Annotated in this window: 56 protein-coding genes, 1 tRNA gene and 1 riboswitch (2 of these 58 cut by a window edge); of the genes, 26 read left to right on the top strand and 31 right to left on the bottom strand. The window is 58.2% G+C overall.

Annotation, left to right across the window (positions count from 1 at the left end; translation table 11 throughout):
* The 7 genes from ACR0LY_RS19140 to ACR0LY_RS19170 all read left to right on the top strand — a co-directional run.
* Nucleotides 1-240, top strand: partial view of an acyloxyacyl hydrolase gene (locus ACR0LY_RS19140; protein WP_170351749.1) — the 3' end only. 246 nt of this gene lie to the left of the window's left edge; 240 of the gene's 486 nt are visible here — the last part of the coding sequence; its start codon lies off the left edge, out of view; the stop codon is at nt 238-240.
* Between the two features lie 79 nt (nt 241-319).
* Nucleotides 320-1,111: a tryptophan synthase subunit alpha gene (gene trpA / locus ACR0LY_RS19145; protein WP_170351750.1), complete on the top strand. Its 792-nt coding sequence runs from the start codon at nt 320-322 to the stop codon at nt 1,109-1,111.
* Between the two features lie 138 nt (nt 1,112-1,249).
* Nucleotides 1,250-2,431 carry an alpha-hydroxy acid oxidase gene (locus ACR0LY_RS19150; RefSeq protein ID WP_170351751.1) on the top strand — a complete coding sequence of 394 codons (1,182 nt, stop codon included), beginning with the start codon at nt 1,250-1,252 and terminating at the stop codon, nt 2,429-2,431.
* 231 nt (nt 2,432-2,662) lie between these two features.
* The gene (locus ACR0LY_RS19155; RefSeq protein WP_170351752.1) at nt 2,663-3,319 is read left to right on the top strand and encodes a 50S ribosomal protein L25/general stress protein Ctc; all 657 of its coding nucleotides are present in this window, start codon (nt 2,663-2,665) and stop codon (nt 3,317-3,319) included.
* 138 nt (nt 3,320-3,457) lie between these two features.
* Nucleotides 3,458-4,138, top strand: coding sequence for an aminoacyl-tRNA hydrolase (gene pth / locus ACR0LY_RS19160; protein WP_170351753.1), 681 nt, complete (start codon nt 3,458-3,460; stop codon nt 4,136-4,138).
* 82 nt (nt 4,139-4,220) lie between these two features.
* Nucleotides 4,221-5,384, top strand: coding sequence for a serine hydrolase domain-containing protein (locus ACR0LY_RS19165; protein ID WP_170351754.1), 1,164 nt, complete (start codon nt 4,221-4,223; stop codon nt 5,382-5,384).
* 9 nt (nt 5,385-5,393) lie between these two features.
* Nucleotides 5,394-5,768: a DUF2237 family protein gene (locus tag ACR0LY_RS19170; RefSeq protein ID WP_170351755.1), complete on the top strand. Its 375-nt coding sequence runs from the start codon at nt 5,394-5,396 to the stop codon at nt 5,766-5,768.
* Nucleotides 5,769-5,810: 42 nt separating this feature from the next.
* On the opposite strand, the gene ACR0LY_RS19175 is transcribed toward ACR0LY_RS19170, so the two are convergent.
* The 8 genes from ACR0LY_RS19175 to rpsA all read right to left on the bottom strand — a co-directional run bounded on the left by ACR0LY_RS19175 (nt 5,811) and on the right by rpsA (nt 12,733).
* Nucleotides 5,811-6,956: a slipin family protein gene (locus ACR0LY_RS19175; protein WP_170351756.1), complete on the bottom strand. Its 1,146-nt coding sequence runs from the start codon at nt 6,954-6,956 to the stop codon at nt 5,811-5,813.
* A 471-nt stretch (nt 6,957-7,427) separates the two neighbouring features.
* Nucleotides 7,428-7,501 (bottom strand) — tRNA-Gly (locus ACR0LY_RS19180).
* Between the two features lie 293 nt (nt 7,502-7,794).
* On the bottom strand, nt 7,795-9,042 hold the full coding sequence (trpB, locus tag ACR0LY_RS19185; RefSeq protein WP_170351757.1) for a tryptophan synthase subunit beta: 1,248 nt from the start codon (nt 9,040-9,042) through the stop codon (nt 7,795-7,797).
* 67 nt (nt 9,043-9,109) lie between these two features.
* The gene (locus ACR0LY_RS19190) at nt 9,110-9,445 is read right to left on the bottom strand and encodes a hypothetical protein (protein ID WP_170351758.1); all 336 of its coding nucleotides are present in this window, start codon (nt 9,443-9,445) and stop codon (nt 9,110-9,112) included.
* Between the two features lie 47 nt (nt 9,446-9,492).
* The gene (locus ACR0LY_RS19195) at nt 9,493-10,134 is read right to left on the bottom strand and encodes a phosphoribosylanthranilate isomerase (RefSeq protein WP_170351759.1); all 642 of its coding nucleotides are present in this window, start codon (nt 10,132-10,134) and stop codon (nt 9,493-9,495) included.
* A 9-nt stretch (nt 10,135-10,143) separates the two neighbouring features.
* The gene (locus ACR0LY_RS19200) at nt 10,144-10,497 is read right to left on the bottom strand and encodes a lipopolysaccharide assembly protein LapA domain-containing protein (RefSeq protein WP_170351760.1); all 354 of its coding nucleotides are present in this window, start codon (nt 10,495-10,497) and stop codon (nt 10,144-10,146) included.
* A 3-nt stretch (nt 10,498-10,500) separates the two neighbouring features.
* Nucleotides 10,501-10,785 carry an integration host factor subunit beta gene (gene ihfB / locus ACR0LY_RS19205; RefSeq protein WP_037310872.1) on the bottom strand — a complete coding sequence of 95 codons (285 nt, stop codon included), beginning with the start codon at nt 10,783-10,785 and terminating at the stop codon, nt 10,501-10,503.
* 271 nt (nt 10,786-11,056) lie between these two features.
* Nucleotides 11,057-12,733, bottom strand: a complete 1,677-nt coding sequence (gene rpsA / locus ACR0LY_RS19210; protein WP_010438032.1) for a 30S ribosomal protein S1 — start codon at nt 12,731-12,733, stop codon at nt 11,057-11,059.
* Nucleotides 12,734-13,041: 308 nt separating this feature from the next.
* On the opposite strand from rpsA, the gene ACR0LY_RS19215 reads away from it, so the two are divergent.
* Complete coding sequence (locus ACR0LY_RS19215) at nt 13,042-14,505, top strand: sulfatase family protein (protein ID WP_254429618.1); 1,464 nt, start codon at nt 13,042-13,044, stop codon at nt 14,503-14,505.
* Nucleotides 14,506-14,692: 187 nt separating this feature from the next.
* Here the strand turns inward: ACR0LY_RS19215 and ACR0LY_RS19220 are convergent, their stop codons facing one another.
* Nucleotides 14,693-16,378 (bottom strand): tryptophan halogenase family protein, encoded by a 1,686-nt coding sequence (locus ACR0LY_RS19220; RefSeq protein ID WP_170351761.1) that lies wholly within the window; start codon nt 16,376-16,378, stop codon nt 14,693-14,695.
* A gap of 220 nt (nt 16,379-16,598) precedes the next feature.
* Nucleotides 16,599-17,123 carry a hypothetical protein gene (locus ACR0LY_RS19225; RefSeq protein WP_170351762.1) on the bottom strand — a complete coding sequence of 175 codons (525 nt, stop codon included), beginning with the start codon at nt 17,121-17,123 and terminating at the stop codon, nt 16,599-16,601.
* A 218-nt stretch (nt 17,124-17,341) separates the two neighbouring features.
* On the opposite strand from ACR0LY_RS19225, the gene ACR0LY_RS19230 reads away from it, so the two are divergent.
* Nucleotides 17,342-17,821, top strand: a complete 480-nt coding sequence (locus tag ACR0LY_RS19230; protein ID WP_170351763.1) for a YHS domain-containing (seleno)protein — start codon at nt 17,342-17,344, stop codon at nt 17,819-17,821.
* Between the two features lie 18 nt (nt 17,822-17,839).
* On the opposite strand, the gene ACR0LY_RS19235 is transcribed toward ACR0LY_RS19230, so the two are convergent.
* The 10 genes from ACR0LY_RS19235 to miaB form a co-directional block, all read right to left on the bottom strand.
* A complete protein-coding gene (locus ACR0LY_RS19235) occupies nt 17,840-18,457 on the bottom strand; it encodes a (d)CMP kinase (RefSeq protein WP_170351764.1) in 618 nt (205 codons plus the stop codon).
* Entirely contained in the window at nt 18,454-19,800 is a 1,347-nt protein-coding gene (aroA, locus tag ACR0LY_RS19240; RefSeq protein WP_170351765.1) for a 3-phosphoshikimate 1-carboxyvinyltransferase, read from the bottom strand. Before aroA ends, ACR0LY_RS19235 begins: the two co-directional genes overlap by 4 nt.
* A gap of 68 nt (nt 19,801-19,868) precedes the next feature.
* The gene (gene trmB / locus ACR0LY_RS19245) at nt 19,869-20,579 is read right to left on the bottom strand and encodes a tRNA (guanine(46)-N(7))-methyltransferase TrmB (protein ID WP_170351766.1); all 711 of its coding nucleotides are present in this window, start codon (nt 20,577-20,579) and stop codon (nt 19,869-19,871) included.
* Between the two features lie 132 nt (nt 20,580-20,711).
* A complete protein-coding gene (metK, locus tag ACR0LY_RS19250; RefSeq protein ID WP_170351767.1) occupies nt 20,712-21,893 on the bottom strand; it encodes a methionine adenosyltransferase in 1,182 nt (393 codons plus the stop codon).
* Nucleotides 21,894-21,898: 5 nt separating this feature from the next.
* Nucleotides 21,899-21,947: riboswitch (SAM-SAH riboswitch) on the bottom strand.
* A gap of 42 nt (nt 21,948-21,989) precedes the next feature.
* Nucleotides 21,990-23,486, bottom strand: a complete 1,497-nt coding sequence (lnt, locus tag ACR0LY_RS19255; RefSeq protein ID WP_170351768.1) for an apolipoprotein N-acyltransferase — start codon at nt 23,484-23,486, stop codon at nt 21,990-21,992.
* A complete protein-coding gene (locus ACR0LY_RS19260) occupies nt 23,483-24,373 on the bottom strand; it encodes a hemolysin family protein (protein WP_170351769.1) in 891 nt (296 codons plus the stop codon). The genes lnt and ACR0LY_RS19260 overlap by 4 nt, the downstream gene beginning before the upstream one ends.
* Before the next feature lie 35 nt (nt 24,374-24,408).
* Nucleotides 24,409-24,903, bottom strand: coding sequence for an rRNA maturation RNase YbeY (ybeY, locus tag ACR0LY_RS19265; protein ID WP_170351770.1), 495 nt, complete (start codon nt 24,901-24,903; stop codon nt 24,409-24,411).
* A gap of 33 nt (nt 24,904-24,936) precedes the next feature.
* Nucleotides 24,937-25,959 (bottom strand): PhoH family protein, encoded by a 1,023-nt coding sequence (locus ACR0LY_RS19270; protein ID WP_170351771.1) that lies wholly within the window; start codon nt 25,957-25,959, stop codon nt 24,937-24,939.
* A gap of 144 nt (nt 25,960-26,103) precedes the next feature.
* Nucleotides 26,104-26,868 (bottom strand): outer membrane protein, encoded by a 765-nt coding sequence (locus ACR0LY_RS19275; protein WP_170351772.1) that lies wholly within the window; start codon nt 26,866-26,868, stop codon nt 26,104-26,106.
* Between the two features lie 182 nt (nt 26,869-27,050).
* Nucleotides 27,051-28,370, bottom strand: a complete 1,320-nt coding sequence (gene miaB, locus ACR0LY_RS19280; protein WP_170351773.1) for a tRNA (N6-isopentenyl adenosine(37)-C2)-methylthiotransferase MiaB — start codon at nt 28,368-28,370, stop codon at nt 27,051-27,053.
* Nucleotides 28,371-28,490: 120 nt separating this feature from the next.
* On the opposite strand from miaB, the gene ACR0LY_RS19285 reads away from it, so the two are divergent.
* A complete protein-coding gene (locus tag ACR0LY_RS19285; RefSeq protein WP_170351774.1) occupies nt 28,491-29,354 on the top strand; it encodes a hypothetical protein in 864 nt (287 codons plus the stop codon).
* A gap of 7 nt (nt 29,355-29,361) precedes the next feature.
* Here ACR0LY_RS19285 and ACR0LY_RS19290 read toward each other — a convergent pair whose 3' ends face one another.
* Nucleotides 29,362-30,159: a phytanoyl-CoA dioxygenase family protein gene (locus ACR0LY_RS19290; RefSeq protein ID WP_170351775.1), complete on the bottom strand. Its 798-nt coding sequence runs from the start codon at nt 30,157-30,159 to the stop codon at nt 29,362-29,364.
* An 87-nt stretch (nt 30,160-30,246) separates the two neighbouring features.
* Between ACR0LY_RS19290 and ACR0LY_RS19295 the strand changes: the two genes are divergently transcribed.
* The gene (locus ACR0LY_RS19295) at nt 30,247-31,137 is read left to right on the top strand and encodes a LysR family transcriptional regulator (protein WP_170351776.1); all 891 of its coding nucleotides are present in this window, start codon (nt 30,247-30,249) and stop codon (nt 31,135-31,137) included.
* A 2-nt stretch (nt 31,138-31,139) separates the two neighbouring features.
* Here ACR0LY_RS19295 and irrA read toward each other — a convergent pair whose 3' ends face one another.
* On the bottom strand, nt 31,140-31,556 hold the full coding sequence (irrA, locus tag ACR0LY_RS19300) for an iron response transcriptional regulator IrrA (protein ID WP_170351777.1): 417 nt from the start codon (nt 31,554-31,556) through the stop codon (nt 31,140-31,142).
* Nucleotides 31,557-31,744: 188 nt separating this feature from the next.
* Here irrA and fabA point away from each other — a divergent pair, with 188 nt between their 5' ends.
* Genes fabA through ACR0LY_RS19320 form a run of 4 tightly spaced genes read left to right on the top strand, consistent with a single transcriptional unit; the run spans nt 31,745 to nt 34,557 of the window.
* The gene (gene fabA, locus ACR0LY_RS19305) at nt 31,745-32,254 is read left to right on the top strand and encodes a bifunctional 3-hydroxydecanoyl-ACP dehydratase/trans-2-decenoyl-ACP isomerase (RefSeq protein WP_058283235.1); all 510 of its coding nucleotides are present in this window, start codon (nt 31,745-31,747) and stop codon (nt 32,252-32,254) included.
* A 31-nt stretch (nt 32,255-32,285) separates the two neighbouring features.
* On the top strand, nt 32,286-33,515 hold the full coding sequence (gene fabB / locus ACR0LY_RS19310) for a beta-ketoacyl-ACP synthase I (protein ID WP_170351778.1): 1,230 nt from the start codon (nt 32,286-32,288) through the stop codon (nt 33,513-33,515).
* 5 nt (nt 33,516-33,520) lie between these two features.
* Nucleotides 33,521-34,312: an enoyl-ACP reductase FabI gene (locus ACR0LY_RS19315; protein WP_170351779.1), complete on the top strand. Its 792-nt coding sequence runs from the start codon at nt 33,521-33,523 to the stop codon at nt 34,310-34,312.
* Between the two features lie 59 nt (nt 34,313-34,371).
* Nucleotides 34,372-34,557: a hypothetical protein gene (locus ACR0LY_RS19320; RefSeq protein WP_170351780.1), complete on the top strand. Its 186-nt coding sequence runs from the start codon at nt 34,372-34,374 to the stop codon at nt 34,555-34,557.
* 23 nt (nt 34,558-34,580) lie between these two features.
* Here ACR0LY_RS19320 and ACR0LY_RS19325 read toward each other — a convergent pair whose 3' ends face one another.
* The gene (locus ACR0LY_RS19325) at nt 34,581-35,009 is read right to left on the bottom strand and encodes an FKBP-type peptidyl-prolyl cis-trans isomerase (RefSeq protein WP_170351781.1); all 429 of its coding nucleotides are present in this window, start codon (nt 35,007-35,009) and stop codon (nt 34,581-34,583) included.
* A 127-nt stretch (nt 35,010-35,136) separates the two neighbouring features.
* Between ACR0LY_RS19325 and ACR0LY_RS19330 the strand changes: the two genes are divergently transcribed.
* The 9 genes from ACR0LY_RS19330 to ACR0LY_RS19370 all read left to right on the top strand — a co-directional run bounded on the left by ACR0LY_RS19330 (nt 35,137) and on the right by ACR0LY_RS19370 (nt 43,309).
* Nucleotides 35,137-35,823: a haloacid dehalogenase type II gene (locus ACR0LY_RS19330; RefSeq protein ID WP_170351782.1), complete on the top strand. Its 687-nt coding sequence runs from the start codon at nt 35,137-35,139 to the stop codon at nt 35,821-35,823.
* On the top strand, nt 35,823-36,650 hold the full coding sequence (locus ACR0LY_RS19335) for an alpha/beta fold hydrolase (RefSeq protein ID WP_170351783.1): 828 nt from the start codon (nt 35,823-35,825) through the stop codon (nt 36,648-36,650). Before ACR0LY_RS19330 ends, ACR0LY_RS19335 begins: the two co-directional genes overlap by 1 nt.
* Nucleotides 36,647-37,621 carry a threonine ammonia-lyase gene (locus ACR0LY_RS19340; RefSeq protein WP_170351784.1) on the top strand — a complete coding sequence of 325 codons (975 nt, stop codon included), beginning with the start codon at nt 36,647-36,649 and terminating at the stop codon, nt 37,619-37,621. Before ACR0LY_RS19335 ends, ACR0LY_RS19340 begins: the two co-directional genes overlap by 4 nt.
* Before the next feature lie 59 nt (nt 37,622-37,680).
* On the top strand, nt 37,681-38,469 hold the full coding sequence (gene pcaD / locus ACR0LY_RS19345) for a 3-oxoadipate enol-lactonase (RefSeq protein WP_170351785.1): 789 nt from the start codon (nt 37,681-37,683) through the stop codon (nt 38,467-38,469).
* A gap of 12 nt (nt 38,470-38,481) precedes the next feature.
* Nucleotides 38,482-39,204 (top strand): alpha/beta fold hydrolase, encoded by a 723-nt coding sequence (locus ACR0LY_RS19350; RefSeq protein WP_170351786.1) that lies wholly within the window; start codon nt 38,482-38,484, stop codon nt 39,202-39,204.
* Between the two features lie 71 nt (nt 39,205-39,275).
* Nucleotides 39,276-40,475 carry a TCR/Tet family MFS transporter gene (locus tag ACR0LY_RS19355; RefSeq protein WP_170351787.1) on the top strand — a complete coding sequence of 400 codons (1,200 nt, stop codon included), beginning with the start codon at nt 39,276-39,278 and terminating at the stop codon, nt 40,473-40,475.
* Between the two features lie 81 nt (nt 40,476-40,556).
* A complete protein-coding gene (locus tag ACR0LY_RS19360) occupies nt 40,557-41,651 on the top strand; it encodes a Zn-dependent alcohol dehydrogenase (protein WP_170351788.1) in 1,095 nt (364 codons plus the stop codon).
* A gap of 24 nt (nt 41,652-41,675) precedes the next feature.
* Complete coding sequence (locus ACR0LY_RS19365; RefSeq protein WP_170351789.1) at nt 41,676-42,908, top strand: mandelate racemase/muconate lactonizing enzyme family protein; 1,233 nt, start codon at nt 41,676-41,678, stop codon at nt 42,906-42,908.
* A 113-nt stretch (nt 42,909-43,021) separates the two neighbouring features.
* A complete protein-coding gene (locus tag ACR0LY_RS19370; RefSeq protein ID WP_170351829.1) occupies nt 43,022-43,309 on the top strand; it encodes an ArsR/SmtB family transcription factor in 288 nt (95 codons plus the stop codon).
* Here ACR0LY_RS19370 and ACR0LY_RS19375 read toward each other — a convergent pair.
* Nucleotides 43,306-46,302, bottom strand: coding sequence for an ABC transporter transmembrane domain-containing protein (locus ACR0LY_RS19375; RefSeq protein WP_170351830.1), 2,997 nt, complete (start codon nt 46,300-46,302; stop codon nt 43,306-43,308). The two genes, ACR0LY_RS19370 and ACR0LY_RS19375, sit on opposite strands and share 4 nt — an antisense overlap.
* Nucleotides 46,303-46,546: 244 nt before the next feature.
* On the opposite strand from ACR0LY_RS19375, the gene ACR0LY_RS19380 reads away from it, so the two are divergent.
* On the top strand, nt 46,547-46,906 hold the full coding sequence (locus tag ACR0LY_RS19380; RefSeq protein ID WP_425081593.1) for a DUF3307 domain-containing protein: 360 nt from the start codon (nt 46,547-46,549) through the stop codon (nt 46,904-46,906).
* A 13-nt stretch (nt 46,907-46,919) separates the two neighbouring features.
* Here ACR0LY_RS19380 and ACR0LY_RS19385 read toward each other — a convergent pair whose 3' ends face one another.
* From ACR0LY_RS19385 to ACR0LY_RS19415, 7 genes are all read right to left on the bottom strand, one after another.
* Complete coding sequence (locus ACR0LY_RS19385) at nt 46,920-47,651, bottom strand: hypothetical protein (RefSeq protein WP_170351791.1); 732 nt, start codon at nt 47,649-47,651, stop codon at nt 46,920-46,922.
* A gap of 52 nt (nt 47,652-47,703) precedes the next feature.
* Entirely contained in the window at nt 47,704-49,008 is a 1,305-nt protein-coding gene (locus tag ACR0LY_RS19390) for an NAD(P)/FAD-dependent oxidoreductase (protein ID WP_170351792.1), read from the bottom strand.
* The gene (locus ACR0LY_RS19395; RefSeq protein ID WP_170351793.1) at nt 49,005-49,679 is read right to left on the bottom strand and encodes a TetR/AcrR family transcriptional regulator; all 675 of its coding nucleotides are present in this window, start codon (nt 49,677-49,679) and stop codon (nt 49,005-49,007) included. Before ACR0LY_RS19395 ends, ACR0LY_RS19390 begins: the two co-directional genes overlap by 4 nt.
* Nucleotides 49,680-51,233, bottom strand: coding sequence for a trimethylamine methyltransferase family protein (locus ACR0LY_RS19400; protein ID WP_170351794.1), 1,554 nt, complete (start codon nt 51,231-51,233; stop codon nt 49,680-49,682).
* A complete protein-coding gene (locus tag ACR0LY_RS19405) occupies nt 51,233-53,635 on the bottom strand; it encodes a GcvT family protein (RefSeq protein WP_170351795.1) in 2,403 nt (800 codons plus the stop codon). The genes ACR0LY_RS19400 and ACR0LY_RS19405 overlap by 1 nt, the downstream gene beginning before the upstream one ends.
* Nucleotides 53,636-53,745: 110 nt before the next feature.
* A complete protein-coding gene (locus ACR0LY_RS19410; RefSeq protein WP_170351796.1) occupies nt 53,746-54,375 on the bottom strand; it encodes a glutathione S-transferase family protein in 630 nt (209 codons plus the stop codon).
* Between the two features lie 16 nt (nt 54,376-54,391).
* Nucleotides 54,392-54,847, bottom strand: coding sequence for a class I SAM-dependent methyltransferase (locus tag ACR0LY_RS19415; protein ID WP_254428615.1), 456 nt, complete (start codon nt 54,845-54,847; stop codon nt 54,392-54,394).
* Nucleotides 54,848-55,122: 275 nt separating this feature from the next.
* Here ACR0LY_RS19415 and ACR0LY_RS19420 point away from each other — a divergent pair, with 275 nt between their 5' ends.
* Nucleotides 55,123-56,849, top strand: the 5' portion of a protein-coding gene (locus ACR0LY_RS19420; RefSeq protein ID WP_170351798.1) for an ABC transporter ATP-binding protein. 46 nt of this gene lie beyond the right edge of the window; 1,727 of the gene's 1,773 nt are visible here — the first part of the coding sequence; its start codon is at nt 55,123-55,125; the stop codon falls past the right edge of the window.

The raw sequence follows: 56,849 nt of genomic DNA on the forward strand, positions 1-56,849 counted from the left end.
TACGGGTTTGCCGAGCGTTGGTTCGTCGAAGGCAGTGTCATGCCGGGGTATTTCTCAGAGGGCGAAGGCCGCAACGATCTTGGGGGAGAGTTCCAGATTCGCACCCTGTTGGGTCTCGGATACACCTTAGAAAGTGGTAACAAAGTGTCCTTGGCAATCACCCACAAATCCAATGCCAGCACACAGGATGACAACCCGGGTGTTAATTCGGCGCTGGTGCGATATCATTTCGCATTCTGACGGTATCCCGCGGGACCGGGATTGATTTTCGCGCAAAGTTTCTGCACATCAGGTCCAAACCTGACTGCAAGGACATCCGATGACCCGTATCGACGCCAAGTTCGCCGCCCTGAAGGCCGAAGGGAAAAAGGCTTTTGTCGCCTATATAATGGCGGGGGACCCCGACTATGAAACTTCGCTTGAGGTGGTCAAGGGCCTGCCGGGCGCTGGCGTGGATGTGATTGAGCTGGGCTTGCCGTTCACCGATCCCATGGCGGATGGCCCGACCATTCAGGCCGCAGGGCAACGGGCATTGGACAGTGGCATGACCTTGCAGCGGACACTGAACCTGGCCCGCGCCTTCCGTGAAACCGACGACACCACTCCGATTGTTCTGATGGGCTATTTCAATCCGATCTACAGCCGCGGCGTGGACACCTTTCTGGCCGATGCGCAAGCTGCCGGTATCGACGGTCTGATTGTCGTCGACCTGCCGCCGGAAGAAGATGAGGAACTGTGCCTGCCGGCCCAGGCCGCCGGTCTGAATTTTATCCGCCTGGCGACGCCGACCACCGATGACAAACGCCTGCCCCGCGTTCTGAAGAACACTTCGGGCTTTGTCTATTACGTCTCTATCACCGGCATCACCGGCGCTGCCGAAGCGCAAGCCACGAATGTCGGCCCCGAAGTGGCCCGGATCAAATCCGCGACCGACCTGCCCGTGATCGTGGGCTTTGGCATCAACACACCCGAGAAATCCAAGGCCATCGCCAGCGTTGCCGACGGCGCGGTTGTCGGCTCGGCCATTGTCAGCCAGATCGGAGCGGGAAAGCCAGTGGCCGAGGTTCTGGACTTTGTGAAAACACTATCCGACGGCGCCCATTCGGCCTGATCGACCAATCACAAGATCCAATAAACAAAACCGCAGCAAGCCACCGGCCTGCTGCGGTTTTTTTCGCGCCTCAGCCAATTGCGCCCTTGATGTTGCGCCAGTAGAACTATCTGACCGACCAATCAAAGGCGCAGCCCCATGCCCGTAATCACCACCATCGAAGACCTTCGACGTATCTATGAACGACGGGTACCTCGGATGTTCTACGACTATGCCGAAAGCGGTAGTTGGACCGAACAAACGTTTCGCGACAACAGTTCGGATTTCTCGGATATCCGCCTGCGTCAACGGGTGGCCGTGGATATGGCGGGACGATCCACCGCTTCGCAGATGATCGGTGAAGATGTGGCGATGCCGGTCGCGCTGGCACCGGTTGGCTTAACGGGCATGCAACACGCAGACGGCGAAATGAAGGCCGCGAAAGCCGCTGAAGAGTTCGGTGTGCCTTTTACCCTGTCTACCATGTCGATTAATTCAATCGAGGATGTGGCCGAGCACACGTCAAAACCGTTCTGGTTTCAGCTTTATACTATGAAGGATCAGGACTATGTCAGCCGCCTGATCCAACGGGCCAAAGATGCGAAATGCTCGGCCCTGGTCATCACGCTGGATTTGCAGATTCTGGGCCAACGGCACAAGGATTTGAAAAACGGCCTGTCTGCACCGCCAAAACTGACCGCGAAAACGATTGCGAACCTGATGACCAAGTGGTCCTGGGGCATCGAAATGCTGGGGGCGAAACGGCGCGAGTTTGGCAACATCGTCGGCCATGTCGAGGGTATCTCGGATGCGTCGTCCCTAGGTGCGTGGACGGCTGAACAGTTCGACCCCAGCCTCGACTGGGCCAAGGTCGAAAAGCTGATGAAGCAATGGGGCGGCAAGGTCATCCTCAAGGGTATTCTGGATGCCGAAGACGCCAAAATGGCCGCGAAACTTGGGGCCGATGCCATTATCGTCTCAAATCACGGCGGGCGTCAGTTGGACGGTGCGCTCAGCTCTATTCGCATGCTGCCGCAGATCATGGATGCCGTCGGCGGTGACATCGAGGTTCATTTGGACAGTGGAATCCGCTCGGGTCAGGACGTGCTGAAGGCGCTGGCTCTGGGGGCCAAGGGCACCTATGTCGGTCGCGCCTTTGTCTATGGGCTGGGTGCGATGGGTCAGAAAGGTGTCACCACTGCGCTGGACGTCATTCAAAAGGAACTGGACACAACCATGGCGCTATGTGGCGAACGCAATGTTGGCGATTTGGGACGTCACAATCTGCTGATCCCCGAGGATTTCGGCGGCCTCTGGCAAAATACACCGCCTGCGAGCTGACCCGCGGCTGGGCTGCGGACTTTACAGCCGCCTCCACTGTGTCATTCAGGCCAGATGAACCTGGAACCCTTTGTTCATCTGGCCCAAAAAACCTCGGAGCGCGAGGCAGAGCCTCGCTAAAAAATTATTCGGGTGAACCCCTTTCCAAACCCAATGAATCGAGATAAGGACGCGGCTTCACGCGGGCATACAGCCTTGGAGGATGCCCGCCCTAACATTGGAGAATTTATCATGGCTGGAGAGATTCCTGATCTCGTAGCTCTGGAACGGACGGGGACAGGCAAGGGCGCCGCTCGTCAAGCACGCCGCGACGGCATGGTTCCGGGCATTGTTTTTGGTGGCGATAAAGAGCCGCTGCCGATTCAGATCCCGTTCAACGTCCTGTTCAAGCGCCTGAAAGCAGGCCGGTTCAAGTCGACCCTGTGGAACCTGAAGGTTGAAGGCCACGAAGACGTTCGTGTCATCTGCCGCGACGTTCAGCGTGACGTTGTCAAAGACCTGCCGACCCACCTGGACCTGATGCGCTTGCGTCGGACCACTAAGATCGCGCTGTTCATCCCAGTTGAGTTCATCAACGAAGAAGAAGCACCCGGCATCAAAAAGGGCGGCGTTCTGACCGTTGTCCGTCCGGAAGTCGAACTGATGTGTACCGCAGGTGACATTCCTGAGAAGATCATCGTCGATGTAACCGGCATGGAGATCAACGACGTTGTCACCATCTCGGCCGTGGACCTGCCCGCAGGCACTAAGCCGACCATCGACCGTGACTTCGTGATTGCGAACGTTTCGGCACCGACCGGTCTGGCGACCGACGACGATGAGGAAGAAGGCGAAGAAGTGGCAGTTGACGAAGTTGAAGTCGTCGGCCAGGAAGAAGCGGAAGAATAAGTCCGGACCCAAAAATTCGGATTTGGAAACGGGGCCTTGATCGGGCCCCGTTTTCTTTTGGCGCACATGGGCTGGAAAACCGGTGGCATTCCGTGTCATCAACCACCTGCACATGTTGCAATGCACAAGGACGAGACTATGAAATTGTTTGTCGGATTGGGGAACCCGGGGTCGAAATACGCCCGCAACCGGCACAATATCGGCTTTATGGCTGTTGATCGCATTGCCGAGGATCACCGCTTTGGCCCGTGGAAATCCAAGTTTCAGGCCGAGATCTCCGAAGGTCGGTTAGGCGGCGAAAAGGTACTGCTGATCAAACCGCAGACCTTCATGAACCGTTCTGGTCAGTCCGTGGGTGAGGCGATGCGGTTTTACAAGCTCGACTCGACCGATGTGACGATCTTTCATGATGAGCTGGACCTCGCCCCCGGCAAGGTGCGCGTCAAGGCGGGCGGCGGGCATGCCGGGCACAACGGGCTACGTTCAATCCACGAACATATCAGCCCCGCCTATGATCGAGTACGGCTGGGGATCGGGCATCCGGGCCGGAAGGAAATGGTCTCTCCTTACGTCCTGGGCGACTTTGCCAAGGCCGACGCGGACTGGCTTGACGACGTGTTGCGCGGCGTGTCGGACGGTGCAGGCTATCTGGCCGACGGGGATGGCGGCAAGTTCATGAACGCCGTCGCCCTACGCACAGCCCCGCCCCGGTCGTCAAAGTCACCGGCCGAGGCGCCCAAAGCAACCGCCAAACCTGCTGCAGAACCAGAGGTCGATACGCGCTCGGCCATGCAGAAGCTACTGGACAAGTTCAAATAAGACGGGTGACCTTGCCGCAACGTCCCAATTGCACAACGGCTTTTGGCGCGTTCCAATGCAGCATGGATCGGGGAGGCGACATATGAGATCTATGTTGAAATGGGTGCTGCGCATCGTGTTGATGCTGGTGCTGGCAGCGGTCGTTGTCGGGTTCTGGAAACGCGAAGAACTGCAACGCCTTATGGCCGTGAACTCGTTGTTTTCCGAGGAAAAGATCGTTCACAACTTCTCTCATATGAACGACGCTTTCCTGACGGTCGACTTGCCCCGTGGCGACGGGCCGACCTGGGAATTGCCTTACGGACCCGGCTTTGATCTGCCCGAGGATACCGATGCGTGGATCGAAGATCGCGCTGTCACCTCTCTTCTGGTGATGCAGGACGGGCAAATCCGGTTCGAAGAATACTATCTGGGCACCACGCCCGAGGATCGCCGGATTTCGTGGTCGGTGGCCAAAAGCTATCTGTCCGCGCTTTTCGGCATCCTGTTGGCCGAGGGCGCAATCGACTCGCTGGACGATCCCGTGGTGAAATATGCGCCGCAGTTGGAGGGCACCGCTTATAACGGCGCGTCGATCCGCAATGTGTTGAACATGGCCAGCGGAGTTACTTTCGATGAGGATTATTTCGACCCGAATTCGGACATCAACCGAATGGGTCGTGTCATCGCCTTGGGCGGAGAGTTGGACGATTTCGCGGCCTCACTGCAGGATACGTTCGCCACGCCGGGCGAGACCTGGCAATACGTGTCGATCGACACCCATGTAATCGGGATGGTCATCCGTGGGGCCACGGGGCGCAGCGTGACAGATTTGCTGGTCGAAAAGATCATTCAGCCCTTGGGCCTTGAATACGACGGCTATTACGTGACTGACGGGGCCGGAGTAGCTTTTGTGTTAGGTGGATTGAACTTCACCACGCGCGATTTCGCACGCTTTGGTCAGATGATCCTGCAAAATGGCGTCCATGACGGCCAGCAACTGGTCCCGGCCGACTGGATCACCGAATCCGTCCTGCCCAGCGCGCCCACTGCGCCCGGCAAGATCGGCTATGGTTATCAATGGTGGATTCCCCTCGGTGCGCACGAAGGCGAGTTTCTAGCCCGTGGCGTGTACGGCCAGTACATCTATTTCGACCAGCCGCGCGGCGTGCTGATCGTCACAACCGGCGCAGATCGCCAGTTCCGCGATCCCGGCATTAACGAAGCAAACATAGAAATGTTCCGCAAGATCTCCCAAAGTCTGTAAGGTGATCCTATGCAAAAACAAGATAGTATTAATGTATTGGGCGGCGTTCTCAGCCCCTGTTCCCGTGATCCGCTGACTGGTTTCTTTCGGGACGGGGCCTGCAATACCTGCCCCGAAGATCAGGGCAGCCACACGGTTTGCGCGGTGATGACGGCCGAGTTTCTGGCCTTTTCGAAATACGTTGGAAACGACCTGAGCACCCCGCGCCCGGAGTTCAACTTTCCGGGTCTGAACCCCGGTGACAGTTGGTGCCTGTGCGCCGCGCGCTTCCTGCAGGCCCATGACGAAGGTTGCGCGCCCAAGGTGCATCTTGAAGCCACCCATCAGCGGGCGCTTGAGATCATTCCGCTACGCCTTCTGAAAGAAAACGCCGCTTCAGAGTAAGCGGACCGGCCCAGAAACCCCCGGACCGGTCCTTATTCGGGATCACTCCCGCAGTTTGACAAGGTCAGACATCAGCCCTTCAGTCCCGTTATGGACCGTCAGCCGCTCGACCTTCCCGGCGATGGTTTCCAGAGCTTCCAGCTCTTTCAACCGCAGCATCACCGGGTTTTCCGCCATCACCTTCGCGGTGTTCAGTAGGGACCGCGTGGCATTGGTTTCTTCCCGCCGCCGGATGAAGTTGGCCTCAGCCTGTTTCTCGGCGGCGACCACGGCGGTCAGGATCTCCCGCATCTCCCCGGGCAGGATGACGTCTTTCAACGCGATCTCCCCCACTTCGATACCGATCCCGGCCATCTGTGTCCGCACCCGATCCGCGGCTTCGGTGTCGACGGTCACTTTCTCGGCAAGCAGCCGGTCCAGCGTCATCGCCCCCAAGGTCTTCCGGAACGCCAGTTGCAGCGCCCGGTGCAAGGCCTGATCGAAGTCCTTGACCGACCCTACCGCCGTGACCGGATCAATGACCCGGTAATCGGCAGACAGGTTGACCCGGATGGTAACCCGGTCCTTGGTCAGGATCTCTTGCCCTGTCACCTCATGGGTCCGTTGCCGCAGGTCGATCTGTTTAACCTCGACGTTTCGCCCCACTTTCCAGAAGGCATGCGCCCCAGGGTCCAGTTGATCCACCAGTACCCCGTCAACCGTCAGCAGCCCGGTATGCCCTTCGGCAACCTCGACCTGCGTCAGGTTCAGCCGCAGCCCGGCCCGAACCAACCGCTGAGCCGCCACTTTGGGAACAACCATGGTCTCGGTCAGCGCGTGATGCTCGACCTTCCACGGCCCTGCGGCCTTCCAGACCAGCGCCCGCGCTTCGGGGTTCAGCACCCGAACAGGGACCCCATCCCGCAGCAGAACCAGAACTTCGTCAGGCCCAGCCCGGAACTCGGTCAGATGCTTGGCGGCCAACTCGGGCCGGTTCTGCATCAGTGCCCGTTCATAGGGCGACACGAAAAAGAGCTTCTCCAGATCGTGCAACTCGGTCAGCACATCCTTGCGCGGCAGCCGGTGTTTCCCGGCACTCAGGATTGCATCGAACACCCCGTTGCGCAGGACCAGCATCCGCTGGGTCTCGGTCAGGGTCAGCCGCCGGTGGCCAGTCAGCCGGTCAATCAGATCTTGGAACAGTGTCATATCATTTCTCCTTTTCGTCTCGCTCTATCGTCGTCGCAATTGCGAACTCCTTTTCATGTTTTCAGTGGGCTGCACCCCGAACGGGTGACAGGTGTGAAGCCTTCGGACGAAGGCAGGAAAGATCCGGACATCCCCCGCGCCATGCCCCTGCGCGGGAAGGTCAGAGAGAGGGGCGCGGGACCGATGCGCCGCCTTGCCCAAAGGGCTAAGCGGGGCACCGATCCGGCGGCACCGTCATCTACCCTCCGGCCCAAGAACAGAGTAGCGAAGACCCCTGCCCCGCCCGGCCAAAGCCTGGCGTTGCGCGGTGTCACCCCTGCTGGGGAACACCCGGACCCTTATGATTTTGGACCGTTTTCACGGGCCGGCGTGGAAGGCCGGTGCTGACTTAACAGCTTTGTCAAATGACGGGATTCGAACCCATTACACATCGATTTGCGGTCGATTGCTCTCACCAGAATGAGCTACATTTGGAGCTTTGGAAGGAATTGAACCTTCGCCTACAGATGGGAAACCTGCCGCTCTATCCAATTGAGCTACAAAGCATACCAATCCCCGGTTCGGCCCTGGCATACGGGATCGGCAACGCCGTCCGCACCGAGAGAGTGATCACCTCTGCCCGCTAGGGTCCGGCCCGTTGTGACCGGTAACGGCGGGTTTAGGTGAAGCCGCTGGATTCGCTCAATAATTTTTTGAGGACCGAAATCAGACCTGTGGCTGTCGCGCAACAAAATTACCCAGTTGCGCAATATTTGAAAAGGTCTGTATCCAAAAACAAAACGGCGCACCCGTTTCAGGTGCGCCGTTCTTTTCAAAAATTTCAAATTTTACCGCTTGGTCAGTCTGCGCTGCGGCCTTCGGTATCCGACATGTCGAAGTTCAGATATTTGGCCACGGTCTGTACGTCCTTGTCGCCACGCCCACACATGTTCATGCAGATCAGGTGATCCTTGGGCAGCTCGGGCGCAATTTTCATCACATGCGCCAACGCGTGGCAGGGTTCCAACGCCGGGATGATACCCTCGGTCGCGCAGCACAGCTGGAACGCTTCCAGTGCCTCTGTGTCAGTGATCGAGACATAGTTCGCCCGGCCAATGTCGTGCAGCCACGAATGCTCGGGTCCGATACCGGGGTAATCTAAACCGGCCGAGATTGAATAGCCTTCCAGAATCTGCCCGTCATCATCCTGCAGCAAATAGGTGCGATTGCCGTGCAAAACGCCCGGACGCCCGCCGGTCAGCGAGGCGCAGTGCTCCATCTTCTCGTTCACGCCTTTGCCGCCGGCCTCAACGCCAATGATGTTGACGTCTTTGTCGTCGAGGAACGGGTAAAACAGGCCCATTGCGTTCGATCCACCACCAATGGCGGCAATGATCGTGTCGGGCAGACGACCTTCGGCCTTCATCATTTGTTCCTTGGCTTCCTTGCCAATGATCGACTGGAAATCCCGGACCATCGCCGGGTACGGGTGCGGACCAGCGACGGTGCCGATGCAATAGAACGTGTCGCGGACATTGGTTACCCAGTCGCGCAGCGCGTCGTTCATCGCGTCTTTCAGTGTGCCACGGCCAGAGGTCACCGGAATCACCTCAGCCCCAAGCAGGCGCATGCGGAACACATTCGGAGCCTGACGCTGCACGTCATGCGCGCCCATGTAGACCACACATTTCAGGCCGAATTTGGCGCAGACAGTCGCGGTGGCTACGCCGTGCTGCCCTGCCCCGGTTTCCGCAATGATCCGGGTCTTGCCCATGCGTCGCGCCAGAATGATCTGGCCCAGAACGTTGTTAATCTTGTGCGCGCCGGTGTGGTTCAGCTCATCGCGTTTCAGGTAGATTTTCGCACCGCCCAGATGCTCGGTCAGGCGTTCCGCGAAATACAGCGGTGACGGGCGGCCCACATAATTCGCCCACAGGTCGTCCATCTCAGCCCAGAAGGTGGGATCGTCCTTGGCCTTTTCATATTCCTCTTCCAGCGACAGGATCAGAGGCATCAGCGTTTCGCTGACGAACCGCCCGCCGAATATGCCGAAACGGCCCTTTTCGTCAGGTCCGGACATGAAGGAATTGAAAAGATCGTTGGCCATGGGTGTCTCCCTCGTCGTACCCGTTGTTCATAGGAGGTGACGACAGGATTTGCCATGGCAAAACGTATCATTCCGCCGCTTGAACATGCTGTGCCCAAACCTGTAACGCCTGCTGGTTGCTGGGCACGGCAATACAGGGAAAGTGATAGAACTGATTCACATCTGCCAGTCGATTGGCCGCTAGAACGACCTGGCGGTGGGGACCCGACTGAGCAAAGGTTAACATGGCTTCGAGGTCGTGCCAGACGCTTAGCGAGAAATACAGCCCCTGGTGTGGGAACACGCCAGCATGCATGCACAAGGGGTCACCGCGCGCTTGTAGCAATGCCTGACGGGCGCGCCAGAAGAACTCTGGCCCATAGTACCATCGTTTCAATGAAACTCCGCCGATCGCCGCCAGCATGATTACGTCCTCCCCTATCGGGGATACGCAGGTGTTTGCCGATCAGATCACCGGGTCGCGTCGATAAAGGCCCGGACCAATGCCGAATCCTTGACGCCGGGTGCGCCTTCGACTCCTGACGAGACATCCACCTGTCGCGCGCCGGTCATGCGGATCGCCTCGGCGACGTTCTTGGGCGTCAGCCCCCCGGCCAGCATCCACGGACGTTGCCAGTATTTGCGTCCCGCTAACAGACGCCAGTCAAACGCCAGACCATTGCCACCCGGCAGTTCCGCGTTACGTGGCGGCTTGGCGTCGATCAGCAGCTGGTCGGCAACTTCGGAATAGAGATCAATCGCAGCAAGGTCTTCTGCCTCGGCCACGCCGATAGCCTTCATCACCGGCAAACCAAATCGGTCGCGAACCTCGGCCACCCGATCCGGGCTTTCCTTGCCGTGCAGTTGCAACATGTCCAGCGGTACATTGGCGACGATCCGGTCTAATTCCTCATCCGTCGCATTCACCGTCAGGGCGACCTTGGCAACCCCGGCGGGCACCAAATGGGCCAGTTCTGCGGCGGCCGGGACCTCAAGATGGCGGGGCGATTTGGGAAAGAAGACAAACCCGATATAGCGTGCGCCAGCATCCACCGCTGCGCGCACGTGATCAGGGGCGGTCAGACCGCAGATTTTGACGGAGACATCAGACATAAAAGGGCCTCAGCTGGCCTCGTCCAACAGCGCCAGAACTTCGTCCTGACCTTCGTTCTGCTTTTTCTTGAGCTTCTTAACCTCACGCTCAAGCTTGCGCACTTCGCTCTTCTTTGCAGTCGCATCACGGCGATGCTTATGCTCGCGCAGCCATTCCCACAGGAAACCGATGATCAGGCCCGCAACCACACCGCCCAGCACCACGACAAACAGCGGCAGCGACGTGCTGAGGTTAAAGCCCAAAAGCTCGGCAAAAGCTTCGGGCATCAGGGTCAGTTCAACCGTTTCGCGATTGGCCAGCGAGACGGAGATAAGAACGATCCCGAGGATCGCCAGAAAAGCATATCGAAGGTAGCGTATCATGCCCTAGGCTTTACCGTTCAATCGGTCCCTTAGCAACTTGCCAGTTTTGAAAAATGGAACACATTTTTCTTCGACCTGAACAGTTTCCCCGGTGCGCGGATTGCGGCCAACGCGCGCGTCGCGCTGTTTTACCGAAAAGGCACCAAAGCCACGTAGCTCTACGCGGTCACCGCGTGCCATGGCATCCGTCACTTCCTCGAACACGGTATTCACGATCCGCTCGACGTCGCGTTGATACAGATGCGGGTTTTCGTCGGCGATTTTCTGAATCAGTTCTGAACGGATCATAAGCGTTACCCTCCCAGGCGACCGGTTAGCCATCTCTATTTATTTGGACAGTATAGGAAAAAACCGTGATCGGGGGAACGTAAACTCTGTGTGCAAAGCCTTCATTTTCGCGCCAAGTCACGCGTTTTTTTGCTTGCGAGCGTGAAATTCACCGCAAAAGCGTGAACGACAGCCGGAATAAGCCCAAATTTTGGAACATATTGATTCGCAACAAAAACGGCCCCGCGCGGATACGCGGGGCCGTAAATTCGGCTAAGGCTGAGGCCCGGGCTTAGTCGCCCGATTTCAGCGCTGCACCCAGGATATCGCCCAGCGATGCGCCCGAGTCGGAGGAACCATACTGTTCCACGGCCTCTTTCTCTTCGGCTATCTCGCGTGCTTTGATCGACAAGCCCAGACGGCGGGTCTTGCTGTCGACGTTGGTGACGCGGACGTCGACCTTGTCACCAACCGAGAAACGCTCGGGGCGCTGTTCGGCACGGTCACGGCTCAGGTCCGAACGGCGGATGAAGGACTTCATGCCTTCGTATTCCACCTCGATGCCGCCATCTTCGATTGCGGTCACTTCGACGGTCACGATCGAGCCACGCTTCACGCCGCCCACGGCTTCGGCAAACTTGTCACCGCCCAGGGCTTTGATCGACAGCGAGATACGCTCTTTTTCCACGTCAACTTCCGAGACAACGGCTGAAACCATGTCGCCTTTGCGGTAGTTCTGGATCGCATCCTCGCCACGCTCGTCCCAGGACAGGTCCGACAGGTGAACCATGCCGTCGATGTCGCCTTCGAGGCCAATGAACAGACCGAATTCGGTGATGTTCTTGACTTCGCCTTCGACCTCGGTGCCCTCGGGGTGTGTTTCTGCAAACACTTCCCATGGGTTGCGCTGAGTCTGTTTCAGGCCCAGAGACACGCGACGCTTGGCGCCGTCGATTTCCAGAACCATGACGTCGACTTCCTGGCTGGTCGAAACGATCTTGCCGGGGTGGACGTTTTTCTTGGTCCAGGACATCTCGGACACGTGCACCAGACCTTCGACACCGGCTTCCAGCTCGACGAACGCGCCGTAGTCGGTGATGTTGGTGACGCGACCCTGATGGACCGAGCCCAGCGGATACTTGGCAGCAACCAGATCCCACGGATCTTCCTGCAGCTGTTTCATGCCCAGGCTGATGCGGTGGGTCTCTTTGTTGATCTTGATGACCTGAACCTTGATGGTTTCGCCGATCGTCAGGATCTCGGACGGGTGGTTCACACGGCGCCATGCCATGTCGGTGACGTGCAGCAGGCCGTCAACGCCGCCCAGGTCAACAAATGCACCGTATTCGGTGATGTTCTTGACGACACCCTCAACGGTCTGACCTTCGGACAGGTTGCCGATGACTTCGGCACGCTGCTCGGCACGCGATTCTTCCAGGATTGCGCGGCGCGAAACAACGATGTTGCCACGGCGGCGGTCCATTTTCAGAATCTGGAACGGCTGCTTCAGACCCATCAGCGGGCCAGCGTCGCGCACGGGGCGAACGTCAACCTGCGAGCCGGGCAGGAACGCGACTGCGCCACCCAGATCGACGGTGAAGCCACCTTTGACGCGACCAAAGATTGCACCTTCGACGCGCTGGTCGTCGGCATATGCTTTTTCCAGACGGTCCCATGCCTCTTCACGGCGGGCCATCTCGCGCGAGATGACAGCTTCGCCACGGGCGTTTTCTGCGGCGCGCAGGTAAACTTCGACCTCGTCGCCTACAGCGATTTCAGGGGCTTCGCCGGGATTTGCGAATTCTTTCAGATCAACGCGGCCTTCCATTTTGTAGCCTACGTCGATGATGGCTTGGCCGGCTTCGATCGCCAGAACCTTGCCTTTGACAACAGAACCCTCTTCGGGTGTGTCCATTTCGAAGCTTTCGTTCAGGAGGGCTTCGAATTCCTCCATGGATGCGTTAGCCATGTGGCGTTGTTTTCCTTTACATAACGTTTTTACTGGCCGAGCGGTTGTTTCCGCCGGTCTTGTTTCATGATGCCTTCAGGCGTGATCCGGGGCGCATCTGACTACACAAACACAAAGGGCCGAGGTAACCCGGCCCTGCTCAGATACGTCATCCGGACGTTGACCGCCCTTGTTCAGACGCGTGCTCTATAGCGAGTCTGCTGAAGCACTGCAAGTCAAAGCCGGAAAGCGACCCAGTTGTCGCAAGTTAAAGTCCTCCGTCGGCGAAACGATGCTAGGCTCAATCCAGCGATCAAGGAGCAGACGATTTGAATTTTCTGGTCATTATTTCCGACGAACACCGTAAGGACGCGATGGGATGCGCTGGCCACCCGATCGTCAAAACCCCCAATCTGGACGCCTTGGCGGCGCGGGGTACGATGTTCACCTCGGCTTATACACCGTCGCCAATGTGCGTTCCCACCCGCGCCGCGTTGGCTACCGGAGAGTGGGTGCATACCACTGGTCACTGGGACAGCGCGACACCCTATGCCGGGCATCCGCGCAGTTGGATGCGTCAACTGCGAGACACGGGGCGCGAGGTCGTCTCGATCGGCAAGCTGCATTTTCGCTCGGCCGAGGATGACAACGGTTTCTCGCAGGAAATACTTCCCATGCATGTCGTCGGAGGAATTGGTTGGGCCGTCGGCCTGCTGCGCGAGAACCCGCCCGCGTATGATTCAGCCGCCGAACTGGCGGGTGATGTCGGCACCGGGTCCAGCACCTATACCGACTATGATCTGGATATTACCGCCGCATCTGAGGTATGGCTGACCGATCCGAAACGTCACGATGCACCATGGGCCGCCTTTGTGTCCCTGGTCAGCCCGCATTATCCGCTGACTTGCCCCGAGGAATGGTACGACCATTATGATCCCGCGGATATGGACCTGCCGGTGGGCTATGGCCACGGCCTCCCTGATCACGCAGAGCTGCAAAACATTGCGTCGTTCTTCAACTACGATGACTATTTTGATGAACAAAAGATGCGCGAAGCCAAGGCCGCATACTACGGGCTAACATCCTTCATGGACGACTGCGTGGGGCGCATCCTGACAGCTCTGACCCAAAGTGGTCAGGCCGAAAATACGGTCATTGTCTATGTTTCAGACCATGGCGACATGATGGGCGATCAGGGGTTCTGGACCAAACAGGTGATGTATGAGGCCAGCGCCGGGGTTCCGATGATCCTCGCCGGGCCCGGTATTCCCAACGGCAAGCAAGTCTCAACCTGTACAAACCTAACAGACATTGCAGCAACCGCACGGGACGTCTGCGGTGTTCCTGATGATGCAGGCAATGCCGATCAACCGGGCGTTTCGCTTATCGATCTGGCCACGGCACCGGATGATCCCAACCGAACCGTGTTCAGTGAATATCATGACGGGGGGTCAAAAACCGGCAGCTTTATGGTGCGCTGGGATAAGTGGAAATACGTCTATTACGTTGGGCATGACCCCCAACTATTTGATCTTGCATCGGACCCGAATGAACAGACCAATCGCGCCACGGACAGAGTTAACGACCCCGAAGTTCAAGCGGCGTTGGTCGAAGGCGAACGCCGTCTGCGCGAAATATGTGACCCCGAAGAGGTCAACGCGCGTGCCTTTGAGGATCAGCGTAAGAAGATTGCCGAGCTGGGCGGAGAAGAAGCCTGTCGAACGGCATTCGTCTTCAACCACACTCCAACCCCGTCCGAGCAAGAAAAGCAGCGCGAAGGATCCGCGCTCTAGTTCAGAATTCCTCGCCTTTTTTTGAGAAGCTCGTATCAGCTCACGCTGTAGGTCACCGTACCCGAACTGATGTGTGCCGCCGCAATCGCGCGCCCAGAGCGTCAAAGACCCATTCTGAGGGTAGAGAATATAACACTCCACCCTCAGCTTCACCTCAAGCGCCCTCAGTAGCGAACGCAAAGAAGGTCTAGAACAGTTGCAAATCCTTCGCGCCGCTTTGGATTTCGGCAAAGTTCGGCATGTTTTGGATCGGTACGGATGATGGCGCCGCGCCCGGCATCGTAACTGTCGGCTTCGTCGCCATTGTCTTGCCGAATGCTGGTCGCTGCAACTCCCCTCGGATATCATGCAACAGCATTTTGTGATCCGGCATTTTTGTGAGGATCTGCGCAAGATGTGCTTTCGCAGTCTTCATACCCTGGAACCAAATCTGTCGCTTTAGTGGCCGCAGACGATCACGGATGCCGGTCCCGTAACCGGTATCATAAACCTGTTTGCCCAATAGAACCGTTTGGTAAACGCGAAAGTTGAACAACGTCGCAAATTCGATGTCATGTTCCATTGGCAGACGATGCTGCCATAGCTCCAGGTTTTCGGCCAACCGATCCGGTATCTTCATCTCTGTCCGCGCATCGATCCAATACTGATCGTCAGTGCGGTTACCCAATCGATAGTGAAGACAGATGAACTCCAGAACCTCATCATAGAGCTTATTCATCTGCCGGTTATACCGCGTCCGCAAGGATGGCTCGATGTCTCGCGTGGGCAAGTGTTCCGCAAACCACCGCACCGCATGATCGACCATATGTATCGCCGTACTCTCTAGCGGTTCAATAAACCCGCCGGACAGGCCGATCGCCAAACAGTTCTTAACCCAGGCATTGCGCACACGCCCAATGCGCATGGGGATCACGCGCGGCGTCGCGCCCTTGCCGCTGTCACCCAGCCATTTGAGGTATTCATCCGCCGCCTGATCATCCGTGCGATGCGCGGATGAGAACACATAACCCGTTCCCACACGGTTATAGAGAGGCACCCGCCAGGTCCAACCTGCGCCAAGAGCGGTCGAGCGCGTGACGCTTTCAATCTTCTTTGGGTTGGGATGCTCGATCTGCAACGCCATGGCACGATCATTTGGCAAATAGTCCGAGTAATCCATAAACGGTTCGCCAAGCGCTTGGTTGATGATCAAGCCGCGGAACCCTGTGCAGTCTATGACCATCTCGATGTCATGGCGGCCCTGGCGTTCCAACATCAGATGGCTGACATTGCCCTGTTCATCCAGTTCGACCGATTTCACCTCATCTTGAATATGCTCCACACCGCGCTTGGTGCAGACTTTGGTGAGCATGCCTGCAAATTTCACAGCATCCAGATGATACGCATAGCCAAACCGCTGTTCGTATTCAGGCTGTCCCAATTGCCGTGCGCCTTTGCACAGACGAGCCAGATCATCATGTGGTGAGATGGACCGCGTAAAATCCCGATCCCCATTGCCAAAGCGCAAGAAATACTCGGCTGTTTCCAACCCTTCCAACAATTGGCCATGCGCAAAGGGGTTCACATAATCGATGCGATTGCCTTTGCGGTCCTTGTTCCAGTTGCAAAACTTCACACCCAGTTTGAACGACGCGTTGGTTTCGCGAAAAAAGTCCCGCTCGGAAATACCCGCCTGACGGAGCGTGACCGGCATGCGCGGCACTGTCGCCTCGCCCACACCCACTGTCGCGATATTGGGGCTCTCGATCAGGCATATGCGAGGGCGATCCTTTTCCGCTGACGTGCGTGAAAGCACCATTTCCAGTATCAGCGCGGTCATCCACCCTGCTGTGCCGCCACCGACGATGGTGATCTTGCGCAAACGATTATTCATGTTTTTTTGTCCCTGTTGGCTCAAGGGATATTATAGCTACGTGCCCATTTTTTGTGTTTTGGACTTAGATCGCAGCTTTCCCTTATGGCGTATCGAAGACTATAACAGCTTTATTGCGTCCAGCTAGGGCCTATAACACTGGGAAACTCAGACCTATCCTACAGGATTGAGACCTGAGGGGTGGGCAGGTATCATCACAGGCTCGAATCCTGAACGCTCGTCAAATCTCCTCACCTTTCTTCAGAAGATCTTCGATCAATTGTCGCTGCAATTCGTTGCTGTCACCGCCACCAAATTGAATCGCCCCTCCGGTGTAGGACGTGCCGTAAGTTGCAGCGATATTCACTGTCTGCGCCAAGCCCGAGATCAGTTGATCCTTCTTCAAAGACGAAAGCGGATGAATGAATGTTGCCCAAACGATTCCGTTGGCAATCGCATAGCGCGCATCCAAAGCGGTGTCGAAATTGGCCTGCATCATTCGGTGCAATTCCTCTTTTGACAGTTCATCAGCACTGCGGACTGCCACCATCGCACGCATGCGATCAGTGCTGGTATCCGTGACGACCAGAACAGGCACATCCGACAGTGTCAAAGCAAAGCCCGGCCCCTGCGGCTGTGCCTCGGGATCAAGCGCAAAGAGGATCTTGCCCAGACGTTCATAGTCCATCGGTGGCTCGGTCTCAGGCGCATCTTGGGCCGCCAGACCTCCGGCCAGAAAAATCAACACTAGGGCTAGTCGGATCATGGCATCTCTCCTGCAGGCTACTCCCTTACAATAGGTACCTGCCTGCACCCTGACTAAACAAAGCTTAGTGAAGAGTATGTCGTGCGCCGCCACAAGTTTGAACGATCTGCAAGGTTTGCCGATCTTACTGCGATAGCCCGTTCAAAACACTGCCCCTAGCTTTGTTTCAGCGGTTGGCTCCCCCGCCGACCCGAACCTGAACAGGAAAGGAAAACACAATGAAATCTCTGGTTCTAACAACCCTGATCGCCACCTTGCCCCTGATCGCCGCGCCGGCCTTTGCAGCGGATGAGATCAATGTCTCGAACGGCATCTCGGCCGCGGGCGCGCCCTTGGCAGCACATGGCGTCGATCTGGTGGCCCTGGTCAACGAAGGTAACCCGGTCGAAGGGTTTGCCACCCATTCCTCGACCTACGACGGGGCATCGTACTACTTCACCAGCGCCGCCAATCTCGAGGCGTTCGAGGCCAACCCCACCGCCTATCTGCCACAGCACGGCGGGTTCTGTTCCTTCGGCGTGTCTGTCGGCAAGAAATTTGATGGCGACCCGGACCAGTATCTGGTCACAGACGGCAAGCTGTATCTGTTCCTGAACGCTGAAACTCGGGCTGCGTTTCTGAAAGACGTGCCAGCCACAGCAAAAACCGCTGATGATCAGTGGGCGCAGATCAAATCCGTCGCCGTAGGCGAGCTGTAATTACCTCTCCCCGCGGCGTTAGGACGTTGCGGGGCGTTTGCTTTCGACAAGAGCTACGGCCTGGGCCAAAGCAGCTTCGATACTCAGATCAGACGTATCCAACAGCACAGCATCTGCAGCAGGCTTCATCGGCGCAGCACTGCGTTCGGCATCCCGCACGTCGCGTTCGCGCACATCTGCAAGCACAAACTCTCGGGTCACATCAGCGCCCTTTGCGCGCAGTTCCAAAAAGCGGCGCTCTGCCCGCACTTCGGCACTGGCGGTAACAAACAGTTTCACTTCGGCCTCGGGGCAAATCACCGTTCCGATATCGCGCCCATCCAGCACAGCCCCCCCTGCCCGACGGGCAAAGGCGCGCTGGAAATCCACCAACGCCGCGCGCACCTCGGGGATCACTGCCGCTTTCGAGGCCGCCTGCGCAATCTCGGCCGTACGCAAATCGCCTTGTTTCAGTTCTTCCGCAGTCAATGCCTGCGCCGCCTCGATGGGGTCAGTCCCGTCCAGCGTTCGGCGCCCGACCGCGCGATACAGCAGCCCCGTATCCAGATGCGCAAAACCGAACAGCGCCGCCACCCCTTTCGAGATCGTCCCCTTGCCCGCCGCCGCAGGGCCGTCGATGGCGACGGTGAAACTCATGTGCGTTCGACCTTGGCACCCAGGGCGGCCATCAGCGGCTCGAAAATCGGGAACGAGGTCGCGATTGGCCCACCGTCATCCACGGAAACCGGAGACTTCGCACCCATCCCCATGACCATGAACGACATGGCAATGCGGTGATCAAGATAGCTTTCGCAGGTGCCGCCACCGGGGACGTTACCGATGCCCAACCCTTCGACCGACCACCATTCTTCGCCCTCGTCCACGGTCACACCATTGGCCCGCAACCCGCGCGCCATGGCGTCAATCCGGTCGCTTTCCTTGACGCGCAGCTCTTTCACGCCGCCCATCATCGTGGTGCCGTTGGCATTGGCCGCAACCACAGACAACACAGGATATTCGTCGATCATCGAGGCCGCGCGTTCGGGCGGCACATTGATCCCTTCCATATTCGGAGAGTATTTCGCGCGCAGATCAGCGACGGGTTCGCCGCCCTCTTCCCGCTCATTTTCGTACGTCAGATCCGCGCCCATTTCGCGCAATGTGGTGAACAGCCCCGCGCGGGTCGGGTTCAGGCCGATGCCCGGCACCAACACGTCAGAGCCCGGCGTGATTAGTGCCGCACATACCGGAAAGGCCGCGCTGGACGGGTCGCGCGGCACAGCGATGACCTGCGGTTTCAACTCAGGGCGGCCGGTCAGCGTGATCACCCGGCCTTCATCCGTATCCTCGACGTTGATTTCGGCCCCGAAACCGGCCAGCATCCGTTCCGAGTGGTCACGGGTGGCCTCTTTCTCAATCACAACGGTCTTGCCCGGCGCGTTCAGACCGGCCAGCAGCACCGCGGATTTCACCTGCGCCGACGGCACCGGCACCTCATACCACACCGGTACAGGCTCTGCCGCACCCACGATGGTCATCGGCAGCCGCCCGCCCGAGCGCCCAACCGATTGCGTTCCGAACAGTGCCAGTGGATCGGTGACGCGGGCCATCGGTCGCTTGTTCAGGCTTGCATCACCCGTGAAGGTCGCGGAAATCGGGCAGGTCGCCATCGCGCCCATGATCAGCCGCACACCGGTACCCGAGTTGCCGCAGTCAATCACCTGATCGGGCTCGGCAAATCCACCAACGCCCACGCCATGCACACTCCATTCACCGTCACCGTGATCCGTGACCTCAGCCCCGAAGGCACGCATGGCCTTGGCGGTGTCCAGAACATCCTCACCTTCCAACAGGCCCGAGATTCTGGTCTCACCCACCGCCATTGCGCCCAGGATCAGCGACCGGTGCGAGATCGACTTGTCACCGGGCACTTCTGCTGTGCCGGTCAGCGGGCCGCAGGGATGCGAGGTCATCGGGATGGGCGTGCCGTGTCCGGACATGGGGGCTCCTGTTTTCGCTATCAGTTCAAGGCGGATTAGCGAATTGGAGCCGGTTGGTCCAGCGGCAATCAGTCTTTGCGCCGGAAGGTCAGGTAATGTGGCGTCCGGCCTTCACGCAAAGCCTTTTGTTCATAGCGGGTGGAAATCCAGTCATCCCACGGTTCGCGCCAATCAGCGGGGCGTTCGGCCAGCCATTCAAACCCGGCACGTGGAACCTCCTCCAACGTCTGGCGGACGTAGTCGGGAATGTCGGTGGCAACGCGAAAAAACGAACCGGGCTTTAGCGTGCGGGCCAGTGGCTCCAGATGTTCCTGCGTCACAAAACGCCGACGGTGATGACGCGTCTTGGGCCATGGGTCAGGATACAAAAGAAACGCCCGTGAAATGCTGGCCTCGGGCAGCACATCGAACAAATCCCGCGCATCGCCGGGATGAACGGCCAGGTTTTCGACCCCGGCCTTGCGGATCTTGCCCAGCAACATGGCGACGCCGTTGATATACGGCTCGGCCCCAATGATACCGATATCGGGGTTGCTGGCGGCCTGATGGACCAGGTGCTCACCACCGCCAAAGCCGACCTCAAGCCAGACATCTTTACCGCCGAACAGTGCCTTTAGGTCCAGCGGATGACGTTCAGGATTTGCGTCCCAGTCCACCGCACCAGGCGACAAAGCATCGAGATCTTCGTTCAGATACGTCTTTTGACTCTGCTTCAGGGCCTTGCCCTTAAAGCGGCCATAGAAGTTTCTGCGGGGGCGTTGGGGTGTCTGGGTGCTCATGGCGGTGCCCATACTGCGCAGGCGGGGTCAAAGCAAGGGGCGGTCGCGTCAGTTCTGCCGACACGCCGCCCCAAATTGCATTTCCTACAATAGAGCTCGCCCGCAAGGGCGCACCGTTTCATTGTGGAACGGTCAGACTGCCGACTTCAGAGCGTCGGTCAGATCCGTACGCTCCCAGCTGAAACCGCCATCCGCATCAGGCTGACGACCAAAGTGGCCATAAGCCGCCGTACGCTGGTAGATCGGCTTGTTCAGTTGCAGATGCTCACGAATACCGCGCGGTGTCAGATCCATCACCTTATCAACGGCTTTCTCGATATCCGCATTCTCCACCTGACCCGTTCCATGCGTATCCGCGTATATCGACAGCGGCTTGGACACACCAATCGCATAGCTCAGCTGAATGGTGCAGCGCTCTGCCATGCCCGCAGCAACCACGTTCTTGGCCAGATAGCGCGCAGCGTAGGCCGCCGAGCGATCCACCTTGGTCGGGTCTTTGCCCGAAAACGCGCCGCCCCCATGCGGTGCGGCACCGCCATAGGTGTCCACGATGATTTTGCGCCCGGTCAGACCGGCGTCACCATCAGGTCCGCCAATCACAAACTTGCCGGTGGGATTCACGTGCCATTCGGTATCAGCGTTCAGCCAGCCGTTGGGCAGGGTTTCAGCGATATAAGGTTCGACAATGGCGCGGATGTCGTCCGAGCTCAGCGACTCATCCAGATGCTGGGTCGACAGCACGATCGAGCTGACGCCGACCGGCTTGCCATCCCGATAGATCACGGACAGCTGCGATTTTGCATCCGGGCCCAGCGCGGGCTCAGACCCGTTCTTGCGCACCTCCGCCAAGCGCCGCAGGATCGCATGGGAATACTGGATCGGCGCGGGCATCAGCGCGGGGGTCTCGGTGGTTGCATAGCCGAACATGATGCCTTGGTCACCGGCGCCCTCGTCCTTGTTGTCCGAGGCATCCACACCCTGTGCGATATGGGCGGATTGTTCATGCAGCAGGTTCGTCACCTCGACGGTTTCATGGTGAAATTTGTCCTGCTCGTAACCGATATCCTTGATACAGGCGCGCGCGATCTCGTCGATGCGGCCCATATAGTCGTGCAATTTTTCCTGATCAGACAGACCTACTTCGCCGCCAATGACGACACGGTCGGTGGTCGCAAAGGTTTCGCACGCCACGCGGGCTTCGGGTTCTTCGTTCAGAAATGCGTCAAGTACAGCGTCCGAGATTCGGTCACAAACCTTATCCGGATGCCCTTCGGATACGGATTCCGAAGTAAAAGTGTAGTTCTGTCGAGACATGAAAGTGCTCCATTAAGATTTCCCCATCACGCCAGGAAGCCGTTGTGACGAGCATGCGAGGGGATACGCCCACACAAACACAGGGTCAATCGGTAATTATGCATGCGCGCGCCGGGCGTTGCGCCAAAACAGCGCGAAGAGAGCCGCCAGTAGGACAAAGACCGGAACATCCCCATTCCTAGAATACACCGTTGAGACAAACGGAGCAGGCATTTTTGCATCGAAATATCCAGCCTGACCCAATGGAAGCGCCTGCGTGATGCGCCCCAAAGGGTCAATCATCGCCGACACGCCGGTATTGGCTGACCGCATCATCGGCAGGCCTTGCTCAATCGCGCGCATCTGAGCCTGGGCCAGATGCTGATAGGGTCCAGACCGTGTGCCGAACCACGCATCGTTGGTGATCTGCAACAGAAAATCCGCGCGCCCCGGCGCGGACAAAACATCCTGCGTGAACACTGCCTCATAACAGATCAACGGCAGCGCCTTGCCCAGCTTGCCCGCATCCATCAAAGCTGCCCCGGGCCCAGCGGTGAACCCATTGCCGTTGGTCGCCGCCATGCCATAGATACCAAATTTTGCCATCACCTCGCCGAACGGTACATATTCCCCAAACGGGGCCAGGTGGTGCTTGTCGTACAGACCCTGCTGCTGGCCCTTCTCATCCAAATAGATCATCGAGTTATAGATACGCGGTCCGTCACCACGCTGAATGCCCAAAAAAACCGGCGTGCCCTGCGCCGCATCGGCAATGGCATCCAGATAGGGCTGCGCGCTGCTCAGCCAGGCAGGTACCGAGGTTTCGGGCCAGACAATCAGATCGGGCCGAGGCTGCGCCGCAGTAAACTCTATCTGGCGTGCAAAGAACAAAGGCGCGTATTCGGGATCCCATTTTTGATGTTGCGGCGCGTTCGGTTGGATCAGGCGCACGACATGATCGGTTTCCGTAACCGCCGGACGCGCGGTGCCATAGCCCAGCGCCAAACAGGCCGCGCCTACTGTCAGTCCAAGCGGTAATGCAAATCCACCGCGTTGCGCCAGCGCCGCCCCCAAGGGCAACGTCGCCAACAGGGTCAACGCGCCCAAACCATAGGGTCCGACCAATGACAAAAGCTGGGCCACCGGAGAGCCGACCCAGACCTGCGCCAGCCCCGCCCATGGAAATCCTGTCAGCACATAGCCGCGGGCCATTTCCGCCAGCGACACGGTCACAACCAGAAAAACGGCTTGTGTGTTTGCGTCACCCGCAGGCCGCCGCGCGATCCAAAAGGCCAGCGCCCAGAACAACGCCAACCCTCCGGCCATGAAGATCAGGGCAAAGGGTGCCATCCAGGCGTGACGTTCCGCGTCCACCAAGAACGGCTCGACAATCCAGCTGAGACCATGTGCGAAATACCCGGTGGCAAAAGCCCAGCCCAGCCAAGCGGCCCTGCCCCTAGTCTCGGTTGACAGAAACAACGGCGCCAGCAGCACCAGAGCAACCAGCGTTGCCGCCCACACACCAAACGGGGCAAGGCCAAACGCCGCCAGCGCACCCAGCAGCGCCGCCAATGCACATTTCAGCCAAATGGACCAACCCTGTGCAGGGTTCATACAACGAGATCCGGCAACATGACGCGCAGACGCTTGATCCGGCGTGGATCGGCGTCGATCACCTCGAATTCAGGGCCTTCGGGATGCAAGACAACCTCACCCCGTGCGGGCACCCGGCCTGATAGCATAAAGACCAGACCGCCCAGAGTGTCGATTTCTTCCTCATCCACGTCCTCGTGACTGGTCAGCGAGCGCCCGATTTCAGCCTCGAACTCTTCCAACGGGACGCGGGCCTGAACGATGTAACAACCCGGCTTGTCCTGAACCCAAAGCTGATCTTCATCCGCGTCATGTTCATCCGCGATTTCACCCACGACCTGTTCGATCAGATCCTCAATCGTCAGCAGCCCGTCGACACCACCATATTCGTCGATCACCAACGCCATATGTCGACGTTCCGTCTGCATCTTGGTCAGCAGAACCCCAATCGGCATCGAAGGCGGAACGAACAGCAACGTCCGCAGCATCTTGACCAGATCGAATTCACTGGACCCACTGTTGAATCCGTGGGTTAGGGCAAAGTCCTTTAGGTGGACGAACCCCAAAGGCGTGTCCAGCGTGCCCTCATACACCGGAATCCGCGACAGACCGCTTTCGCGGAACACCTTCGCCAGCTCATCCTTGGTAATCGTTGAAGGAACCGAGATGATCTCGGCCGTTGGGATGGCCACGTCCTCAACCCGCATCCGCCGCAGGTTGATCATGCCGCGCGGCTGTGCCTTGTCGACCTCGTGACCGTTGGTCACCTGGCTTTCCTCATCCTCGCCCTGCGGCGAAAACGCATCCACTATTCGAGAAAAGAAACCGGCTTTCTCTTTACTATCTTCACCGCTGTTCCTGGTTTGCGCGCCCTGCGCCGCCATAGAACTGCCGTCTGTCTCGCCCATAATCCTATTCCAAATAATCGGCCTTGATGGCCCGTCTACATATTATATGGGTCATCGATACCCATTTTGCCAAGTATAGCGACCTCAACCGTTTCCATCAAAGTGGCGTCGGTGTCACGAATGTGATCGTAGCCCAGCAGATGCAAAGTCCCGTGAATGATCAGGTGCATGACGTGATCATTCATTGATTTCCCTGCCTCATCCGCCTCGCGCGCGCAGGTGTCGTAGGCAATCGCAATGTCCCCCAACGGGATTTCACCGGTGAAGTCCGGCTCAGGCGGCGTCGGGCTCTGCCCCGGTTCCTCGGCTGCCAAATCCTCGGCGGGCCAGCTGAGCACATTGGTCGGTGTGGGCTTTTCCCGAAACTCCGCATTCAGTTCGGCGATGCGCGCATCATCACAGGCCAAAAGGCTGACTTCACACAGGTCAGAGTCCAAACCGCAATAGTCCAACACCGCCTGAATGGCACGCGTGGCCAAGGGTTCCAGCCCCTGCCAACGTGCGTCTTCAATTGTCAGTTCAAGGTTCATGTCACCACGTCCAAAGCCTTCGGCTGCGGACGATTACCCCGTCTCACGGCCCGAGTCGGCCTCATACGCTTCGATAATGGCGGCGACAAGCGGGTGGCGGACCACATCTTTCGAGGTGAAGTAGTTAAAGCTGATATTCGGGATCGTTTTCAGCAAACGTTCCGCATCTTTCAGCCCCGACTGAACCCCGCGCGGCAGGTCGACTTGCGAGCGGTCACCTGTGATCACCATGCGGCTGCCCTCACCCAGACGGGTCAGAAACATTTTCATCTGCATGGTCGTGGCGTTTTGCGCCTCATCCAGCACTACAAATGCATTGGCCAGGGTTCGCCCGCGCATAAAGGCCAGAGGAGCAATTTCGATTCGTTTTTCCTCGATCAGCTTGGCCAGTTGTTTGCCGGGCAAAAAGTCATTCAGCGCGTCATACAACGGCTGCATGTACGGATCGACCTTGTCCTTCATGTCACCGGGCAGATAACCCAGCTTTTCACCGGCCTCGACCGCGGGGCGGCTGAGGATAATCCGATCCACATGTCCACCGATAAACATCGACACGCCAGCGGCAACAGCCAGGTAGGTCTTACCCGTGCCTGCGGGACCGATCCCAAACGCAAGTTCATTTTGGAACAGCGACTGAACATAGGCCTTTTGCGCGTCTGTGCGCGGCTCGACCAGCTTTTTGCGGGTCTTGATCTCAACCGTGCCGCCCTTGAACATCTCAAGCTGATCACCGTCGCGGCTGCCGGTTTCCTGTTCCGATCCGCCCATCCGCAATTCGCGATCCACATCGGCTGCCTCAACATCGCGCCCACCTTCCAGACGGGTGTAAAGGGCCTGCAGCACCTCTATCGCCTGCTTCTGAGCGTCTTCGTCACCCATGACAACCAACTGATTGCCACGGCGCACGATCTGGACAGAAAGCTTCGTTTCGATTTCGGTCAGGTTGCGGTCATACTCGCCGCACAAATCAATCAACAACCGATTGTCAGGGAATTCAACAAACGCCTCACTTTGGGGCATGTCATCTTGCGGTGGGGTAAGGGCACCGATGGCCAATCCGTTCTCCTGTCTTGGCGTTTATACTCCGAGCGTAGACAACATTTCTCGGTGGGCGCAAGCCACAGTTTCATTTTTTCCCAAACAGATGGTAAAACCGCCGAAATCAGACGCAGCCGAGCACCACCCCAATCGCGGACAGCTTCAGAAGGTGTAATTCAATCCAAAACGCAAACCACGGTAGCGAGGGGTGGATTTTGTTGAGAACCCGTTGTCGAATTCAACCTCGCGCGAGTCGAATTGCACGTATTCAAACTCACCCGTGATCGACCAGTTGTCGTTCAGACTGTGTTCTGCACCGATACTGGCTGAAAACCCATTTCGAGAGTCACTGTCTTCAAAGGATTGAACCGTGCCGCCCGTGGACAGGCTGCTTGACGTTGTGATGTCACCCTGCACGTACCCGACCGAGACAAAATACAGAACGGTGCCGCTCTTGTTGGTCAAACCGTTGCGAAAACGTAGGGAAATAATGTCCGAAACCTCAGATCCGCCAGTAACAGCTACAGTGCCAATATCCATCGACACCTCATCGTCGATCTTTCCGAAGTCATAGCCGAGTTCGAACCCATAAACATAATCCCGGCCGCCGATTGCCGGTAGAACACCACGCCAACCGCCACGGATACCACCGTAGCCGCCACTCAGGTCCAGCTCTCCGATTTCGAAAAGATCCGTCTGGGTACGCAGTCCGAATCGGTCCGTGCCACCCGATGCATAGGCCCCGCTCAGGCCCAGATAGAACGCGCTAACGTCGCTGCCCAAACGCTTGGGACTGACAACCGGGGGATCCGTCACCCCCTGTTCAAGGTTACCCGCCACCGTTGCGCTGGAAAAAAGTGAAAGCACCAGCACCGCCGGAAAAACAAACCGGCCGTTTGGCCCAAAGAAACGTGTTAGGAATTTCACTCGTACCCTCCATCGTCCTGGCCCGAAAACAGGGTCAGCACCGACCTGAATTTTAGGAAACAGAAACCCTTTTCCCCAAATACGTCCGGCTTTTGTCCGAACATAGTTACCGGCGATAAATCAAGGGTTAATTTTTGGAACAATTACCCACTATGGCTTTCAAACAGCACTTTGGGGGGGCATCAGATCAGCGCACCGGCCAGCGAATTTGCCCCTGAGGCGGTGATTTCAACAACACGCAATTCTCCGACCGCGACATCGGCGTCAGACACGTGAACCGAATGTAAATACTCGGATTTCCCGACCATCTGGCCTGGCAGCCGTCCAGATTTTTCAAACAGAACCTTGACCTTGCGCCCTACCATTGCGTCCTGAATTTCCCGCTGATGCCGCGTGATCAGGGCCTGCAGGCGCTGAAGACGGTCATCCGCCGCATCAGGATCAACCTGAGGCCGCTCGGCTGCAGGCGTTCCCGGACGTGTCGAGTATTTGAAGGAATAGGCATAGCCGTATTTGACCTCTTCCACCAAATCCATGGTGGCCTGGAAATCCTCTTCGGTCTCTTCAGGGAAGCCAACGATAAAGTCCCCAGACATCACGATATCGGGCCGCGCAGCGCGGATACGTTCGATCAGGCGCAGATAGCTTTCGGAGGTGTGGCTGCGGTTCATGCGTTTGAGGATTCGGTCAGAGCCTGACTGCACCGGCAGATGCAGATACGGCATCAGCTTCTCGCAGGTTCCGTGCGCCTCGATCAGGTCGTCGGCCATGTCATTGGGGTGCGAGGTGGTAAAGCGGATGCGCTCCAACCCATCAACCTTGTTCAACTCCCAAATCAGCCCGGCCAGTGTCATGTCTCCGTTTGCACCAGCCCCGTGATAGGCGTTGACGTTCTGACCCAACAGAGTGATCTCACGCACGCCGCGTTCAACCAGGTCTTGCGCCTCGCGGATAATACGATCTGCGGGTCGGCTGACTTCGGCACCGCGGGTATATGGCACCACGCAGAAGGCACAGAACTTGTCACAGCCTTCCTGCACGGTCAGAAACGCCGTCGGGCCACGCTTGGCCTTGGGACGGTTTTTGAGCTTTTCGAACTTGTCCTCTTCGGGGAAATCCGTGTCCAGCGCCTTGGCACCGGTGCGCGTCTTCGCCTCCATCTCGGGCAGGCGGTGATAGCTTTGCGGCCCCACAACCAGATCGACCAGAGGCTGACGGCGCATAATCTCATCGCCCTCGGCCTGTGCCACACACCCCGCCACACCGATCTTGAGGTCAGGCTTTTCCGCTTTTAGGCCCTTAAACCTGCCAAGTTCGGAATAGACCTTTTCGGCGGCCTTTTCCCTGATATGGCAGGTGTTCAGCAAGATCATGTCGGCATCATCGGGGCTTTGCGTTTCCACATAGCCCTGCCCACCCAGCGTCTCGGACATGCGTTCGCTGTCGTAGACGTTCATCTGGCAACCGTAGGTTTTGATATACAGCTTTTTGGGTTCCGACATGGGTATGGCCTTTGCGCTGACGGGATCGGCGTCATCTATACCCTACGAACGCCGCTTGCAATGCCGGGGCGGATACCCGATTTTGACAGCAGATTCCAGCAAAGTGGAACCGGACAGGCAATGCAATACGACTCTCTCGACGATTTCCTCACCTCAGGCAAATCCGCCCTGGCCAAGGGCCCTGTCGCGCTGATCTTTGTTGAAGACAATGTCGAGGTCGACAGCACGCTCCGGCACCATCTGCATCTGGGCTTTAAGTCCGTGATTGCCTTCATGCCGCAGGATTTCGCACTGGGTTCTGAATTGTCTGACCGCATCCACAGGGTCACCCTGACCTGCGTACCCAGCACAGTTGCATTCGACACAATCAACAGGATCATTCAGGCCGCGCCGGGTATCTGGATGTATTATTGCTATAACGCCGAGTACCTGTTCTTTCCGTTTTGCGAGACCCGCACGGTGGGCGAATTGCTGGCCTTCCACGCCGAGGAACGCCGCGACGCGATGCTCAGCCATGTCGTCGACCTTTATGCTGATGACCTGAACACGTTTCCAAACGGCGTCGCCCCGGATCACGCCATGCTGGACAGCACAGGGTATTACGCCCACACCCGCCATGACGCCGAAGGCCACCCGATCGAGAGGCAGCTCGACATGTCCGGCGGCCTGCGCTGGCGGTTCGAAGATCACATCCCCTATGAGCGCCGCCGCATCGACCGGATTGCTCTGTTCAAATCGCGCAAGGGGCTGGAATTGCGGCCCGACCACACCTTTAACGAGCCGGAATACAACACCTATTCCTGCCCTTGGCATCACAATATGACGGCAGCCGTGTGTTCGTTCCGCGCCGCCAAAGCGTTGAAGACCAACGCCGGGTCCACCTTCGACATTCCAAGTTTCTGTTGGCACAACTCGGTGCCATTTCAGTGGAAATCCGGCCAATTGCTCAAACTCGGACTGATCGAATCGGGCCAGTGGTTTTGAGCTCGCTCTAGCGTCGTAGCAGCACCGGGAACCAGTCCTCGCGCAGGCGTTGACCGGGCGTCATGTCATGGCCAGGGTACGGCGGTGAAGTCCGGCCTGGACGCTCCACATACCGTGCATCATCCCCGACCAAACGCAGCGAAAACGCCCGACGGCGGCTGTCTGATTGGTTACCGCGCGCGCCGTGCAGCGTGCGATAATTGAACGCCACTGCATCACCCGGCTCCATTTCGAATTCCACAACCTTCATGCCCTCGGCATCCGGGTCCGGAACGGGAATGTACTGGCCTTCGTCGGGGAAGAACCCTTCTTCCGATACCCAGCGGGTCGGCAACACCTCTTTCTCCCAACGGTGTGACCCCGCCACGCAGCGCAGCGTCGCTTTTTTAACCGGGTCGAGCGGCGACCAGAAGCTGATGGTCTGCTGCCCCTCGACAAAGTAATATGGACCATCCTGATGCCACGGTGTCGCCATTGAGGTACCGGGCTCTTTGACCAGAACGTGATCGTGAAACATCTGCACGGTTTGGGACTGCATCAGATCCGCTGCAACCTCGGCCACCGGAGAGTTTTCGATTACATCCCGGAACTGATCAATCCGCGACCAGTTGCAGTAATCGTCAAAGAACAGACCGGTCTCGCCCTGTTTCTTGTTTTCTGACGCGTACGGGCCGGGTTCTGCCATATTCGCGGCAACGCCTTCGCGCAGCGCTTCGACATGACCGGTATAAAGCCCCTTGATCAGGACCACGCCGTCCTGCTGGAAAGTGTCGATCATCTCTCGCGTGACCAGAGGGTGCGTCATGTCAGTCTCCGTGCCGTAGGGTTGTGTGATCTGCACATGACAAAGTCCTCTGTTCAAGTAATATCTTTCAAAGGTAGACTTAACTTCATGTTATATATTTCCCTGCGCCAATATGAATATGTCTGCGCCATCGGGCGGCATGGCAGCCTGTCCGCCGCCGCACTGCACCTGAATGTCTCGCAACCTGCGCTGTCCAACGCATTGACGCGGGTCGAGGAACAGCTGGGTTATCCCCTGTTCGCCCGCAGGCGCGGAGCAGCCATGGCGCTGACACCACAGGGCCGCAGTTTCATTGATGAGGCCGAGGCGCTGCTGGCCAGTGCCGCCCGGTTGGAAAATGCCACTGATAGAGACGTGGGTAAGACCCGGTTGCGGCTGGGGTGTTTTGTTGATCTGGCGCCCTTCCTGCTTTCACGCGCCTTGCGCCAGTTGCGTGTGCAGATGCCGGACGTTGCAATCACCTACAGGGTGGACAGTTTCGAAGGGCTGATCTCGGGCCTGATTGACGGACGGATCGATCTGGCCCTGACCTATGGGCTCAGCATGGATGCAGGTTTTACCCAGCAGACGCTGTTCACAAGCACGCCGCATGCTCTGCTAGCGCCGGATCATCCCTTGGCCGCACACAGCGACGTTTCCCTTCAGGACCTGGCGGCCTACCCGCTGATCCTGTCAGAGGAAGGGTTGTCGGCACAGCATGTATTGGGGCTGTTTCGCCAGATCGGGGAAAACCCAACGGTCGCACATCGCGCGGCCTCGTTGGAAATTCAGCGCAGCCTTGCGGCACATGGCGAAGGGGTTGCGATCAGCTATGCCAATCCCCCCGCCCATACCAGTTATGATGGGATGCCCTTGCTAAGCCTGCCCGTTTCGGACCCATTTACGGCAGAACCCGTGGTGCTGGCACGACATGGCACTGGCCCCTCGGACACGCAGATTGCGACCGCCGAGCAGGCCCTATCTGATCTAAAACCGTAAGATTACTTTTTGCGCAGGCGGATCACGACGTCGACCGATGCGATTTCAACCCCTTCGGGTGCCTCGGGTAAGCGCTGAATCACCAGTTGATCCGAGGGCGCATCGCTTAGGCGGCTTTCATCCTCCCAGAAAAAGTGGGGGTGATCATGGGTGTTGGTGTCGAAATAGCTTTTTGACCCGTCCACCGTGATTTCCTGCAACACCCCGGCGTCGCAAAACGCGCGCAGGGTGTTGTAAACGGTCGCAAGCGAAACAGCATCGCCGTTCTTCTTGGCCGCATCAAACAGGCTTTCGGCTGTGACATGACGATGTTTGCCGTCGCCCACCAGCAATTCGGCCAAGGCAACGCGCTGACGCGTCGGGCGTAATCCTGCGTCAACCAACCAGGAAGTCGCTATGTTTTGGCTCTGAGGTGTCATGAATCCGATACCTGTTCTTTTCTGAACTATATATAAGTGTTCCGGCCAGGCAATTTCAAATGAAATTCATTCGCAAAGAATGCCCTGAACACAACATGATGTGGGCGACCGCTCTTGCAGGACCTTGCATACGGGTGCTAGGTGAGGCCAGATTAGATAAACGGACCCCTGGCAGGAGAGGCGGCAGAATGGCCCAATTCCCGAGCAGCTTTGACAAAGACGATCTGCTGAAATGCGCCCGTGGCGAGTTATTCGGCCCCGGTAACGCGCAGCTACCTGCTCCGCCGATGCTGATGATGGACCGCATCACCGACATTTCGGAAGATGGCGGTGCGCACGGAAAAGGCCATGTGCTGGCCGAATTCGATATTACCCCGGACCTGTGGTTCTTTGACTGCCACTTCCCCGGCAACCCAATCATGCCTGGATGCCTTGGGCTGGACGGTCTGTGGCAGCTTACCGGCTTCAACCTGGGCTGGCGTGGCTGGCAGGGGCGCGGCATGGCCGTGGGCGTGGGCGAGGTCAAACTGACCGGCATGGTGCGCCCGGACCGTAAAATGCTGACCTACAAGATTGATTTCAAGAAAGCGATCCAGACTCGCCGTCTGACGATGGGCGTGGCAGATGGTATCGTCGAAGCGGACGGCGAAATGATTTACGACGTCAAAGATATGAAAGTCGTTCTGTCCGAAGCCTAAGCCGGACTGGCTTGAAATAAGGAGCACGCACATGCGTCGAGTAGTTGTCACCGGTCTGGGGGTTGTCTCTTCCATCGGGAACAATGCCGAAGAGGTTCTGGCCTCACTCAAGGCCGGTAAATCCGGCATCGTGGCCAATGAGCAGATGGTCGAACATGGCTTTCGCAGCCAAATCGCCGGATCGCTGGATATTGATGTGTCCGAGCATGTAGACAAGCGCACCCTGCGCTTCATGGGGCCCGGCGCGGCCTATGCCCATATTGCCATGACCCAGGCAATTGCAGATTCAGGCCTGACCGAGGATCAGGTTCAAAACCCACGCACCGGGCTTGTCGCCGGATCGGGCGGCCCGTCGACCAGCGCCATGCTGACCGCGCATCAGACGGTGCTGAAAACCGGCGCAACCAAGCGCATCGGCCCCTTTGCGGTTCCGAAATGCATGTGCTCGACGATTTCCGCGAACTTGGCAACAGCGTTTAAGATCAAGGGCATCAACTATTCGATCACCTCGGCCTGTTCGACCTCGCTGCATTGCATCGGCAACGCGGCCGAACAGATCATGCTGGGCAAACAGGACGTTATGTTCGCCGGCGGCGGTGAAGAACTAGACTGGACCCTGTCTTGCCTGTTCGACGCGATGGGCGCAATGTCCTCGAAATACAACGACTCGCCCGACAAAGCCTCGCGCGCGTTCGACCAGAATCGCGACGGGTTCGTGATTTCGGGCGGCGGCGGCATCGTCGTGCTTGAGGATCTGGAGCACGCGCTGGCCCGCGGCGCCAAGATTTATGCCGAAGTGACCGGCTATGCCGCGACCTCGGACGGCCACGACATGGTAGCCCCGTCTGGTGAGGGTGGCGAGCGCGCGATGCGTCTAGCCCTGTCGACACTTCCCGAAGGCCGCAAGGTCGGATACATCAACGCCCACGGCACCTCGACCCCGGTCGGCGACGTGGGTGAGGTTGAGGCCGTGCGCCGTATCTTTGGTGAAGGCAACGTGCCCCCGATTTCATCGACCAAGTCGATGACGGGCCACGCACAGGGTGCCGCAGGCGCGCTTGAAGCGGTCTTCTGCCTGCTGATGCTGCACCATGATTTCATTACTCCGTCGATCAATGTCGACACACTTGCCGAAGGCATCCTGCCCGGTGAAATTGCAACTCAAGTAGTTGAAAACGCAGGCTTGGACAGCGTGATGACCAACAGCTTCGGCTTTGGTGGCACCAACGGGTCCATGGTTCTGTCAAAGTATAACGGGTGAATACGATGTCGGATACTCTCAAGGGCAAACGCGGCCTGATCATGGGCGTGGCAAATGACCGCTCGATTGCATGGGGCATTGCCAAGGCCATGCACGAAGCCGGCGCAGAACTGGCGTTCACCTATCAGGGCGAAGCGTTCGGTAAGCGGCTGGAGCCATTGGCGCAAAGCCTGGGCAGCGATTTCATGGTGGATGCGGATGTCACCGACGACGAATCTTTGGACCGTGCTTTCGATGAGCTGGGCGCGCGCTGGCCTAGCATCGACTTCGTAGTTCACGCGATCGCCTATTCGGATAAATCCGAACTGACCGGCCGGTTTCTAAACACCACGCGGGCGAATTTCAAACACTCCATGGATGTGTCTGCCTATTCGTTTATCGAGGTTGCGCGCCGCGCTTACCCGTTGATGAAGGACAATGGCGGTTCACTGCTAACGCTGACCTATCAGGGTTCGAACCGGGTCGTGCCGAACTACAACGTCATGGGCGTGGCCAAGGCGGCGCTGGAATCGGCGACCCGCTATCTGGCCAATGATCTGGGCCCCGAAGGCATCCGAGTGAACGCCATCTCACCCGGCCCAATGAAAACGCTGGCAGGTGCGGCCATCGGCGGCGCGCGCAAGACCTACAAGTTCTGCGATCAGAACGCACCGATGCGCGCGAACGCAACGCTCGAAGCCGTCGGTGGCACCGCAGTTTACCTGACTTCGGACGCTGGGGCCTGCACTTCGGGTGAGATCATTCGGGTAGACGGAGGGTTCCACGTTCTGGGAATGCCGCAACCCGATCACATGTGACCCGATCTTTCCCTGTCCGCGCCAAGATTTAACCATCTTTTTCGGGCAGTGATAGCGGCATGAGCAAAGCAGAACAAATCATCGCCACCACCACACGGGCATCCCGGCGCAAATCGGGTTTTCTGGGGCAACGCGGCCGGATCGCATTGCTGGCCCTGACCACGCTGCTGATGCTGTTTGTGTTCTTCACACAGGCAGAAGTCCGCACCACTCTCACATCCTGGACCAGCCTGATTTCAGGCTGATCCAACACGCTGGCCCACAGTTGTCAGTTGATTGAAACAACCTCGATATCAAAAATCAGATCCTGACCGGCCAACGGGTGATTGGCGTCCAGCGTGACGGTTGCGTCATCCACCTCCACCACCGTCACAGGCAGCGCTTGCCCATCCGGTGTCTGCATCTGTAGCTGAGTGCCGGGCTCAAGCGGGATGTCATCTGGTATCCCTTCGCGGGGGATCTGCTGCCGCATCGCCGGATTGATCGGGCCATAGGCATCCACGCAGGCAATCTCGACTCGTTTTTTTTCGCCCGCTGTCAGACCGGGCATGGCCGTATCCAGACCGGGAATGATTTGACCGGACCCAACCACAAATTCCAGCGGGTCGCGCCCTTCGGAACTGTCGAACACGTTTCCGTCCAGCAAAGTACCCTTGTAATGGATGCGAACCGTGTCGCCTTGTTTGATCTCGGTCATAGGTGGCCTCCGGCCGTTAAGAAATTGAGCGGCCAACCCTAGGGGGTAACGCGCTATTGTAAACCCTCCCCCCTTTTGTGCCTGCATCACTTGTGCCAACCTGCGCGCGAATGAGGGAGGGGAATTGATGCCGATCACCACTTGCGTATTCGATGCCTACGGCACGCTGTTCGACGTTGCCGCCGCCGCGCGGCAAGCCGCATCCGAGTCCGGGTTCGAGAAGTTGCAACAGAAATGGCCCGAATTGGCAAATCATTGGCGGCTGAAACAGTTGCAATACACTTGGCTGCGCGCGATCACCGATGCCCATGCCGATTTCTGGGATGTCACGCAAGACGGGCTGGACTGGGCGTTGGACGCCACCGGGCTTGAGGGCGATCCCACCCTGCGCCAACGTCTGCTGGACCTGTATTGGGAATTGCAGGCCTATCCGGAAGTGCCCCAGATGCTGACCGCCCTGAAAGAGGGCGGTCTGAACACCGCGATTCTGTCCAACGGGTCGCCGCCCATGCTGGATGGTGCGGTGCAATCGGCAGGAATCGGCGGCGTACTGGACGACGTGCTGTCAGTCGAAAGTGTTGGCGTCTTCAAACCTCATTCCAGTGTTTACGATCTGGTGCAGCAGCGTTTCGACTGTGCCCGTAACGAGGTACTTTTTGTCAGCTCGAACGGGTGGGACGCCGCCGGGGCCAGCGGGTACGGGTTCGTAACCGCCTGGGTTAATCGTGCAGATGAGCCAATGGATCGCTTGCCATGGACGCCCGCACATGTTCTGTCCGACCTGACAACGATCCCTCAACTGGCCGGAGTTTAATGGCTTTTTTCACCACGTCTGATGACAGGCGCCTTTTCTTCGATGACATCGGTGCCGGTACTCCGGTGCTGTGCCTTGCTGGGCTGACCCGCAACAGCCAGGATTTCGCGTTCCTGGCGCCACATATCACCGATGTGCGGATGATCACGATGGATTACCGGGGGCGCGGGCAATCGGATCATGACCCGGACTACATGAACTATAACATCGTTCGCGAATCCCTTGATGTGATCGAACTGCTGGATCATCTCAGATTGGACCGTGCGGTTGTCTTAGGCACTTCGCGCGGTGGGTTGATTGCCATGGCGCTGGCCGTCAGTCATCCCGAACGGCTGTCCGGGGTGATTCTGAATGATGTCGGCCCTGTGATCGACCCTGTAGGTATTGCCAAGATCATGGATTATGTAGGCAAACAGCCGACTTCAAAAACCTATGACGAGGCCGCGAAAATCTTACAGCAGGTGATGGAACAGCAATTCCCCGGGGTTTCGCTGGACCGGTGGCGGCAGCAGGCGGAAATCCAATACGAACTGACCGACGATGGCCTGACGTTGCGCTATGATCCGGCCTTGCGCACTGCATTATTGGAACAAACCGCTGCCGGCAAATTTCCGGATTTATGGATGTTCTTCGAAGCCTTGCGCGATATTCCGACAGGTGTCATTCGGGGCGCAAATTCGGATGTTCTCGGCAAGGATACGCTGGTCGAGATGCACAAACGTCACCCCGATCTTATCTCGGCAGAAATACCGGATCGCGGCCATGTGCCGTTTCTGGACGAACCGCAGTCTTTAGCCCTTATGCGCAAAGTATTGGATACCGTATGAGCACTTTGGAGATGATCGAAGCCGCCGCCGATCGGCTGCGGGGTCACGTTCGGGAAACACCGCTGCTCACCTCGCCGTTCCTGGATGACCTGGCCGGTCGTCGGGTGCTGGTAAAGCCCGAATGCCTGCAACATACGGGCAGCTTCAAGTTCCGTGGCGCGTGGTCGGCGATCTCGGCGCTGAACGCACAGGACCGACAGCGCGGCGTGATCGCCTATTCCTCGGGCAATCACGCGCAAGGCGTGGCCTTGGCGGCAGCGCGGCACGGCATTTCGTCAGTGATCATCATGCCCTCGGACGCGCCCCAGTTGAAGATCGACAACACCCGCGCGCTGGGGGGTGAGGTCGTCCTGTATGATCGCACAAACGAAAGCCGCGAAGAGATTGGCGAATCCCTGGCCACCGAACGCGGCCTGACCCTGATCCGCCCTTATGATGAACCGCAGGTAATTGCCGGTCAGGGCACCACCGGGCTGGAGCTTGTTCGGCAGGCCGCCGAAATGGGCGTTAAGCAAGGCGATGTTTTGGTCTGCTGCGGTGGCGGCGGGCTGACTTCAGGGATCGCTCTGGCGTTGGAAGGTCACGCACCCGGTCTGCGCGCCCGCCCCTGTGAGCCCGAAGGGTTCGACGACGTCAAACGCTCATTGGCCAGCGGTCAGATTCAGGCCAATGCTGAAACTGCGGGCAATATCTGTGACGCGATCCTGACGCCGCAGCCCGGACAGATTACCTTTCCAATTCTCAGCCGCTTGTGTGGTCCGGGACTGTCGGTCACTGAAGAGGAAGCCATGCGTGCGATGGCTCTGGCCTTTCTGCGTTTGAAAATCGTGCTAGAACCGGGCGGCGCGGTATCGTTGGCTTCTGCCCTTTTCCACAAGGAAAAAATCGAAGGCGACGCGGTGATCGTCGTGGCCTCGGGGGGAAATGTGGACCCGGAAGTCTTTGGAAAAGCGCTGGAATTCCTGACCTGACATTGATCAATGTTTGGGTCAACCTGATTCCTTAAAGTATGACGACAGGGGATTGTGTCATGCAGATCGCAGATATTGGAGAAGTGCAGCTGCACTATCGCGTCGATGGTGATCCAAACGGCGCACCCATTGTTTTTGCCAACTCGCTAGGAACCGACCTGCGCCTTTGGGACGCGATGCTGCCGCTTCTGCCTGCCGGTTTACGGATCATTCGCTATGACAAGCGCGGGCATGGCCTGTCGTCACAACCGCCTGCCCCGTATTCCATGGGCGCGCTGGTGCGCGATGCCGAGGCATTGCTGGATCTGTTGGACGTTCGCGATTGCGTCTTTGTCGGCCTGTCCATCGGCGGTTTGATCGCGCAGGGATTGGCGGTAAAGCGTATGGATCAAATCCGCGCGCTGGTCCTGTCGAACACCGCCGCCAAGATCGGCATCCCTTCAATCTGGCAGGACCGTTTGGATGCGGTGCGCCAAGGCGGTATCGAAGCGCTGGCCGATGCGACGATGGAACGGTGGTTTTCCAAAAGTTTCCGCTCAGAGCCGGAACACTTGCTGTGGCGCAACATGATGGTGCGACAGCCCGTTGACGGTTATCTGGGTTGCTGCGCGGCGATTTCGGGCACGGATTTCTACACCCCCACCAGCGGTTTGCGCCTGCCGACGCTGGGCATTGCCGGCAGCGAGGACGGCTCGACCCCTCCGGATCTGGTGCGCGAAACCATTGAACTTATCCCTGGCTCGAAATTCGAATTGATGCGCCGGGCCGGTCACCTGCCCTGTGTTGAACAACCGGCGGAATACGCCGCCCTGCTGCGTAATTTTCTGACAGATATTGGACATATTTGAAGGAGCACTGTTTTGGCAGATTTTCTGTTGATCCATGGATCGTGTCATGGCGCATGGTGCTGGCGTGATGTCATTCCCGCCCTGACGGCACTGGGTCACACGGCGCGCGCAATTGACCTGCCCAGCCACGGCTCGGACCCGACACCGATTGCCGATGTCACGCTGGACAGTTGCCGAGATGCAGTTCTTTCGGCTTCGACTCCAAAAACGATCCTCGTTGGCCATTCCTGGGGCGGCTATCCCATCAGCGCCGCCGCCGAGGCGGCCCCGAACGCAATGCGGGCCCTGATCTATCTGTGCGCATATGTTCCGCAAGACGGCCTTTCGATGATTGAGATGCGCAAAAGGGCCCCGCGCCAACTGGTCGTTGATGCCGTCGAAAAATCCACCGATTGCCTGTCCTACACGTTCAGGCCAGACATGGTGCAAGATTTGTTTTATCACGATTGCGCACCTGAAACCGTACCCTATGCCCTTGCGCGCATGTGCCCTCAGCCCATCGCACCGCAGGAAACCCCGCTGTCCGTTGCAGATAATTTCGCGCGCGTCCCCAAGGCTTACATCACCGCGACGGACGACCATACGATCCCAAGGGAATACGAAGAACAGATGAGCCACGTCGCGCCCGAAGATTTGCGGACAACAATCAACAGCTCGCATTCTCCGTTCTTCTCTCATCCCCGCCTTCTGTCCGAAATTCTGGACGATCTGGAACAAAAATTACCGGCGGCATGACCTGACGTTACAGGTGCTTCACAGGTGAACGAAGCGTGATAGGGTCCGGGCGAATCTCGCGAGCGGTTTCTATGCGTCTACCTTTTCTCTTCGTACTCGGCACGGTGATGATCGACGCCATGGGCATCGGTCTGGTGTTGCCCATCATGCCAGAGCTGATCATCGAGGTTCAGGGCGGCACTTTGGCCGACGCAGCGATCTGGGGCGGTGTGCTCAGCACCGCCTTTGCCGCGATGCAATTTGTATTTGGGCCAATTCTGGGCAACCTATCCGACGCCTATGGCCGGCGCACTGTGCTGTTGGTGTCCTTGTTCGTCATGTCGCTGGACTATGTGGTGATGGCGATTGCCGGCAGCATCTGGTTGCTGTTGGTCGGGCGCATCGTGGGTGGCATCACCGCGGCCACCCATGCCACGGCGGCGGCGTTCATGGCGGATATCTCGAAACCCCAGGAAAAGGCGGCGAGTTTTGGCCTGCTGGGTGCCGCCTTCGGGGTGGGGTTTGTGCTGGGCCCAGTTATCGGTGGGTTGCTGAGCGAATACGGAACCCGCGCGCCTTTTTGGGCGGCAGCCGCCTTGTCCGCGCTGACTTTTCTGGCGGGCCTTCTGGTCATGCCGGAAACGGTGACCGACAAAACCCGCCGGGCCTTCAGCCTGCGCCGCGCCAATCCGGTGAACTCGCTACGCGCCATCGCATCGTTGCCGGGAATCCGCCCAATGCTGTGGGTCTATTTCCTCTATTCCGTGTCCATCTACGTCTACCCCGCGATCTGGGCCTATTTCACAACGGAACGGTTCGGCTGGTCGCCGCAAATGATCGGTCTGTCACTGGGCGTGTACGGGATCGGCATGGCCGCTGTACAAGGTGGCCTGATCCGCCCTGCGACCCGGTACCTGGGTGAGAGGGTAACGATCATCTACGGTATGGCTTTCGAAGTGGTCAGCTTTCTGCTGTTGGCTTTCCTGACCAATGGCTTCATCGCTCTGATGCTGATCCCGATTACCGCAGTCGGTGCGGTGGTGACCCCTGCCCTGCAGGCCCTGACATCCCGCGCAACCCCGGATTCGCAACAAGGTGAGTTGCAGGGTGTGCTGACCTCGCTGCACGCACTGTCGATGGTGATTTCGCCACTGGTGATGACCAGTGTGTTCGCTCATTTTGCCAAACCTGACGCGGCGATCTACCTGCCCGGCGCGCCATTCCTGCTGGCCCTGGTTCTGATGGTCGTCGGATTTGCCTTATTTTTGCGATCTCGCCCTGTCGTGGCGTAACAACGACGCCTGGATGACGGTTTCCGTCTTGCGACATGCAGTTTCCCGCGCCACCGTGATCAAAAGGGAGTGAGGGACCACATGCAAACCATCAAAGCCGCCGTCTGCCGGGCGTTTGACGAACCTCTGGTCATCGAAGACGTCTTGCTGGCACCGCCGGGCGCGGGCGAGGTCGAAGTGACACTCGAGGCCGTGGCGATCTGCCATTCCGATATCACCTTTGCTAGCGGGGCATGGGGTGGGCATTTGCCTGCCGTCTATGGCCACGAAGCCGCCGGAGTGATCACCGCGATTGGCGACGAGGCCGGGGGTTTCAAGGTTGGCGACCCAGTAGTTGTTACCCTAATCCGCGCCTGCGGGTCCTGCCCGTCTTGCGCAGGCGGCCAGCCAACCATCTGCGAAACGCCTTACGACACCGTCAAAGGACCTTTGCAGACAGTGGACGGTGGTCCCTTAGATCAGGCGATGGCTTGCGGTGCCTTTGCCGAAAAGGTTGTCGTCAGCCACCGGCAAATCGTGAAACTTCCTGCTGAGATGCCGAAAGACGTGGCCAGCCTCCTGTCCTGCGGCGTGATCACCGGAGTCGGTGCGGCGGTGAATGCCGCGAAGCTACGCCCAGGTCAGGACGTGGTGGTCATCGGCGCGGGTGGTGTCGGGTTAAACGCCATTCAGGGGGCCCGTATCGCTGGGGCCCGTCGGATTGTGGCCGTCGACATGACCGAGGAAAAGCTGGACATCGCCATGGAATTTGGCGCGACGCATGGCGTGCTGGCCAGTCAGGATCAACCGTGGAAAGCCGCCTTCAAGGCACTGGGTGGGCGCGGCGCGGATGCGGTTCTGATCACCGTCGGTGCAATTCCGGCCTATGATCAGGCCCCGCGTTATTTGGGTCGGGGCGGCCGGGCGATCATGATCGGCATGCCGCATTCGGGCGATATGTCCAGCTATGAACCAGTGGTTCTGGCCGCGCTGGGTCAGGGCATGGTGGGTTCGAAAATGGGCGACGTGGTCATTCAGCGCGATATCCCGTGGATGATCGACCTGTATGAACAGGGGAGGCTGAAACTGGACGAGCTGATCTCGGGCCGGTGGTCCCTGGATCAGATCAACGAGGCAATCGAAGACACCAAAACCGGATCCGCCAAGCGCAACGTGATCCTGTTCGACAGGGGCTGAAGCCATCCAAGGGGAGGACACCGGATGAAACTGCAGGACCTCGACATCATCGTTACCGCCCCACCTGCGCCGGGCTGGGGTGGACGGTACTGGATTTTAGTCAAAGTGACGACAGATACCGGGATCACCGGCTGGGGGGAATGTTATGCCTCATCCGTCGGTCCAGACGCGATGCAGCACGTGATCCGGGATGTGTTCGACCGGCATATGCTGGGCGAAAACCCGGAAAATATCGAGTTGATGTTCCGCCGTGCCTATTCCAGCGGCTTTACTCAGCGTCCCGATCTGACTGTTATGGGCGCGTTTTCGGGGCTTGAAATTGCCTGTTGGGACATTCTGGGCAAAGATCGTAACCGCCCGGTCTATGCCCTGCTGGGTGGGGTGATGAACCAGCGCATCCGGGCCTACACCTACCTTTACCCCCTGCCGCAACATGATCTGTCCGATTTTTGGACTTCACCCGATCAGGCCGGTGAATGCGCGGCCGAGATGGTGCGGCGTGGCTTTACCGCTGTGAAATTCGACCCGGCAGGCCCTTACACGATCCGCGGCGGGCATATGCCTGCGATGTCCGATATCTCAATGTCGGTCGCGTTCTGCAAAGCGATCCGCGAGGCCGTGGGGGACAGGGCCGACCTGCTGTTCGGCACCCATGGTCAGTTCAACACCGCAGGCGCAATCCGGTTGGGTCAAGCGTTGGAGCCCTACTCTCCGCTGTGGTTCGAAGAACCCACCCCCCCCGACATGATCGAGGATATGGCCCGCGTCGCCCGCAGCGTCCGCATCCCTGTCGCGACCGGAGAACGTATGACCACCAAGGCCGAATTTGGCGCGGTACTTCGTGCCGGGGCTGCCGAAATCCTGCAACCCGCCCTTGGCCGCGCTGGTGGCATATGGGAGATGAAGAAGGTCGCCGCCATGGCCGAGGTGTTCAATGCCCAAATGGCACCGCATCTATATGCCGGACCAATCGAGTGGGCCGCAAATATCCATCTGGCCGCGTCGATCCCAAATCTGTTGCTGCTGGAGACCATCGAAACGCCTTTCCACGATCAGCTGATCAAAGGTACTTTGCGTGTCGATGATGGTTTCGTGACCGCCCCAACCACACCCGGCCTTGGGATCGAGGTGGACGAGGACCTGGCCCGTGCGCATCCCTACACCGGCGACGGGCTGCATTTGCAAATGCAGGAAGAACCCTGCGACTATGTCAACGGCAACGCCTTTCAAGGGGGTGCGCCTGCGACCGAGGGGTGACAACCAAACCGGTTTCAGGGCATATTGGTCCAACCCTATTGCGAACAAACAGGCTGCGTGTGACCCCCAAAGCCCAAGACACCGAAGGCGCACATTCTGAAAACCCCGCGGACATGAAAGAAAGCGCCGCGCGGGCTGCGGCGTTTCTGAAAACACTGGCCCATGAAGGCCGGCTCATGATCCTGTGCCATCTGGGCGACGGCGAAAAATCAGTGGGTGAGTTAGAGGACCTGCTGCAAATCCGGCAGGCCGCCGTCAGCCAGATGCTGGCCCGGTTGCGGCAGGAACGGCTGGTGTCCACGCGAAGAGACGGCAAGACCATCTATTACTCGCTGCAGGACGGCAACACCGCGCAGGTCATCGGGCTGCTTTACGAATTGTTCTGTAAGCCCAAGATTTAGTTCGAAACGTACCCAGCGATCACCTGCATCAGCTTGAATGCGGTAGCGGCATCGTTTTCGACCACCGCCAGGAATTCCTCTTCCCCGATCCGCAAGCAGGACAGTTCCGTCTCGGCAATCATGCTCAGGGCGCGGGGCTCCTTGCGGATCAGCCCCAGTTCCCCCACCAGTGCCCCCGGCCCCACTTTTGTGATCAGTTGATCCGGGCCTTCCATCTGAGGCAGGTACAGACCGGCCTCGCCTTCAAGCACCACATAGGCCCCATCGGTGGGTTGGTCATCTTTCAGAAACACAACCTCGCCCGGCTTGGCATCGAACCAGCGCGCACCAAAGGCCAGCAGGCGCAACTGCCTGCGGTCAAGACCGGAAAACAGCGGCGTCTGTTCCAGTGCGCGCAGCTTACGCGCCAGATCGGCTGAGGCGGCGCTATCCTCTTCCACGGCATCATACCCTCCGTCCGAGACCACACGACCTTGCCGGATTTCGACAAACATGTCGAATACATCCGGATTTTCGAACTGGTCGTTCAGATAGATGACTGTCGTGTCGGGCAGCAACTGACGCAGGTTTTTGTAAACAGCAACTTGTGTCGCCATGTCATAGCTGGCGAGCGCGTTTTCCAGGATCAGGATGTCCGGCTTTTTGATCGTCGCGCGGGTAAAGGCCAGTGGTTCGGCAAAAACGGCAGGCAAGTTCTGACCACCGATTGCGACCGGGACGTCATAAATCAGTTCGACCACCAGCGGGCGCGCGCCGTTTTCGTCCAGCACATCGACAATCAGCTTACGCGCCTCGTCCGAACGACCGCCCCCGATCTGACTGACTTTGCCGAACAGGGCGTTTTCCATAACGGTCAGACCCGGCGCAAATGCCGTTTTGTCCAGCGAGACGAAAACGTCATGCAACCGCCCCAGCAATTTCTCGGAATGGCTGTGACGCAATTCGAGGATTCGGTTCTTTAACTCATCGGTAAAGGCAGGCCCAATCTGTTCCGCCGAAATCACGAATGGCACCGCCAGCAGATTGGCCAGTTGTTCGTCATCCAGACCGGATACGCCCTCATTCCTGGTCCGCTCGACCAGTTCCAGCGCGGCCTCATAGGTTTGGGCCTCAAGTCCCAGCTTGCGGAACAGCGGGTGGTCAGTGCCGTCCAGACCAAAGATCTGACGCAGCATCTCGATCACATCGCGGGTCAGACCAACCAGTGTTTCGTCCAACCCCAACTCGCGCAGTTGTCCCAAAAAGACGGTTTGACGCGCCAGCAATTCTTGCGTGACCGGCACACGCGGTGTGGCGAACAGCAGGTTTTCCACCACCGGCAAGGCCGGGTTGTAAGTATCGCGATCAAACACCAAAGCTTGTTGCTCCAGCCCAGCCTTTTGCACTGCCTGCTGGACCAAGGGGCGCAGCTCGACCAGTTTGCTGGCCAATTCCGGGTGTTCAACCGGATCAAACACTTGCTCTGATCCACGCTGGAACAAAGCCGCCCCCGACCCCATGCCGTCAATCAGGTGCAACCACCAATCGCGCAGCGCGTCGGGGCTGTCCAACCCAGCCTGAGACGGGTCAAGCCACTCGGCATCATACGGATCGGCGCTGTTGCCTGCGCGTTGGGTCTCAGCAAAATCAGGGTCGTCGGACTGCGTTGTCAGCGGCCTCTGACGCATCGGCATCATCACATTGTCGCCCAACGTCCCCTGAAACATAACTGGGCGTGACGAGGCGTAGCCGATGCGCGCGGCCACCACACTTTGATGCAGGTTCGACAGGTTTTCGCCACCAATCTCGACCCGACCCGCGCTGGGCAGAATTTCCCGCGTCAGCAACTCAGCAACGGCGCGCCGGTCCTCTTCGCTGGGGGCCGCAATCCCAACAGTTTGTCCGCCCTTAAAGGTAAGGTTCAGATCATCCAAAACCTGATTGCCATCCATATCCCGAACCGAGACCCGATCCAGCGCGATATCCCCATTCAGATGTGGTCGCGTTTCGGGCTCGCCTTCGAACAGCTTTTCATCGGGCATTCCTGGCGGGGCAAAACGTTCGATCACCACGTCCCAGCGCAGCGACATGTCCTGCGTCTGGTTGTAGTAGGTCAGCAGCTCTTTCCAGGGCGAGCTCAGGTCCTTATACGCCGCCAACGCCGCCACCAGCGCCCCCAATGAGACCGAGCCCTGCAACACCAGAAGGCCGCCAATCAAATAGAACATGAACGGCGTCAGTTGCGAGATGAAGTTGTTGATGAACTTCATAAAGAACTTTTTCTGGTAGATCTCGAAGCGAATGCCATACAGCCGCCCCAATTGATCCGAGATCATCGCCCGGCGATAACGCCAGCCGCCATTGGCACGCAAGGTCGAAGCCCCGGCCGCATTCTCTCCAATCTGCGCGGCCAGCACGCGAACTTCCTGAATGCGTTTCTTGTTCAGTAAGTTGATCTGACGCTGCAGCTTGGGAATCAGCCACGCCTGCAGCGGTATCAAGGCCACAGCGGCCAGCCCGAACCAGACGCTTTGCAGGAACAGGAACGACAGGATCGTGATCATCTGTCCCGCCTGCAGAACCGGTTGGCTGATCGCATCGCCCATAAGCCCACCCATAGGCTCGCTTTCGGCGGTGATCATCGACACCATTTCACCCTGGCTGACCCGCTCGAAATACGGTTGAGGGAACCGCAGGGCGCGGTTGATCAGCTGATAGCGGAACCGGCGCAGCATCCGTTCGCTCAGCACGCCCTTCATGGTATTGATGCGCATCTTCATCAGGCCATGCGCAAGCACCGCCAGTAAGAACGCGCCGCACAGAATAATCAGGAATGTGGTTTGCGGTACCTGATACCCCAGAACATCCACAATCGGGCTGGCTGCACCAATGGCATCGTTGATAATGCGCTTGGGCAATTCCAGTGTCAGATACAGCAGCGGGAACAGCGTTGACGTCACGGCCAGCAGAATTAGCTGATCGCGTTTTGAGTACTTCCAAATAAACCGGAAAATCGAACGTTCTATGGATCCTGCCCCTGTTTTGAATCACCGATCCGATCTTGAAGAAATTGCGGCGCATCCAACACGCTGAATTTACAGCATTCGTGACCACTGACGCAAATAGTTTCCAGTTTGCACATTAATTCGCCATGTGTGATCTAGTTTATTTGCGCCGCACCAGTTTAGCCCCTAGAGTTCGCTTTAGGACGATATCGGGAGAAACAATTTGACCGCCAGCTTGGGCGCAGTGTTGTTGATGCTCTGCTTGTTGCAGATCAAACATATGTTCGCGGATTTCTACCTTCAGACACCCAAAATGCTATCGGGTCGTGGTGAGTATTTTCACTGGGGTCGCGCGCAACATGCCGGCGTACATGTTATCGGATCCGTTATTGTCTTTGTGCTGTTCGGTGCGCCTTGGGCTTTTATTCTTATAATTGCCGCCCTGGAATGGTTCGTACATTTCAACATCGATTTTGCCAAAGCCAGTTATTCTGACAAGAAAAAACTGATGCCAACACAGGCTGCTTTTTGGCGCGCTGCGGGTCTGGACCAGTTGATGCACAACCTGACCTATATCGCGATGGTCTGGGCCTGGGCGAAATTCGCCACCTGATCTGTTGGCCGTTTCAGGCGAAATCTATCAAGGCCGACGCGCGATAGGCTGCCAGCCATTGCTGGTCCAACGCATCAAGCTTGCTAGTGTCGAACCTGTCTGCAACTTCCCAGTACCGCCCCGAAGGCACGTGATAGCCCAGCTCATTTTCAGACTGGACAATGGTCTGCATCGCGTCGGTTTCGGGTAAGTCGTCTCTTACAAGATCACCGATCCCGACAGACGGAAACAGCAGGCGGCTCTCCCCTTTTGACAGCCTGACGACCTGACATCCCTGCTCTGCACCAAACAGCGCCAGGCGCGCCGATTTAGCCTCGAGCGACCGCAAAGTGATATCCGTACGCAAAGGATCAGCCTGACCGGTTCCGTAGAAATGCGTCTTCCCGGTATCCGGGTAGATCATGTCACAGCCGAAAAAGGCCAGCACCGCAGGCCTTAGCGCCGCCAAGGCCCAATAGCCCGCGGTAAACGCCATCGTTCCGCCAGCGTAGACAAACCCACCAAACCCATTTTGCGCCGGTACATAGTCCTGCGCCGTGATGATCCGCTGATGCGGGGCAAGTCCAGTTGGATGGTTTGTTATCGGGAAATCTTCGGGGTGGATCAGAATGTCCCAATCTGGCCGGATGCGCCAGGCGTTATTGATCGCGACAATATGGGTAAAGGGATCGCGCGCCCAGCCTTGCGCGGCCAAGGCGCCGGGCGCGCTGCCCAGTATCAGAACTCGGTTCGATGGTTCAGTCATCCAGGACCCCACAAACGGTTCCTGGAAAGACTAGAGCAGTTTTGCACGCAGGCTAGCCCAGAACCGAAAAACTGCTTTCTTCGTTGATCGGACGTTTACGCGAGTAGAACCCAACATCGATCATCCGCTTGATATAGGGCAGCTCGAACTGCAATGGCTGCGCATCGTGATCCGCCCCACCCTCGCAATAGTTGATCAGGGCCGTCATCATCTTTCCTGCGATCGGCGCGTTCTTGTACTGGTTTCCACTGGTGCCGCAGGCCATGTAGAACCCCGGCAGGCTGGATTTGTCATAGATCGGAATCCAATCGGTCGACGCATCATACAGATCAACCACCCCACGGGTTTTGGACGGGATGCCAAGGCTGGGCACCCGCTGGGCATAGCGCATCGCCTGCGTTGTCCACTGGTCGGTGAAGTCGTGGTTGTAGTGTACGTCATCCTCGCACCACTGATGCGGATCGCATTCGGGATCTTCTGAACCCACGAGGATATGATTGCCATGTTCAGGGCGGCAGTAACACGCGATATCGCTGTCCGACACGATAGTACCGTCATTTTCGAAATCGAATCCCTCGGGCGCGGGGACGTGAACCACTTCCTGTCGCAGAGGGCGGGTTTCGATGGTCATGTCATCCAATACGCCAGCCATCTTGTTGATAATCGCTGATCCTGGTCCAGCGACGTTTACCACGACCTTGGCGTGGATTTCCTCGCCCGAGGCCAGTTTGACCCCGGCCACGCGACCACCTTCCGTCAGAATTTCGACCACCTCGGCCCCGGTGCGCACTTCTGACCCATGCTGTTTGGCGGCATCCATCAGGTTCTGCGCCGACAAGGCCGGGTCGGTAACGTATCCGGCCTGCGGCCAGAACACGCCGCCCTGCATCTTGCGCCCGTTCGGCTGGCCAAATTCCGGGTCCTCCATGCGTTTGGGCGGGGTGAAGCTGTCCAATGAATAAACCGGCAGACGCTCCGTGATTTTTTCAGGCGACCAATCTTCGAACGGGCAATCCAGATCCGCACTGTTTTTCATGTGCTTTTCCAGCATCCCGTTGGCTTCGGTCTTCATCACCAGACATCCGGTTTCACGAAACTGCGCCAGATTGGCATCTGCTGGCAGGCCCAGATATTCGGCCCAGTCGCGCCAATAGTGATAGCCTTCCCACGCAAAGGCCGTGCCATCAAAGGTCGAATAATGCATCCGGATGATCGCGCAGGACCCGGCGGTCGAGCCGTGACCGACCTGAGCATTGCGGTCCAACGACAGAGTTTTCCACCCGGCCTTGGCCATCTCGAACGCGATGGCCGCGCCGATGACACCCGTGCCAATGATAATTGCGTCTGGTTGACTCATTCTGTTGCTCCCTCCCAATAGCGCTTTGAATAGGCACTGAATTCTTCGACTTCTTCGGGCCTGGGTTCGACTCCGGTGAAGACGTAAAGGTAATGCGACACCAGCGACAGCCGCGTTTCCATCGGCTCATTCAACTGCGCCAGATCGTACCCGATTTGCATGTAGTACAACACGCGCGCGCGGGTTTCGGCCTCGATCTCGGGATACCCATACCGCGCGAACATGGCGTGCAACGCCTCAAGCCGCCGCGCGTCCGATTGATCCAGGGCTCGTCGCACCTTGCCTGACTTGCGTGCCCAGTCGCGCACGGCGAAATCCAGCGCCGTATCGAAGAGGTCCGTGTTCACCACGCAGCGATGCACATTGCAAACCGCAGCGGTGATGGTATCGGCAGGTTCTTCGGCCTGCGCAACCAGCGCCGCCGTATTGGTTGCCTGCCAGCGAGCCAGCAGCGCGTCCAGCAATTCCTGCCGGGACTTGAAATACCAATAGAAAGATGATCGCGACACGGCCATCCGCTCGGCCAGGTTCAGAACCTTGATCTGGTCCACCCCGTCCGAGATCAGCACGTCCATCGCCACGTTCAGCCAGTCGTCGCGCGTGACCTTGATGTTGCCGACCAGCGGTTCGGCCTTGGGATCGTCCCTATGCAGGATCGGTTTTGTGTTCATTCAACTCTCCGGCGGTGCGCCGCCTTCAGCCGTACGGCGTGCGATGAAGTCCTGCAAGTCACCCAACCTGTCGCTGTCCCCGGCAGGGGCTTTGAAATCGTTCAGGATGGTCTTCCAAACGTCCGTTGCACGGTGATTGGCGTCGATTGATCCGCGCTCGGTCCAGGTGCCAAAATTGGCATAGTCATGCACATGGGGCTCGTAGAATTCGGTATTGTAGCGCTCCATCGTCTGGCTGGAGGCAAAGAAATGCCCGCTGGGTTCAACCTCTCGCAGGGCGGTGTCATAACCGATCTCGGCCGTGCCCGCTTGTGCGCCAGCACACAGCTCGGCCACCATATTCAGCACTTCGGCGTCACAGATCATCTTTTCGAACGAGACCGTCAATCCACCCTCCAGCCACCCGGCCGAATGGATAATCACCGTGGCCCCGGCCATCAGACACCCCCAAAGGCCAAACTGATTTTCATTCGCGGCCTGAACGTCGTTTACATTCGACGCCGACCCGGCGGCGGACCGCCACGGAAGGCCCAGATGCCGCGCCAACTGCCCCGCCGCCAGAGACGCCTGGAAATGCGAAGGCGTCCCAAACGCTGGAGCCCCCGATTTCATGTCCACGTTGCTGGTGAAGGTCCCATAACACACCGGCGCGCCGGGATTGGTTAGCTGGGTCAGGGTAACCGCTGCCAAAGCCTCGGCATGAGACAGCGTAATCGCCCCGGCCACAGTAATGGGTGCCATCGCCCCCATTAGCGTGAACGGCGTGACAATCGACATCTGACCGTGGCGGGCAAAGTCGATTAGTCCTTGCGCCATAGGGATATCCAACGTCCGCGGACTGTTGGTATTGATGATCGTATAGCTGTGCGGGGTGGCGCGGAATTCATCGTCCGGCAGGCCACGCGCAGTGGTCAGCATCTCAAAACAATCCATCACCTGCGGCGTTCCGCGAGAGTAGAAGAACGGGAACTTGTCAGTCAGCTCCATCTGCGCCTGCGTGGTGAAATAGTGACGCAGGTGGGTCGGCACGTCCTGTGGTTCGACCTGCGGCGAAATCATCTGGAACACATCAAAGTGGTGCGTAAGTTTCAAAAAATCCAGATAGTCCTGCCCCGTCGCAGGGCGGCGCCCCCGTTCCAGATCAGTGGCATTCGGAGCCCCTGCCCCTGGTTGAAACACAAGACTGCCCAGTTCCAGCGTGAAATCACGACGGCGCGCGCCAGCACGGCAATTGATAGACTTGGGGGCTGACGCTATGGCGGCCTCAACGATCTCTCGACCGATGAAGACCATTTCACTGTCTTCTTCCACCCGCGCGCCTGCTTTGTCGAAAATTTGGCGCGCCTCAGGCAGCAGAACCTTGATCCCCAGCTCCTGAAGCGTCCGCAGAGCCGTTTCGTGCATATCGACGATCTGTTCCGCCGGGAATACTTCCATCAATGGAAACGGATTACGCAGCTGGCGGTAATTCACATCGCGACTTGGGGCAGGCGCGGCGTCTGCACCGCGTCCACGACGCCGCCTGCCGCGCTCGGATGTTTGCGAGATCACCATCAGCCCCTCATCGCCTTACCGTTCGGATCGTATGGGGACGGCGCGATCACACGCGCGGGACGTTCAACGCCAACCACATGCACAGACAACTCGGTGCCCGGGGCAGCCTTGTCGCGGTTGACCAAAGCCATTGCCAGCGACTTGCCGGTATAGTGCCCATAGCCGCCCGAAGTTACGAAACCCACTCGGTCTTCGCCCGACCAGATCGGCTCGTACCCGCTGGCGTCAGCGTCCAGCGCGTCTATTTCCAGCGTTACTTGCACTTGCGCCGGGCCGTTTCTGTCACGCTCGGCCAATGCGGCGTCTTTGCCGACGAAATCCTTATCCCAGTCAATCCAGCGATCCATTCCTGTCATCCCCGGCGTGTAGGCCTGGGTGAACTCCGCCGACCAGATACCAAAGCTTTTTTCCAGCCGCGTCGACAGCATCGCGTTGAAGCCGCATTCGCGAATACCTTCATCCTCCCCGGCCTCAAGCAGCATCCGGCGCAGCGCAATATGATCGCCATAACGGCAGTTGATCTCATAGCCTTTTTCGCCTGTCACCGACATACGCGCGACGCGGGCGCGAACAAGGCCGATATCGAATTCATCGCAGCCCATGAACCCAAGACCCGAGATATCCTGTTCCGCCAGTTTCTCGACCACTGCCTGCGATTTCGGCCCTACCACAGCGAAACCGCAATACTCTTCGCCCAGATCACGGATATTGACGCCGTTGATCATGTGATCGTCGAACCAGCGCATATGCCAGGCGCGCAGATAATAGCTGCCCATGATCCACCAGGTGTCGTCGCCCCAGTTAAGAACGGTCAGATCCCCTTTGAGCCGCCCGTCCTCGCCCAGCATCGGGGCCAATTTGGCACGGCCCGGCGCGGGGAGTTTCGATGCCATGACCTTATCGAGCCAAACCTCAGCATTGGGGCCGCTGACCTCAAACCGCGAAAAGCCCGAGATATCCAACAGGCCGACGCCTTCGCGGATCACCTTGCATTCCTCGGCCACGATGTCGTGAGCGTTTGATCGTTTGAGCGTCGGTGTTTCCTCAAACCCTTTCGGCGCGAAATACAGCGGCACTTCCAGATCCCAGCTAACACCCCATTTGCAGCCGGCCTCTGTCATTGCGTCATGGGCGGGCGCCATCTTCAGCGGACGGCCCGCGGGCAGTTGCTCATTCGGGTAGGTCATTACGAAACGGCGGGAATAGAACTGCCCGGTGGTTTCGCGGATATAGCGTTTGTTCTGCGCGAAATCACCATACCGCGCCACGTCCATCGGCCATGCATCCGCCTCAGGCTCGCCATGGATCATCCACTCGGCCAATGTTTTGCCAACGCCGCCGCCCTGCAAGAACCCGGCCATCACCGCGCAGGCCGACCAATAACCGCGCTTGCCCGGAACGGGTCCGACCAGCGGGTTACCATCTGGCGAGAAAGTAAACGCCCCGTTTACCCACGTCTTGATCCCCACGTTCTGAATCGACGGGTATCGCTCAAAGCCCAGCGTCAGTTCGTTTTCAATCCGATCCAGCTGTTCTTGGAACAGCTCTTCGCCGTAATTCCACGGTGCGCCGTCCATGGCCCAGTGTTCGTGATCAATCTCGTAGATACCAACAAGGACGCCCTTCTGGTCCTGCCGCATATAGGTGAACCCTTCGAGGTCGACGGTCATCGGCATCTCGAAATCCGCCTGCGCCACTTCAGGCACCGTGTCGGTAATCAGATAGTGGTGTTTAAGCGGCGAGACCGGCAGTTCGATGCCAGCCATGCGGCCCACCTGTTTGGCCCAAAGCCCAGCCGCATTGACCACATGTTCGCAAGTGATCGTGCCTTTGTCGGTCACCACCTGCCAACCATCCGTGGTTTGGATCAGCTCCTCAACCTTGGTTTCTTCGTAATACTCGGCACCACGTTTTCTGGCCGCCGTTGCATAAGCCTGCACCGTGCCGGTCGTGTCGATATAGCCCTCGCGGTCCGCCCACATAGCACCCAGCACGCCGTCGGTGGACATGATCGGGCAACGGCGCTGCGCCTCTTCCGGAGACAGCAACTCGCAATCCTCAATGCCGATAGACTGAAAAATACGGTAGTTCGCCTGCAACCACTCCCACCGTTCGGGCGTTCCAGCCAACGTCAGGCCACCGGTCATGTGCATACCGATATTCTGACCCGATTCCTTTTCAATCTCACTAAGCAGATCGATGGTATACGCCTGCAGCGAGGCCATATTTGGGTCAGCGTTCAACGCATGAACCCCTCCGGCAGCGTGCCAGGAAGATCCCGATGCCAACCGCCGCCGTTCCAGCATCACCACATCCGACCAGCCGAACTTGGCCAGGTGATACAGAACCGAGGCGCCCACAACGCCGCCCCCGATAACCACAACACGGTACTGAGATTTCATCCTGCCCTCCCAACATGGCTTGGGCAGAACGCTAGACCCACTGTTCACTTCTGTCTAGACATTTCTGTACAGTTCTACCCGCACCAGATTGTTCGACGAATTTCTCTGGTTTAAAGCTGCGCGCTGGGCCGTGTGCTGACCTTTTCGAACCAAGTCAGCGTTGCCGAATTTTCCTGCGGTATTCGCGTCTTGATCACTCGGGCAAAGTCAACAAAGACAAATGTTGAGATGTCAGCCAGCGTAAACTCAGACCCGGCGATATAGGGACTTTCCGCCAATCGCCTTTCCAACAGATCGAAAAAATATCCAACCCGCGCGGCACCTCGTTGCGCCAGTTTAGGAATTTGAGCGTGATTCACCGGACCAGGAATCGCCCTGTCGGCAAAGGCGGGATGCGTGTTGCGCAAAGTTTCGGCAATGGGCGCGCCGCCTTGCTGTTCAACGATACTGTTCCACATCAAAACCAGCCCTTTTTCATCCGGGGTGCGCCCCATCAAAGGCGGCTCGGGAAATCGGGCCTCGAGATAGGCCGCGATGCCAAGGTTCTCGGTCAGTGCCGTGCCCTCATCCGTGATCAGCACAGGAAGGGTCGCGTTCGGGTTGATCGCTTTGAACGCATCGCTCAGCTGTTCGCCTTTGCCGATCGAGACCTCGCGGGTTTCGACCTCCAGCCCTTTTTCTGCGATGAACATTCGAGCCCGGCGTGGGTTCGGGGCGGTCTTGCAATCGTAGAACAGCATGGGATGCTCCTGTGTCTCAGCGGCGATAGACGAAGCACCGGCCCTGAACCGCACCGGGCGGCAAAGGCAATTCAGTCAGTTCGTCGAAATACATCCGATCACTGGAGACCATCAAACCACCTTCTGCGAGCAGAGGTTGGATCAACGGTGAAACAAATCTTGCAAAGGCGTCGTTCTTTTCTCGGTTATGCCCGCCAAGGTCCGCGTGGATCAGGCTTGCAGTGGCACCGAAACGCGTCAGCGCGGCGGGCAGCGTTTCGCGCACATCGCCCAGAATCACCCGATCCTCGGGGGGCGTTGAATCTGGGTGGGACGCCACCGCGCGTTCAAACACGTACACGGGGCGGTCTTTCACATATTGCGCCATGTGATGATAGGTCCGCCCATTGCCCAAACCCAATTCAAAGACCGGCCCCGCCATGCCACGCGATTCGGCAATGGCAAAATCCAGACAGGCGCGTTGCGACACCATGCGGTCAATGAACAGATCGAGTCGGCTTTGATCGTCGGGCACGGGGAAATCTCTCCTTGATATCAGTCGATTTGCCAGATGGGGTCGACATGGCCCGTGATCGCAAATCCTCAAGACTTTGTGTAGACAAATTGGTGTCAGTTTCACGTTTCCGCGACATTTCACCCCAAGAACGGGTTTGACTACCCCGCCCCAACCGCGCGAGACTGCGTCAAAAAACACGGGGAGTTGATCAAGCCGATGCCGACCTACGGCCCAACGGGTGGAATACCCGCATGACAGCTTTGTTGTCTGTCCGCGATTTGAGCATCGGTTTTGGTGCGGGCAACCCCGTTGTTAAAGGCGTCAATTTTGACGTCGAGGCGGGGCAGACACTTGCGCTGGTCGGCGAATCCGGTTCTGGCAAGACTATCTCGTGCAGGGCGGCGTTGCGGATTTTGCCACGCACCGCGCAAATTCGCAGCGGGACAATCATTCTGAATGATTCCAAAGGCACAGAGGATCTGACCAAGATTAGCGAAAAGCAGATGCGCGGCATTCGCGGCAACCGCGTTTCGATGATCTTTCAAGAACCGATGCGATCCCTGTCGCCGCTGCACAAGATCGGCAATCAGGTCAGCGAGGTTCTCTGGCTGCACCGTGGCGCCTCCGAGGCGCAGGCCCGCAAAGAAGTTTTGACTCAGTTCGAGCGCGTTGGCTTTCCCGATCCCCAACGTGCATATGATTCTTACCCGTTTGAATTGTCGGGTGGCATGCGCCAACGCGCCATGATTGCGATGGCGATGGTGTCCAAGCCGGAATTGTTGATCGCGGACGAGCCGACAACCGCGCTTGACGTGACGACACAGGCGCAGGTTCTGGGCCTGATCAAGGAATTGCAACGCGAAACCGGCATGGCACTGATCCTTGTCACCCATGATCTGGGCGTGGTCGCCAATATGGCAGAACAGGTCGTCGTCATGCACAAGGGCCGTGTGATGGAATCCGGGGCCGCCGCCCCGATCCTGACCTCACCCGCGCATCCTTACACGCAGCAATTGTTCAACGCCGCACCCGAGATACCGGACGAAGACTCAGTTGGGATACCGATGCCCGACGAGGATCTGATCCTACAGATCAAGAACGTCTCAAAAACTTACACCTTGCGATCCAGCAAGGGTTGGAAGGGTGAACAACTGATCCATGCCTGCCGTGGCGTTGACATGAAGCTCGCACGCGGCAAGACGCTGGCCGTGGTCGGCGAAAGCGGCTCGGGCAAGACCACGGCTGCGCGTATCGCGTTGGGCGCCGAACTTCCAGATCCCGGCGGCGAGGTTCTGTTCCGCACCTCGCCAACCGAAGACCCTATTACCGTCCACCACATGACCCGCGCCCAGCGCACTGCGTTTCAGCGAAAGGCGCAAATGGTGTTTCAAGACCCCTACAGCTCGCTCAGCCCGCGCATGCGCATTCAGGATGCGATGACCGAGCCGTTGGAGATTCACAAGATCGGCACCGCATCTGAACAGCGTGACAAAGCCGCCGAGATGCTGCTGCGGGTTGGGCTGAACGCCGACATGCTGAAACGCTACCCTCATGCCTTTTCTGGTGGTCAGCGACAGCGTCTGTCCATTGCCCGCGCCATGATGCTGGACCCGCAGCTGATCGTGTGCGACGAACCTACATCGGCTTTGGATGTCTCGGTTCAGGAACAAATCCTGACCCTGCTGGAAGATTTGCAGGACAGTCTGAACCTGTCCTACTTCTTTATCTCTCACGACCTTGCCGTTGTGGCGCGCATTGCCGACGAGGTTGCCGTGATGCGCCGCGGGCTGGTCGTTGAACAGGCCCCGCCCGAGACCCTTTTCTACAATCCCCGCCACCCGTACACCAAGGCGCTGATTGCCGCCCAGCCAGAACCTGACATCAACCGCCCAATCGACCTGAAATTGGTTGCTTTGGGCGCAGGTTCGCCGGACAGTTGGGATGACGCCTTCCGATTTACTGACTCCGTGATACCTTC

This window comes from Ruegeria sp. BC5 (genome assembly GCF_056539205.1).

Coding starts and splice junctions, on each gene's coding strand:
- trpA (WP_170351750.1), top strand. CDS start 320: ATGACCCGTATCGACGCCAAGTTCGCCGCCCTGAAGGCCGAAGGGAAA.
- ACR0LY_RS19150 (WP_170351751.1), top strand. CDS start 1,250: ATGCCCGTAATCACCACCATCGAAGACCTTCGACGTATCTATGAACGA.
- ACR0LY_RS19155 (WP_170351752.1), top strand. CDS start 2,663: ATGGCTGGAGAGATTCCTGATCTCGTAGCTCTGGAACGGACGGGGACA.
- pth (WP_170351753.1), top strand. CDS start 3,458: ATGAAATTGTTTGTCGGATTGGGGAACCCGGGGTCGAAATACGCCCGC.
- ACR0LY_RS19165 (WP_170351754.1), top strand. CDS start 4,221: ATGAGATCTATGTTGAAATGGGTGCTGCGCATCGTGTTGATGCTGGTG.
- ACR0LY_RS19170 (WP_170351755.1), top strand. CDS start 5,394: ATGCAAAAACAAGATAGTATTAATGTATTGGGCGGCGTTCTCAGCCCC.
- ACR0LY_RS19175 (WP_170351756.1), bottom strand. CDS start 6,956: ATGACACTGTTCCAAGATCTGATTGACCGGCTGACTGGCCACCGGCGG.
- trpB (WP_170351757.1), bottom strand. CDS start 9,042: ATGGCCAACGATCTTTTCAATTCCTTCATGTCCGGACCTGACGAAAAG.
- ACR0LY_RS19190 (WP_170351758.1), bottom strand. CDS start 9,445: ATGCTGGCGGCGATCGGCGGAGTTTCATTGAAACGATGGTACTATGGG.
- ACR0LY_RS19195 (WP_170351759.1), bottom strand. CDS start 10,134: ATGTCTGATGTCTCCGTCAAAATCTGCGGTCTGACCGCCCCTGATCAC.
- ACR0LY_RS19200 (WP_170351760.1), bottom strand. CDS start 10,497: ATGATACGCTACCTTCGATATGCTTTTCTGGCGATCCTCGGGATCGTT.
- ihfB (WP_037310872.1), bottom strand. CDS start 10,785: ATGATCCGTTCAGAACTGATTCAGAAAATCGCCGACGAAAACCCGCAT.
- rpsA (WP_010438032.1), bottom strand. CDS start 12,733: ATGGCTAACGCATCCATGGAGGAATTCGAAGCCCTCCTGAACGAAAGC.
- ACR0LY_RS19220 (WP_170351761.1), bottom strand. CDS start 16,378: ATGAATAATCGTTTGCGCAAGATCACCATCGTCGGTGGCGGCACAGCA.
- ACR0LY_RS19225 (WP_170351762.1), bottom strand. CDS start 17,123: ATGATCCGACTAGCCCTAGTGTTGATTTTTCTGGCCGGAGGTCTGGCG.
- ACR0LY_RS19230 (WP_170351763.1), top strand. CDS start 17,342: ATGAAATCTCTGGTTCTAACAACCCTGATCGCCACCTTGCCCCTGATC.
- ACR0LY_RS19235 (WP_170351764.1), bottom strand. CDS start 18,457: ATGAGTTTCACCGTCGCCATCGACGGCCCTGCGGCGGCGGGCAAGGGG.
- aroA (WP_170351765.1), bottom strand. CDS start 19,800: ATGTCCGGACACGGCACGCCCATCCCGATGACCTCGCATCCCTGCGGC.
- trmB (WP_170351766.1), bottom strand. CDS start 20,579: ATGAGCACCCAGACACCCCAACGCCCCCGCAGAAACTTCTATGGCCGC.
- metK (WP_170351767.1), bottom strand. CDS start 21,893: ATGTCTCGACAGAACTACACTTTTACTTCGGAATCCGTATCCGAAGGG.
- lnt (WP_170351768.1), bottom strand. CDS start 23,486: ATGAACCCTGCACAGGGTTGGTCCATTTGGCTGAAATGTGCATTGGCG.
- ACR0LY_RS19260 (WP_170351769.1), bottom strand. CDS start 24,373: ATGGGCGAGACAGACGGCAGTTCTATGGCGGCGCAGGGCGCGCAAACC.
- ybeY (WP_170351770.1), bottom strand. CDS start 24,903: ATGAACCTTGAACTGACAATTGAAGACGCACGTTGGCAGGGGCTGGAA.
- miaB (WP_170351773.1), bottom strand. CDS start 28,370: ATGTCGGAACCCAAAAAGCTGTATATCAAAACCTACGGTTGCCAGATG.
- ACR0LY_RS19285 (WP_170351774.1), top strand. CDS start 28,491: ATGCAATACGACTCTCTCGACGATTTCCTCACCTCAGGCAAATCCGCC.
- ACR0LY_RS19290 (WP_170351775.1), bottom strand. CDS start 30,159: ATGACGCACCCTCTGGTCACGCGAGAGATGATCGACACTTTCCAGCAG.
- ACR0LY_RS19295 (WP_170351776.1), top strand. CDS start 30,247: ATGTTATATATTTCCCTGCGCCAATATGAATATGTCTGCGCCATCGGG.
- irrA (WP_170351777.1), bottom strand. CDS start 31,556: ATGACACCTCAGAGCCAAAACATAGCGACTTCCTGGTTGGTTGACGCA.
- fabA (WP_058283235.1), top strand. CDS start 31,745: ATGGCCCAATTCCCGAGCAGCTTTGACAAAGACGATCTGCTGAAATGC.
- fabB (WP_170351778.1), top strand. CDS start 32,286: ATGCGTCGAGTAGTTGTCACCGGTCTGGGGGTTGTCTCTTCCATCGGG.
- ACR0LY_RS19315 (WP_170351779.1), top strand. CDS start 33,521: ATGTCGGATACTCTCAAGGGCAAACGCGGCCTGATCATGGGCGTGGCA.
- ACR0LY_RS19320 (WP_170351780.1), top strand. CDS start 34,372: ATGAGCAAAGCAGAACAAATCATCGCCACCACCACACGGGCATCCCGG.
- ACR0LY_RS19325 (WP_170351781.1), bottom strand. CDS start 35,009: ATGACCGAGATCAAACAAGGCGACACGGTTCGCATCCATTACAAGGGT.
- ACR0LY_RS19330 (WP_170351782.1), top strand. CDS start 35,137: ATGCCGATCACCACTTGCGTATTCGATGCCTACGGCACGCTGTTCGAC.
- ACR0LY_RS19335 (WP_170351783.1), top strand. CDS start 35,823: ATGGCTTTTTTCACCACGTCTGATGACAGGCGCCTTTTCTTCGATGAC.
- ACR0LY_RS19340 (WP_170351784.1), top strand. CDS start 36,647: ATGAGCACTTTGGAGATGATCGAAGCCGCCGCCGATCGGCTGCGGGGT.
- pcaD (WP_170351785.1), top strand. CDS start 37,681: ATGCAGATCGCAGATATTGGAGAAGTGCAGCTGCACTATCGCGTCGAT.
- ACR0LY_RS19355 (WP_170351787.1), top strand. CDS start 39,276: ATGCGTCTACCTTTTCTCTTCGTACTCGGCACGGTGATGATCGACGCC.
- ACR0LY_RS19360 (WP_170351788.1), top strand. CDS start 40,557: ATGCAAACCATCAAAGCCGCCGTCTGCCGGGCGTTTGACGAACCTCTG.
- ACR0LY_RS19365 (WP_170351789.1), top strand. CDS start 41,676: ATGAAACTGCAGGACCTCGACATCATCGTTACCGCCCCACCTGCGCCG.
- ACR0LY_RS19370 (WP_170351829.1), top strand. CDS start 43,022: ATGAAAGAAAGCGCCGCGCGGGCTGCGGCGTTTCTGAAAACACTGGCC.
- ACR0LY_RS19380 (WP_425081593.1), top strand. CDS start 46,547: ATGCTCTGCTTGTTGCAGATCAAACATATGTTCGCGGATTTCTACCTT.
- ACR0LY_RS19385 (WP_170351791.1), bottom strand. CDS start 47,651: ATGACTGAACCATCGAACCGAGTTCTGATACTGGGCAGCGCGCCCGGC.
- ACR0LY_RS19390 (WP_170351792.1), bottom strand. CDS start 49,008: ATGAGTCAACCAGACGCAATTATCATTGGCACGGGTGTCATCGGCGCG.
- ACR0LY_RS19395 (WP_170351793.1), bottom strand. CDS start 49,679: ATGAACACAAAACCGATCCTGCATAGGGACGATCCCAAGGCCGAACCG.
- ACR0LY_RS19400 (WP_170351794.1), bottom strand. CDS start 51,233: ATGGTGATCTCGCAAACATCCGAGCGCGGCAGGCGGCGTCGTGGACGC.
- ACR0LY_RS19405 (WP_170351795.1), bottom strand. CDS start 53,635: ATGAAATCTCAGTACCGTGTTGTGGTTATCGGGGGCGGCGTTGTGGGC.
- ACR0LY_RS19410 (WP_170351796.1), bottom strand. CDS start 54,375: ATGCTGTTCTACGATTGCAAGACCGCCCCGAACCCACGCCGGGCTCGA.
- ACR0LY_RS19415 (WP_254428615.1), bottom strand. CDS start 54,847: ATGGTGTCGCAACGCGCCTGTCTGGATTTTGCCATTGCCGAATCGCGT.